The 53,839-nt window shown below is 67.4% G+C and carries 60 protein-coding genes (2 of these 60 running past the window's edge); 39 read left to right on the top strand and 21 right to left on the bottom strand.

The annotated features are described in order from the left end of the window. The 13 genes from ACZ1JS_RS16785 to flgB all read right to left on the bottom strand — a co-directional run. Positions 1-870 carry the 5' portion of a flagellar motor protein MotB gene (locus tag ACZ1JS_RS16785; protein WP_345879608.1) on the bottom strand. Its footprint begins 135 nt before the window's first position, so only the first 870 of its 1,005 coding nucleotides appear in the window; it begins with the start codon at positions 868-870; its stop codon lies beyond the left edge, outside the window. Between the two features lie 4 nt (positions 871-874). Next, positions 875-1,738 carry a flagellar motor stator protein MotA gene (motA, locus tag ACZ1JS_RS16780; RefSeq protein ID WP_345879607.1) on the bottom strand — a complete coding sequence of 288 codons (864 nt, stop codon included), beginning with the start codon at positions 1,736-1,738 and terminating at the stop codon, positions 875-877. 128 nt (positions 1,739-1,866) lie between these two features. After that, a complete protein-coding gene (gene flgL / locus ACZ1JS_RS16775) occupies positions 1,867-2,865 on the bottom strand; it encodes a flagellar hook-associated protein FlgL (protein ID WP_465167034.1) in 999 nt (332 codons plus the stop codon). Positions 2,866-2,873: 8 nt separating this feature from the next. Beyond that, a complete protein-coding gene (gene flgK, locus ACZ1JS_RS16770) occupies positions 2,874-4,202 on the bottom strand; it encodes a flagellar hook-associated protein FlgK (RefSeq protein ID WP_465167033.1) in 1,329 nt (442 codons plus the stop codon). Next, on the bottom strand, positions 4,199-4,558 hold the full coding sequence (locus ACZ1JS_RS16765) for a rod-binding protein (protein ID WP_465167032.1): 360 nt from the start codon (positions 4,556-4,558) through the stop codon (positions 4,199-4,201). Before ACZ1JS_RS16765 ends, flgK begins: the two co-directional genes overlap by 4 nt. Next, positions 4,555-5,646 carry a flagellar basal body P-ring protein FlgI gene (locus ACZ1JS_RS16760; RefSeq protein WP_242119131.1) on the bottom strand — a complete coding sequence of 364 codons (1,092 nt, stop codon included), beginning with the start codon at positions 5,644-5,646 and terminating at the stop codon, positions 4,555-4,557. The genes ACZ1JS_RS16765 and ACZ1JS_RS16760 overlap by 4 nt, the downstream gene beginning before the upstream one ends. Before the next feature lie 9 nt (positions 5,647-5,655). Next, on the bottom strand, positions 5,656-6,345 hold the full coding sequence (locus tag ACZ1JS_RS16755) for a flagellar basal body L-ring protein FlgH (protein WP_465167031.1): 690 nt from the start codon (positions 6,343-6,345) through the stop codon (positions 5,656-5,658). Continuing rightward, positions 6,326-7,114: a flagellar basal-body rod protein FlgG gene (flgG, locus tag ACZ1JS_RS16750; protein ID WP_465167030.1), complete on the bottom strand. Its 789-nt coding sequence runs from the start codon at positions 7,112-7,114 to the stop codon at positions 6,326-6,328. Before flgG ends, ACZ1JS_RS16755 begins: the two co-directional genes overlap by 20 nt. A gap of 12 nt (positions 7,115-7,126) precedes the next feature. After that, on the bottom strand, positions 7,127-7,879 hold the full coding sequence (locus ACZ1JS_RS16745) for a flagellar basal body rod protein FlgF (RefSeq protein WP_465167029.1): 753 nt from the start codon (positions 7,877-7,879) through the stop codon (positions 7,127-7,129). A 53-nt stretch (positions 7,880-7,932) separates the two neighbouring features. Beyond that, a complete protein-coding gene (locus tag ACZ1JS_RS16740) occupies positions 7,933-9,210 on the bottom strand; it encodes a flagellar hook protein FlgE (protein WP_465167028.1) in 1,278 nt (425 codons plus the stop codon). A gap of 34 nt (positions 9,211-9,244) precedes the next feature. Then, complete coding sequence (locus ACZ1JS_RS16735) at positions 9,245-9,919, bottom strand: flagellar hook assembly protein FlgD (RefSeq protein WP_465167027.1); 675 nt, start codon at positions 9,917-9,919, stop codon at positions 9,245-9,247. Between the two features lie 2 nt (positions 9,920-9,921). Then, on the bottom strand, positions 9,922-10,329 hold the full coding sequence (flgC, locus tag ACZ1JS_RS16730) for a flagellar basal body rod protein FlgC (protein WP_465167026.1): 408 nt from the start codon (positions 10,327-10,329) through the stop codon (positions 9,922-9,924). 3 nt (positions 10,330-10,332) lie between these two features. Then, entirely contained in the window at positions 10,333-10,683 is a 351-nt protein-coding gene (gene flgB, locus ACZ1JS_RS16725) for a flagellar basal body rod protein FlgB (protein ID WP_056453146.1), read from the bottom strand. 194 nt (positions 10,684-10,877) lie between these two features. Between flgB and ACZ1JS_RS16720 the strand changes: the two genes are divergently transcribed. From ACZ1JS_RS16720 to ACZ1JS_RS16685, 8 genes are all read left to right on the top strand, one after another. After that, positions 10,878-11,531, top strand: a complete 654-nt coding sequence (locus ACZ1JS_RS16720) for a motility protein A (protein WP_242119117.1) — start codon at positions 10,878-10,880, stop codon at positions 11,529-11,531. Then, the gene (locus tag ACZ1JS_RS16715) at positions 11,528-12,076 is read left to right on the top strand and encodes an OmpA family protein (RefSeq protein WP_465167025.1); all 549 of its coding nucleotides are present in this window, start codon (positions 11,528-11,530) and stop codon (positions 12,074-12,076) included. Before ACZ1JS_RS16720 ends, ACZ1JS_RS16715 begins: the two co-directional genes overlap by 4 nt. Further along, on the top strand, positions 12,073-12,603 hold the full coding sequence (locus tag ACZ1JS_RS16710) for a flagella basal body P-ring formation protein FlgA (protein ID WP_465167024.1): 531 nt from the start codon (positions 12,073-12,075) through the stop codon (positions 12,601-12,603). The genes ACZ1JS_RS16715 and ACZ1JS_RS16710 overlap by 4 nt, the downstream gene beginning before the upstream one ends. Positions 12,604-12,705: 102 nt before the next feature. Beyond that, positions 12,706-13,008: a flagellar biosynthesis anti-sigma factor FlgM gene (gene flgM / locus ACZ1JS_RS16705; RefSeq protein ID WP_465167023.1), complete on the top strand. Its 303-nt coding sequence runs from the start codon at positions 12,706-12,708 to the stop codon at positions 13,006-13,008. Next, on the top strand, positions 12,995-13,333 hold the full coding sequence (locus tag ACZ1JS_RS16700; RefSeq protein WP_465167022.1) for a flagellar protein FlgN: 339 nt from the start codon (positions 12,995-12,997) through the stop codon (positions 13,331-13,333). The genes flgM and ACZ1JS_RS16700 overlap by 14 nt, the downstream gene beginning before the upstream one ends. A gap of 215 nt (positions 13,334-13,548) precedes the next feature. Next, complete coding sequence (locus ACZ1JS_RS16695) at positions 13,549-14,448, top strand: lytic transglycosylase domain-containing protein (protein ID WP_465167021.1); 900 nt, start codon at positions 13,549-13,551, stop codon at positions 14,446-14,448. Continuing rightward, complete coding sequence (flhA, locus tag ACZ1JS_RS16690) at positions 14,448-16,547, top strand: flagellar biosynthesis protein FlhA (protein ID WP_465168726.1); 2,100 nt, start codon at positions 14,448-14,450, stop codon at positions 16,545-16,547. Before ACZ1JS_RS16695 ends, flhA begins: the two co-directional genes overlap by 1 nt. Then, on the top strand, positions 16,544-17,290 hold the full coding sequence (locus ACZ1JS_RS16685; RefSeq protein WP_465167020.1) for a sigma-70 family RNA polymerase sigma factor: 747 nt from the start codon (positions 16,544-16,546) through the stop codon (positions 17,288-17,290). The genes flhA and ACZ1JS_RS16685 overlap by 4 nt, the downstream gene beginning before the upstream one ends. 551 nt (positions 17,291-17,841) lie before the next feature. On the opposite strand, the gene ACZ1JS_RS16680 is transcribed toward ACZ1JS_RS16685, so the two are convergent. Continuing rightward, on the bottom strand, positions 17,842-19,845 hold the full coding sequence (locus tag ACZ1JS_RS16680; protein WP_465167019.1) for a flagellin N-terminal helical domain-containing protein: 2,004 nt from the start codon (positions 19,843-19,845) through the stop codon (positions 17,842-17,844). Positions 19,846-20,079: 234 nt separating this feature from the next. Between ACZ1JS_RS16680 and ACZ1JS_RS16675 the strand changes: the two genes are divergently transcribed. From ACZ1JS_RS16675 to ACZ1JS_RS16570, 22 genes are all read left to right on the top strand, one after another. Then, positions 20,080-21,348 carry a sigma 54-interacting transcriptional regulator gene (locus ACZ1JS_RS16675; RefSeq protein WP_465167018.1) on the top strand — a complete coding sequence of 423 codons (1,269 nt, stop codon included), beginning with the start codon at positions 20,080-20,082 and terminating at the stop codon, positions 21,346-21,348. Further along, a complete protein-coding gene (fliE, locus tag ACZ1JS_RS16670; protein ID WP_465167017.1) occupies positions 21,345-21,710 on the top strand; it encodes a flagellar hook-basal body complex protein FliE in 366 nt (121 codons plus the stop codon). Before ACZ1JS_RS16675 ends, fliE begins: the two co-directional genes overlap by 4 nt. A gap of 1 nt (position 21,711) precedes the next feature. Further along, on the top strand, positions 21,712-23,421 hold the full coding sequence (fliF, locus tag ACZ1JS_RS16665; protein WP_465167016.1) for a flagellar basal-body MS-ring/collar protein FliF: 1,710 nt from the start codon (positions 21,712-21,714) through the stop codon (positions 23,419-23,421). Beyond that, positions 23,418-24,425 carry a flagellar motor switch protein FliG gene (fliG, locus tag ACZ1JS_RS16660; protein WP_465167015.1) on the top strand — a complete coding sequence of 336 codons (1,008 nt, stop codon included), beginning with the start codon at positions 23,418-23,420 and terminating at the stop codon, positions 24,423-24,425. The genes fliF and fliG overlap by 4 nt, the downstream gene beginning before the upstream one ends. Next, positions 24,418-25,194 carry a FliH/SctL family protein gene (locus ACZ1JS_RS16655; RefSeq protein WP_465167014.1) on the top strand — a complete coding sequence of 259 codons (777 nt, stop codon included), beginning with the start codon at positions 24,418-24,420 and terminating at the stop codon, positions 25,192-25,194. The genes fliG and ACZ1JS_RS16655 overlap by 8 nt, the downstream gene beginning before the upstream one ends. After that, entirely contained in the window at positions 25,188-26,516 is a 1,329-nt protein-coding gene (locus tag ACZ1JS_RS16650) for a FliI/YscN family ATPase (RefSeq protein ID WP_465167013.1), read from the top strand. The genes ACZ1JS_RS16655 and ACZ1JS_RS16650 overlap by 7 nt, the downstream gene beginning before the upstream one ends. Continuing rightward, entirely contained in the window at positions 26,509-26,937 is a 429-nt protein-coding gene (locus ACZ1JS_RS16645) for a flagellar export protein FliJ (protein WP_465167012.1), read from the top strand. The genes ACZ1JS_RS16650 and ACZ1JS_RS16645 overlap by 8 nt, the downstream gene beginning before the upstream one ends. A 31-nt stretch (positions 26,938-26,968) precedes the next feature. Continuing rightward, positions 26,969-29,209 (top strand): flagellar hook-length control protein FliK, encoded by a 2,241-nt coding sequence (locus tag ACZ1JS_RS16640; protein WP_465167011.1) that lies wholly within the window; start codon positions 26,969-26,971, stop codon positions 29,207-29,209. Positions 29,210-29,220: 11 nt separating this feature from the next. Continuing rightward, positions 29,221-29,901: a flagellar basal body-associated FliL family protein gene (locus ACZ1JS_RS16635; protein WP_242120687.1), complete on the top strand. Its 681-nt coding sequence runs from the start codon at positions 29,221-29,223 to the stop codon at positions 29,899-29,901. Positions 29,902-29,907: 6 nt separating this feature from the next. Further along, positions 29,908-30,861: a flagellar motor switch protein FliM gene (locus ACZ1JS_RS16630; RefSeq protein ID WP_465167010.1), complete on the top strand. Its 954-nt coding sequence runs from the start codon at positions 29,908-29,910 to the stop codon at positions 30,859-30,861. After that, positions 30,858-31,154, top strand: coding sequence for a flagellar motor switch protein FliN (fliN, locus tag ACZ1JS_RS16625; RefSeq protein ID WP_056453091.1), 297 nt, complete (start codon positions 30,858-30,860; stop codon positions 31,152-31,154). Before ACZ1JS_RS16630 ends, fliN begins: the two co-directional genes overlap by 4 nt. Continuing rightward, positions 31,154-31,408, top strand: coding sequence for a FliO/MopB family protein (locus tag ACZ1JS_RS16620; protein ID WP_056002736.1), 255 nt, complete (start codon positions 31,154-31,156; stop codon positions 31,406-31,408). The genes fliN and ACZ1JS_RS16620 overlap by 1 nt, the downstream gene beginning before the upstream one ends. A gap of 80 nt (positions 31,409-31,488) precedes the next feature. Continuing rightward, positions 31,489-32,346: a flagellar type III secretion system pore protein FliP gene (gene fliP, locus ACZ1JS_RS16615; protein ID WP_465168725.1), complete on the top strand. Its 858-nt coding sequence runs from the start codon at positions 31,489-31,491 to the stop codon at positions 32,344-32,346. A 5-nt stretch (positions 32,347-32,351) separates the two neighbouring features. Then, positions 32,352-32,621, top strand: a complete 270-nt coding sequence (fliQ, locus tag ACZ1JS_RS16610) for a flagellar biosynthesis protein FliQ (RefSeq protein ID WP_056453084.1) — start codon at positions 32,352-32,354, stop codon at positions 32,619-32,621. 44 nt (positions 32,622-32,665) lie between these two features. Next, on the top strand, positions 32,666-33,448 hold the full coding sequence (fliR, locus tag ACZ1JS_RS16605; RefSeq protein WP_345877028.1) for a flagellar biosynthetic protein FliR: 783 nt from the start codon (positions 32,666-32,668) through the stop codon (positions 33,446-33,448). Further along, the gene (locus ACZ1JS_RS16600; RefSeq protein ID WP_465167009.1) at positions 33,445-34,563 is read left to right on the top strand and encodes an EscU/YscU/HrcU family type III secretion system export apparatus switch protein; all 1,119 of its coding nucleotides are present in this window, start codon (positions 33,445-33,447) and stop codon (positions 34,561-34,563) included. Before fliR ends, ACZ1JS_RS16600 begins: the two co-directional genes overlap by 4 nt. Before the next feature lie 64 nt (positions 34,564-34,627). Continuing rightward, entirely contained in the window at positions 34,628-36,115 is a 1,488-nt protein-coding gene (fliD, locus tag ACZ1JS_RS16595; protein ID WP_465167008.1) for a flagellar filament capping protein FliD, read from the top strand. Next, the gene (locus tag ACZ1JS_RS16590; RefSeq protein ID WP_242120701.1) at positions 36,115-36,516 is read left to right on the top strand and encodes a flagellar export chaperone FliS; all 402 of its coding nucleotides are present in this window, start codon (positions 36,115-36,117) and stop codon (positions 36,514-36,516) included. The genes fliD and ACZ1JS_RS16590 overlap by 1 nt, the downstream gene beginning before the upstream one ends. A 315-nt stretch (positions 36,517-36,831) precedes the next feature. Further along, positions 36,832-37,365, top strand: coding sequence for an NADPH-dependent FMN reductase (locus tag ACZ1JS_RS16585; RefSeq protein ID WP_242120703.1), 534 nt, complete (start codon positions 36,832-36,834; stop codon positions 37,363-37,365). A 57-nt stretch (positions 37,366-37,422) separates the two neighbouring features. Continuing rightward, positions 37,423-38,688, top strand: coding sequence for a diaminopimelate decarboxylase (gene lysA / locus ACZ1JS_RS16580; RefSeq protein WP_465167007.1), 1,266 nt, complete (start codon positions 37,423-37,425; stop codon positions 38,686-38,688). Beyond that, on the top strand, positions 38,685-39,440 hold the full coding sequence (locus tag ACZ1JS_RS16575; protein ID WP_465167006.1) for a precorrin-2 dehydrogenase/sirohydrochlorin ferrochelatase family protein: 756 nt from the start codon (positions 38,685-38,687) through the stop codon (positions 39,438-39,440). Before lysA ends, ACZ1JS_RS16575 begins: the two co-directional genes overlap by 4 nt. Continuing rightward, entirely contained in the window at positions 39,437-40,390 is a 954-nt protein-coding gene (locus ACZ1JS_RS16570) for a zinc transporter ZntB (protein WP_465167005.1), read from the top strand. The genes ACZ1JS_RS16575 and ACZ1JS_RS16570 overlap by 4 nt, the downstream gene beginning before the upstream one ends. Positions 40,391-40,400: 10 nt before the next feature. Here ACZ1JS_RS16570 and ACZ1JS_RS16565 read toward each other — a convergent pair whose 3' ends face one another. Both ACZ1JS_RS16565 and ACZ1JS_RS16560 read right to left on the bottom strand, forming a co-directional pair. Beyond that, the gene (locus ACZ1JS_RS16565) at positions 40,401-40,787 is read right to left on the bottom strand and encodes an HIRAN domain-containing protein (RefSeq protein WP_465167004.1); all 387 of its coding nucleotides are present in this window, start codon (positions 40,785-40,787) and stop codon (positions 40,401-40,403) included. Beyond that, a complete protein-coding gene (locus tag ACZ1JS_RS16560; protein ID WP_465167003.1) occupies positions 40,780-41,370 on the bottom strand; it encodes an alpha-ketoglutarate-dependent dioxygenase AlkB in 591 nt (196 codons plus the stop codon). The genes ACZ1JS_RS16565 and ACZ1JS_RS16560 overlap by 8 nt, the downstream gene beginning before the upstream one ends. 84 nt (positions 41,371-41,454) lie before the next feature. On the opposite strand from ACZ1JS_RS16560, the gene ACZ1JS_RS16555 reads away from it, so the two are divergent. Beyond that, positions 41,455-41,910 carry an NUDIX hydrolase gene (locus ACZ1JS_RS16555; protein WP_465167002.1) on the top strand — a complete coding sequence of 152 codons (456 nt, stop codon included), beginning with the start codon at positions 41,455-41,457 and terminating at the stop codon, positions 41,908-41,910. 133 nt (positions 41,911-42,043) lie between these two features. Here ACZ1JS_RS16555 and araD1 read toward each other — a convergent pair whose 3' ends face one another. Beyond that, positions 42,044-43,030: an AraD1 family protein gene (gene araD1, locus ACZ1JS_RS16550; protein ID WP_465167001.1), complete on the bottom strand. Its 987-nt coding sequence runs from the start codon at positions 43,028-43,030 to the stop codon at positions 42,044-42,046. Between the two features lie 10 nt (positions 43,031-43,040). Next, positions 43,041-44,360, bottom strand: coding sequence for a sugar MFS transporter (locus ACZ1JS_RS16545; RefSeq protein ID WP_345877040.1), 1,320 nt, complete (start codon positions 44,358-44,360; stop codon positions 43,041-43,043). Positions 44,361-44,597: 237 nt separating this feature from the next. Here ACZ1JS_RS16545 and ACZ1JS_RS16540 point away from each other — a divergent pair, with 237 nt between their 5' ends. After that, positions 44,598-46,388: an IlvD/Edd family dehydratase gene (locus ACZ1JS_RS16540; protein ID WP_465167000.1), complete on the top strand. Its 1,791-nt coding sequence runs from the start codon at positions 44,598-44,600 to the stop codon at positions 46,386-46,388. A 247-nt stretch (positions 46,389-46,635) separates the two neighbouring features. On the opposite strand, the gene ACZ1JS_RS16535 is transcribed toward ACZ1JS_RS16540, so the two are convergent. Further along, complete coding sequence (locus ACZ1JS_RS16535) at positions 46,636-46,947, bottom strand: chorismate mutase (RefSeq protein WP_465166999.1); 312 nt, start codon at positions 46,945-46,947, stop codon at positions 46,636-46,638. 119 nt (positions 46,948-47,066) lie between these two features. Here ACZ1JS_RS16535 and ACZ1JS_RS16530 point away from each other — a divergent pair, with 119 nt between their 5' ends. The 3 genes from ACZ1JS_RS16530 (at position 47,067) to ACZ1JS_RS16520 (ending at position 48,876) form a co-directional block, all read left to right on the top strand. Next, positions 47,067-47,303: a hypothetical protein gene (locus tag ACZ1JS_RS16530; protein WP_465166998.1), complete on the top strand. Its 237-nt coding sequence runs from the start codon at positions 47,067-47,069 to the stop codon at positions 47,301-47,303. Positions 47,304-47,478: 175 nt separating this feature from the next. After that, on the top strand, positions 47,479-48,090 hold the full coding sequence (rpsD, locus tag ACZ1JS_RS16525; RefSeq protein ID WP_242120630.1) for a 30S ribosomal protein S4: 612 nt from the start codon (positions 47,479-47,481) through the stop codon (positions 48,088-48,090). A 225-nt stretch (positions 48,091-48,315) separates the two neighbouring features. Next, entirely contained in the window at positions 48,316-48,876 is a 561-nt protein-coding gene (locus ACZ1JS_RS16520; protein ID WP_465166997.1) for a hypothetical protein, read from the top strand. Positions 48,877-49,016: 140 nt separating this feature from the next. Here the strand turns inward: ACZ1JS_RS16520 and ACZ1JS_RS16515 are convergent, their stop codons facing one another. Further along, entirely contained in the window at positions 49,017-49,571 is a 555-nt protein-coding gene (locus ACZ1JS_RS16515) for a septal ring lytic transglycosylase RlpA family protein (RefSeq protein ID WP_465166996.1), read from the bottom strand. A gap of 82 nt (positions 49,572-49,653) precedes the next feature. Between ACZ1JS_RS16515 and ACZ1JS_RS16510 the strand changes: the two genes are divergently transcribed. From ACZ1JS_RS16510 to ACZ1JS_RS16495, 4 genes are read left to right on the top strand one after another with little or no spacing between them, the layout of a single operon-like run. Next, the gene (locus ACZ1JS_RS16510) at positions 49,654-50,763 is read left to right on the top strand and encodes an S-(hydroxymethyl)glutathione dehydrogenase/class III alcohol dehydrogenase (RefSeq protein WP_465166995.1); all 1,110 of its coding nucleotides are present in this window, start codon (positions 49,654-49,656) and stop codon (positions 50,761-50,763) included. Positions 50,764-50,818: 55 nt separating this feature from the next. Beyond that, a complete protein-coding gene (locus tag ACZ1JS_RS16505) occupies positions 50,819-51,829 on the top strand; it encodes an aldo/keto reductase (protein WP_465166994.1) in 1,011 nt (336 codons plus the stop codon). After that, entirely contained in the window at positions 51,826-52,557 is a 732-nt protein-coding gene (locus ACZ1JS_RS16500; RefSeq protein WP_465166993.1) for an SDR family oxidoreductase, read from the top strand. Before ACZ1JS_RS16505 ends, ACZ1JS_RS16500 begins: the two co-directional genes overlap by 4 nt. Continuing rightward, the gene (locus ACZ1JS_RS16495; RefSeq protein WP_465166992.1) at positions 52,542-52,898 is read left to right on the top strand and encodes an L-rhamnose mutarotase; all 357 of its coding nucleotides are present in this window, start codon (positions 52,542-52,544) and stop codon (positions 52,896-52,898) included. Before ACZ1JS_RS16500 ends, ACZ1JS_RS16495 begins: the two co-directional genes overlap by 16 nt. Positions 52,899-52,939: 41 nt before the next feature. Here ACZ1JS_RS16495 and manD read toward each other — a convergent pair whose 3' ends face one another. Beyond that, positions 52,940-53,839, bottom strand: partial view of a D-mannonate dehydratase ManD gene (gene manD, locus ACZ1JS_RS16490; RefSeq protein ID WP_465168724.1) — the 3' portion only. 318 nt of this gene lie beyond the right edge of the window; the window shows 900 of its 1,218 coding nt (coding positions 319-1,218); its start codon lies off the right edge, out of view — the gene reads right to left on this strand; it ends in the stop codon at positions 52,940-52,942.

The following is a 53,839-nucleotide window of genomic DNA, read 5'->3' as shown; positions in this document are numbered from 1 at the left end:
GATGGCGACGCGGCGGTTGCGCGGGTCGAACGGGTCCTTGGCCACCATCGGCTCGCGATCGGCCACGCCCTCGATCCGTTCGAAGCGGCGCTCGCCGACCCCCGCCAGCGCGAGGCGGCGGCGCGTCGCTTCCGCCCGGCCCGAGGAGAGCATCCAGTTGTTCATCGTTTCGCGTCGGCCATAGGCGACCGAGTCGGTGTGCCCCCGGATCATGATCGTGTTGGGCAGGTCCTTCACCGTATCGGCGATCAGCGCCATCAGCTTCGACGCTTCCGGGGCGAGCGCCGTGGTGCCCAGCGCGAACATCGAATAATCGGCATTGTCGACCAGGTCGATGCGCACCCCGTCATGCGTCGGCACGATGCGGACGTTCTTGGCCAGTTTGCGCAGTTCGAGGCTCGATTCCAGCTTCTGCCGCAGCTCGCGCTTGATCCGCTCGAACGCCTTGCGATCGGCCTCGGCCATCTCCGCCTTGTTCTTCAACCGGCCCTTCTCGCCCGATCCGACCTGTGCGCCGCCATTGGCGTCGACGGGGATGGTCAGCGACCGCGTACCGGTCTGCGCCGCGCGGTGCGGATAGCTGTCCTTGTCGACGATCGATTCGCCGCCGAACAGCCCGTTCGATCCGGCCGACCCCGCCTTCACCTCGACCAGCGACGGCGTGAAATAATCGGCCAAGCCCTTGCGCTGCTTCTCGGTCGTGGCGCCGAGCAGCCACATCAGCAGGAAGAACGCCATCATCGCCGTCACGAAGTCGGCATAGGCGACCTTCCACGCACCGCCGTGATGGCCGCCATGGCCCTCGGCGATGATCTTCTTGACGATGATGACGGGGGGCGGCTGGTTATTGCCGTGCGGTGCCTTCGCCATGGGATCAGCGTCCGCGCAGGCCGTCGAAGACTTCGGCGAAGCCGGGCTGGTTGTGGTGCGGAATGCCCGAACGTGCGGCTTCGATCACCAGCGGCTGGGGATGGCCGTGGAGCGAGGCGATGATGATCTGCTTGACGGTGTGATAGATGGCAGCGTCGGCATCGATCACCTGCTGCAACCGCCCGGCGAGCGGCCCGACCAGACCATAAGCGAGCAGAATGCCGAGGAACGTGCCGACCAGCGCCGAACCGATCATGCCGCCCAGGATCGACGGTGGCTTGTCGATCGAGCCCATGGTCTTGACCACGCCGAGCACCGCCGCGACGATGCCGAGCGCGGGCAGCGCGTCGGCCAGCCCCTGCAAGGTCGCCTGCGGCCCCTGTTCCTCATGGTGATGGGTCTTGATGGCGTTATCCATGACCTCCTCGACCGCGTGCACGTCGAGCGTACCCGACGACACGACGACGAGGCGCAACGTATCGGCAATTAAGTTTACCAACGTGTGATCTTTCATCAACCGCGGATACTCCCCGAACACCGACGAGGATTTCGGATCCTCGACATGCGGTTCGAGCGCGATCGGCCCTTCGGCACGCAGCATCTTCATCAGCTTGGACACGAGGAAGATCGCGTCGAGATAATCCTGCTTCTTGTACTTCGGCCCCTTCAGCACCTTCATGAAGCCGCCGCCCATGCCCTTGAGCTCGCGGCCCGAATTGCCGATGATAAGTGCGCCGACCGCCGCACCGCCGATGATGAGCATTTCGTGCGGCAGCGCGTGCAGCACGGGGCCGAGGTCGCCGCCGGTAAAGGCGAACCCACCGAACACCATGGCGATGAGAACGACGAAGCCGATGGCGGGAAACATATGGCGCTTGCCCCTGGGTTACGAACCGTTGCGGCGCTGTCCGCGTCGCATCACCCGTCCCTTTTCGCCGATAGACGTCGAGAAATCGTTACCGCCCGCCAATTTACCAAGAAACCGGGCAGCCAGGGTCACTTCAGATAGTTAAACAGCGACATGCCTGCCAGTTTGGAAATGCTGGCCTGGGTCGCGCTCAGAATCGTCAGCGTCTTCTGAAATTCGACCATCGTCGTCGAGATATCGGTATCTTCGAGCGCGCTGCGCGCTTCCTCGCGGTCGATGCCGATATTCTCGAGCTGGCTCGATTCGATCTCCAGCCGCGCGGCGCGGGCGCCGTTGGCGGCACGCGCCGACGTCACCTGCGCTTCGGCGGTATCGAGCTTGCCGAGCGCGGTGTTGATCTTGGTCGTATAGGCCTTGCGCGCGGCATCGACGTCGAAGGGGGCGGCGTCGGGATCGACCGCCGGGGCGTCGGGGTCGACCGGTACCGTCGGGTCGACCACCGGCGCTTCGGTCGGCATCTCCATCGCCGTCTTCAGATCGTCGATCAGCGCGAAGATATCGACGCCGCCATTGGCACCGCTGAACACCCTGCTGCCATCGATGCCGACCTGCATCTGGCTCGCCTCGCCGATACGGACGTTCGCGACCGATGCGTTGCCGGTATAGGTGATCGCGCCGGTCGTATCGTCCTTGGTAAAGGCGACGTCGCCGGTTCCGCCGAACACCGGATGGTTGCGCACGTCGCGGCTGTTGGCGATCGCCAGCAGTCCTTCGCGAATCTGGTCGAGTTCGTTGGCGATCGCCACCTTGTCCTGGGCATTGAGCGTATCGGTGCCGGCCCGCACGGTCAGCTCGCGCACGCGCACCAGCCGTTCGTCGACATTGCCGAGCGCGGTATCCGCCTGTGCCAGCAGACCGCGCGACAAGGTGATGTTGGAGCGGAAGGCGTTCGAATCCGCCTCCTCCTTCTTGATGCCGCCCAGCATCATCCACGATGCCGAATCCTGCGACGCGACCTTCAGATGCTTCTGCGTCGACAATTCGGTATTCAAGCGGTTGAGGTCGGCGTTCAGCCGCGACATCTGGTTCGTCGCGCGATTGTAGAAGTTGGCCGTGGAGATCTGCATGGCTGGTCCTATCGGATCGCGAACAGCGTATCGAAGGTCTCGCGCGCGACCTGGATCACGCGGCTCGACGCCTGATAGGCCTGCTGGAAGCGCATCAGGTTCACCGCCTCCTGGTCGAGGTTCACGCCCGCCGACGAATCGCGTGCATCGACCGCCGAATCGCGGATCGCGCCCTGCGCCTCGGCAATGGTCTTGCGCGCGTTGAGCGCCGATCCGTTGCTCGATTGCAGCGCGACGACGCGCTGTTCGAACAGGCCGTTGCGGCGCGCATCGAACAGGTTGGACAGGTTGCCGCTGTCGCGGGCCCCTTCGCCCGGGGTCGCCGCCGCGATCTTGGCCGGATCGCCCAGCGTACGGGTGACGCGGCCGGTCGGCTCGATAGCGAACATCGCCGCGCCCGCTTCGCCGTTCAGATCCTCACCGCTGGCAAAGGCGCCGTTGACGTCCAGCACGAAGTCGCTGGCGACATTGACCACTTCCTTGCGCATGTCGCTGATCCGCTTGGCGCCGTCGACCATGCCGGCCAACGAACCCCCACGCGGGATCAGGATGGTTTCGGTACCGCCACGCATCGTCGTGAACACCGGGGCGCCGTCCTCGTCGCGTTCGAACCGGACGGTCGATGCCTCGATCCCATGGACCAGCAACGGGCCATCGGCGCCGCCCGCACGCACCGTCACGCGACCGGTCGTATCGAAGTTGACGTCGATATCGGTCATCTCGCTCATTTCGTCGAGCATGCGGTCGCGCTGGTCGAGCAGCTGCGCCTCGCCCGCCGATCCCTTCGATACGCGCGACAGGCCGTCGTTGATGCGCGCCAGCACCGCCGCATTGTTGCTGAGCTTGCTCACCGCATTATCGGCGTTGAGGGCGAGATTGGCGGCGGATTCGTCGAGCGCGCCGATCGTGCCCGAAAATGCCTGAGCGACGCTTTCCGCCGCTTCCAGCATCGAGCGGCGCGGTGCGTCGGCCGACGGATCGGCGGACAAAGTGGTGGCGCTGTTGAAGAAGGCCGTCATGCGATCGGTCAGCGCGCGGCTGGTCAGCGCGTCCTCGATCCGCGCCATCCACACGATACCGCCATCGCTGCGTGATACGTCGGAGTTCGACTGGCGAACCTCCTGCGACCGGTAGATATCTGCCGAACGCGCAACCCCGGTCACGGTCACGCCGCTGCCGGCGATCTGCCGCGACGAACCCACGCCGACCTCGGCAAGCGACGTCGTCCGCCGAACATACCCGGTGGTGCCGGCGTTCGCGATATTGTCCGACGTCGTGGTCAGGGCCGACTGGTACGCCCTGACTCCGCTTGCCCCGATCGACAGCAGGTCGCTCATCCGCTCTTCCCTTCACCCGGGGTAACGGCCGAATCGGTCCGGGCTTGAGCGGGATTATTGGCATCGGCGACGTTAACCATCTGTGACCGAGCCAGAAACTCGGTCATCGCCTTGCCGATTCCAAGCGGGGTGGACACCGACATATTCTCGGCGACCTTCTGATCCCACATGTCGCGGAACTGGCCGGCGGCCTTGTTGTCGAACAGCGTGTCGGCCAGCTTCGCCTGCCGCATCGATTTGAGCATCATGCCGGTGAAGACCGATTCGAACCGCTCCCCGGCGGCCTTCAGATTGTCCTTGTTGCCGATGCGGCTGGTGTCGACCCCGATGCCGGTCGTCGCGCCGATCACGCTCACAGCACCACCAGCTCCGCCTTGAGCGCGCCCGATTCCTTCAGCGCCTCGAGGATCGCGACCAGATCGGCGGGCGATGCGCCGATGGCGTTGATCGCCTTCACCACGTCGGCGAGCTTGGGACCCGGTGCGAGCACGAACATTGGCTTGACCTCCTGTTCGATGGTCACGCCGCTCTTCTGCTCGACCGCGGTCTGGCCCTGGCTGAAGGGTGCGGGCTGGCTGACGCGCTGATTCTCGTCGATCTTCACGGTCAGCTTGCCATGCGTCACGGCCGAGGGTGCGACGCGGACGGCCGAGTTGATGACGACCGTACCGGTGCGGGCGTTGACGATGACGCGCGCGGCGGTCTCGGCCGGGTCGACCGAGAGGTTCTCGACCTCGCTCATCAGCATCGCACGGGTGTCGGCACCAGGCGCGGCACGCAGCGCGACCGATACCGCGTCGATCGCGGTCGCGGTCCCGGCGCCGAAGCGGCGGTTGATCGCGCCGGCGACATTCTGTGCGGTGGTGAAGTCGGCCTGCGCCAGATTGAAGGTCAGCGTCGGCGCGGTGGCGAAACCGGTATCGACCATGCGCTCGACCGTCGCCCCTTCGGGAATACGGCCGGTCGAGGGGATGTTGACGACGATCTTCGACCCGTCGGCACCCTCGGCCCCCAGACCGCCGACCGCGAGATTGCCCTGCGCCATGGCATAGATCTGGCCATCGGCCCCCAGCAGCGGCGTCATGATCAGGGCGCCGCCGCGCAGCGACTTGGCCTTGCCCATCGAGGCGACCGTCACGTCGAGCCGCTGGCCGGGCTTGGCGAAGGGCGGCAGTTCGGCGGTGATGAGGACGACCGCCGCGTTCTTGAGGCCGGGATTGGCACCCGGCGGCAGTTGCAGCCCCATGCGCGAGGCGATCGCCTTCACCGACTGGACGGTATATTCGAGATTGTCGTCACCGGTGCCGGGCAGGCCCACGACGATGCCGTAACCGGTCAGCTGGTTCGACCGGATACCCTGAAAGCGACCGAGATCCTTGACCCGCTCCGCCGAGGCGGGCGCGATCATCAGGACGGCGGCGAGGATGGCGAGCAGGAAGCGCATGGGCGGAACCTAGAACGGGCTGACGACCTGGAAGAAGCGGCTGAGCCACCCCTGCCGGCTGGCGCGGGCGACATCGCCCTTGCCGGTGTAGGAGATGCGGGCATCGGCGACGCGGGTCGACGGCACGCGGTTGTTCGCATCGACATCGGCGGTGCGAACGATGCCCTTGATCGCGACGACCTCGTCCCCGCGGCTCAGCGTCACCCGCTTCTGCCCCTGCACCAGCATCGTGCCGTTGGGATAGACTTCGGCGACGGTGACCGAGAGCTCGCCCGACAGCGCATTGGTCTGATCGGCCGATCCGGTGCCGCCGAAATTGCGGCCGCCCGATGCCTTGGCGATGTTCGGGTCGAACGACAGCGGCCCGACCGAGGGCGGCGTGATCGAGAAGCCGCCATTGCTGTCGAGCTTCGATCCCGCCGATTTCGACGCACTGGTGCGTTCGACCAGAGTGATGGTCAGCGGATCACCGACCTTGCGCGCGCGCCATCCTTCGTAGAGCGCGGCATAGCCCTGCTCGACCTGAAAGATCGCGCCGGTGGCGACGACGGGCATGACCGGGGCGGCGGCCGGCGTCGCGGCATAGGATTCACGCGGCGTCTTCCGGCCGAACAGCGGGCGGGCGTCTGCGGGCATCGCCGCCAGTACGACCACGGCGAACGCGACGGCGCGCGCGGCGTCAGATGTTCTGATTGACATATTTCAGCATTTCGTCGGTGGCCGAGATCATCTTCGAATTGACCTCATAGGCGCGCTGCGTCTCGATCATGTCGACGAGTTCCTCGACGACGTTGACGTTCGAGCTTTCGAGCATGCCCTGCCGGATGCGGGCGCGGCCATCGAGGCCGGCGACGCCGAGCTGCGGCGCGCCCGATGCGGCGGTTTCGGTCAGGAAATTGTCGCCGGCGGGCATCAGTCCGGCCGGGTTGGCGAACAATGCCACCGGAATCTGTCCGATCGCGGTCGCTTCGGTCTGGTTGGGAATGGTCGCGCTGACGGTACCGTCATTGCCGATGGTGATCGACGTCGCGCCCTCGGGCAAAGTGATGCCCGGCATCACCTGATAGCCTTCGGTCGTGACCAGCAGCCCTTCGGCCGAACGGGTGAAGTTGCCGGCGCGGGTATAGCCGAGCTGACCGCCGGGCATCTGCACCTGAAAATAGCCGTCACCCTCCATCGCCATGTCGAGCGCGTTGCCGGTCGTGGCGAGCGAGCCCTGCGTCTGGATGCTGGCCGTGCCCTGGATACGGACGCCGGTGCCGAGGTTCAGGCCGGTCGCATAGCGCGATTCCTGCGTCGAGGCGGCGCCCTGTGCGGTGATGATCTGGTAGCTCATCGCCTCGAACGAGGCACGGTCGCGCTTGAACCCGGTCGTGTTGACGTTCGCCAGGTTGTTCGAGATGACGCGCATCCGCGTGTCTTGGGCATCGAGCCCGGTGCGCGCGATATGCAGTGCGGCGTTTGCCATGTCCTGTTCCCCTTAACTCTGGACGCGCATCAGGTTGGCGGAGGACTCATCCATCTCCTTCGCCTGCTTCAGCATGCCTGCCTGCACTTCGTACGACCGCTGGTTCTCGATCATGTCGACCAGCGCCTGCGTCATGTTGACGTTCGATTGTTCGAGCGCGCCACCGCGCACCTTCGCGGTCATGTCACCCGGCAGGGTGCCGCCGCCGCGGACGTGCAGCAGATTGTCGATGCCCTTGACGGTATCGCTGCCCGCGGTGCTGACCAGCTTGATCTGGCCGACCTCCTGATCGGGCGTGCCGGGGGGCGACCCCTGCGGCACGACCATCACCCGGCCATCGGCGGTGATGTTGATCGACTGGGCCGGCGGGATGGTGATCGGACCGCCGACGCCCATGACCGGCAAACGATCGCCGGTCTCCAGCGTGCCGGCGGCAGTGATTTGCAGGTCGCCGCGACGCGTATAGGCTTCGGTGCCGTCGGGGCCTTGGACCGCGATCCATGCATCGCCCTCTACCGCAATGTCGAGCGGACGGCCGGTGGCGAGGATCGCGCCGGCCCGGCGATCCATGTCGCGCACTTCCTCCGAGGAAGGCGAGCGCGATTCGAGTTCGCCGTTCTTGCCCTTCAGCAACAGCTGCTCGAAATCGACCTTGTCGGCGCGGTAGCCGATCGTCGACCCGTTCGCGATATTGTTCGCGATCGTCGCCTGCGACGCCATGTGCCCGCGCAGTCCCGACATCGCAGTATAGACCAGCCGGTCCATCGAAGCCTCCGTGTTATGACCCCTGCTTCACAGCAAGGGCCATGCCAGTTCCATCAGGCGCGCAGGTCGAGGATCGAGCGCGTGATCTGGTTCGAGGTGTCGAGCGCCTTCGAATTCGCCTGGAAATTGCGCTGTGCGGCGATCAGGCCGACCAGTTCCTCGGTGATGTCGACGTTCGACCCTTCGATCATGCCCGACATCAGCGAACCCGCGCCGTTTTCGCCCGAGCTGGCGAAGGTCGGATCGCCCGACAGGCCGGTCGCCTGCCAGTTGCTGTTACCCATCTGGCGCAGGCCCGACGCGTTCGAGAAGTTGACGATCGCGACCTGGCCGAGCGGCTTGGTATCGCCGTTCGAATAGCTGGCGGTGACGATGCCCTTTTCGTTGATCGTCACGCCCTGCAGGCGGCCGACCTCGACGCCGTCCTGCAGCTGGGTCGCCACCTTGAACGGCTTGGTCGTCGAGACCGTCGTCGTCGGGATGGTCAGCTTGATCTGCTGCTGGGCGATGCCGCTGGCCGGCATGAACGAGTTGAAATCTTGCTCGACCGCCGTGGCGAGTTCGCCCGCCGCGTTGAATTCGACCGTCACCGACGGCGTCTTGTCGGCACCGACCGTCATCGCCTGGTCACCGACGAAGCTGTATGCCTTCCACGTGCTCGTAAGGTCCGTCGCATCGGTATTCGGGGCGGTGGTGCGCACCATGTACGTGGTCATCGTCATCGGATTGCCGGCGCCGTCATAGACGGTGGTCGAGATGGCTTCGTTGTAGCTGCTCGAATCGAAGCGGCTGAATGGGGTGGTCGAGGGCACGACCGACCGGGCGTTCATGTTCATGCCGAGCGTCACGTTGTCGGTGCCCTTGGGCTTGCCCGAGGTGCCGTTGAGCACGAGGTCGGTCAGCGACGCGCGGGTCGTGGCGATGACGTTGCCGTTGCCGTCGACCGGATAGACCTGCAAGCGGGCACCCTGCGCATCGGTGACGAACTGGTTGGCGTCGACGCGCAGCGAACCGTTGCGGGTGAAGGCCAGACCCTGCTTGTTGGGATCGGGCTTGAGCGCAAAGAAGCCGTCGCCGGCGATCGCGATGTCGAGCGACGAGGACGACTGGACGAGATTGCCTTCGCCGAACTGCTGGCGGTTGCCCTTCACCACCGTACCCGAACCGACCATCTGCGTCGGCGCGACGGCGAGGTTCGACGCGATCACGTCGGCGAATTCGGCGCGGCTCTTCTTGAAGCCGGTGGTGCCGACGTTGGCGAGGTTGTGCGAGATCGACGCCATGTCGACCTGCGAGGCCTTGAGACCGGAGAGCGAGGTATAGAAGGACATGCTAGGCTCCTGCGGGAATTCTTGAGAAGAGGGTTCAGGCGATCTTGCGGACGGTGTCGGCCGCGACCTGCGACCCGTTCGACAGCGTCAGCGTCGGCTTGCCGCCATTTGGCATCACCGAGGACACGCCCGCCCAGGCGAGGTTGCGTGCCTTGACCACGACGCCGCTCGAATCCGATGCGGCGACCGAGATGGTGTAGGGGCCGGCGTCGGCGGGGGTGCCGTTGTCGGTCGTGCCGTCCCATTGATAATCGACCATGCCCTTGGGCTGCGCGCCCATCGACACGGTGCGGGCGATCGCGCCGCTGGCGTCGCGGATCTCGAGCTGGACCTTGGCGGCATCGCCGTCGAGTTCGACCGCGCCGGTGACGTTGCCGTTGTTGTCGGCGCTGGCGGTCGGGCTGTCGGTCAGCACTGCCTTGCCGATCCACGACACGGCGTCGCTGGTGCCGTTGCCGCCCAGCTTCGCCGCCAGCGTCTTGAGCGTCGAGCTCATTTCGGTGATGCCCGACAGCGACGAGAATTGCGCCATCTGCGCGACCATCTGGCCGTTGTCGGTGGGGTTGAACGGATCCTGATATTGCAGCTGTGCGGTCATCAGGCGGAGGAAATCGTCCTGACCCAGCGAGCGCTGACCCAGCTTCGACTTCGCCGCCGCCTGGTTCGTTGCGCTTAGCTGCGGCAGGTTCTGGACAGACGTAGTGGCCATGATCAGCGTCCCAGACGGAGGGTTTCGGTGATGAGCGACTTGGCGGTCGACATCACCTCGACATTGTTCTGATAGGTGCGGGCGGCATCGAGCATGTCGACCAGCTCGCGCGGTTCGTCGACGGCGGCTTCCCACACATTGCCCTCGGCATCGGCCAGCGGATTGCTGGGGTCGTAGCGCTTGGCCGGTGCCTCGCCCGCCTTCACGACTTCGCGCGCGTCGACGGTGGCGAGGCCCGATGCCGCGTCGAAGCTGGTGCGGAACACCGGCTTCATCGTGCGATAGGCGGTATCCTGCGTCGTCGCGACCGCACCGGCATTGGCGAGGTTCGACGCGGTGGTGTTCATCCGCACGAGCTGCGCCGACATGGCGCGGCCCGATACTTCGAAGATGCTCATCGGCGCGGGCATCGTTTATTCCCCCTTGAGCGCGCGGGTGATGGTGGAAATGCGACCGTTCAGGAACGCCAGCGTCGTCTGATACGCGACGGCGTTCTCGGCGAAGGCGGTCTGTTCGGTCACCAGTTCGACGGTGTTGCCGTCCATCGAGGGCTGCACCGGCAGGCGATAAAGCGTGTTGCGGTCGATCGCGCCGTCGACATTGCCGCCGCGCTCCGCCCCGGCTAGCGCCGCGCGGAAGTCGACGTCCTTCGCCTTGAACCCGGGCGTGGATGCGTTGGCGATGTTCGACGCCAGCATCCCCATGCGCTGCGCCCGCACCTCCAGCGCCGCACCATGTATCCCGAACAGAGCGTTGTCGGCCATCGGCCCGAAATCTCCTGAGCGGCGCGCCGGATGCGCGTCCCCACGGAACACAGCAAAGCGCGTGCCAATTTCGTTCGGCCGGGGTGAGCGATCGAAATACGTGCGACCTTAACCATGATCGCGGCAACCGCCCGCCGCGGCCCGGCAAACGCTTGCCGCCGCCAAACTGGCATCGCCCTTGCAGTAAGGCGGGCATGAACCTGTCGCTGCTTGCCCCCTATGCCGATCCGCTGGCTGCGCTGTTCGTGATCGGCGGGACCATCCTGACCATCGCGATCCGCACGCCGCCGGCCGATCTGGGCCGCGCCATCCGCGCGCTCGCCACCCTGCCGCGCCGCCCGTTTTCGGCCGATGCCGGCATCGAACAGATTGCCGCACTGGCGCGGATCGCGCGGCGGCACGGGGTGCTGACGCTCGACCGGTCGCAGATCGCCGATCCCGATATCGCCGAAGCCATCGCCGCGATCGTCGACGGCGCCGGGCCGGATGCGGTCGGCGAGACGCTGAGCCACCGCAACGCCGCGCGCGCCGAACGCCACCTCGCCGCCGCCGACATGTGGGCGGCGGTCGCCGAGCTGGCCCCGGCGCTGGGCATGATCGGCACGCTGGTCGGGCTGGTCCAGATGTTCATGGCGATGACCGATCCGACCGCGATCGGCAAGGCGATGGCGGTGGCGCTGCTGTCGACGTTGTACGGTGCGATCGTCGCCGCGCTGATCGGCATGCCGATCGCCGGACGGCTGCGCCAGATGGCACGGATCGAGGCGTTCGAGCGCAGCCGCTTCGAAGGCCCGCTGGTGGCGCTCGCCCGGCGCGAGCGGCCGCATTTCCGGGAGGCGGCGGAATGAAGATGCACCGGTTCGACGTGGCGCCGGGACGGCCATTGTGGCTGACGACGCTGGCCGATCTGTCGCTGCTGCTGGTCGGGTTCTTCGTCTTTCTGCAGGCGTCGCAGACGGTCGACCGGCAGGCGCTGGCCGCCGGCATCCGGGCAGGCTTCGATGCGGATGCCGCGCCGATGACGCTGGATCGCGGGATCGTCGACGGGTTCGCGACCGGATCGGCGGCAATGCCGGCCAGCTATGGCCGGACGCTCGACTTCGTCCGCGCCGCTGCTGCCGATCCGCGGGTCAAGGTCACGCTGACCGGCGGCACCGATGGCGATGTCGACCCGCTGACCGGCAGCGCCGCGATCCTTGCCAGCGACCGCGCCCGCACCGTCGCCACCGCACTGGTCGCCGATGGCGCCGTGCAACCCGACCAACTCGCCTTTGCCCCGCCCGCGACCGGCAGCCGGGGCGTCCAGATCGACCTTGGCTTTGCCGGCGACCGGCAAGCCGTTGCCGACCGGCAGGCGCCGGTTGCCGCCCCCGTCCATGGAGCCGACCAATGATCCGTCCGATCCTCGCCATCCTGTCGCTGACCGCCGCCCCCGCCGTCGCGGCGCAGAATTTCCAGTCGACCGCGCAGCTCGACGAAGCGGTCGTGCAGTTCACCGGCGCCAGCATCGGCATGGACGGCGGCGCGCAGATGCCGGTCGATCCGCGGCTGAAGCTGGCGAAATGCGCGATGCCGCAATTCAACTGGCTGTCCGAACGGCAGGATGCGGTGGTCATCAGTTGCATGGCGCCGGCATGGAAAGTCTATGTCCCGGTCCGCCGCCTGGCCCGTATCGTCCCCGAGCGTGCCGCCCCGGCAGTCGCCGCCGCCGCCGCCAAGCCCGAACCGGTGATCCGCCGCGGCGACCCGATCATGATCGAAGCCGGGGCGGAAGGCTTTTCGATCACCCGCGACGGTGTGGCGATGAGCGACGCGCCGGTCGGCGGGCGGCTGATGGTCAAGGTCGACCCCGCCAAGCCGCCGATCCAGGCGATCGCGATGGAATCGGGTCGTGCCGCCCTGCCCGGCTTCGGGCGATAAACCGGCCGGATCGACAAAAAATCGATCCGCAGTAATTTTTGCTAAAGAAGTTCGGGAAGGCGCCGTTTCTCCTCATGTCAGCAGTTCGCGAAGGACGGGGACATGGTGGATTCAGTCGGTTCAAGGCCGGTAACGTCGATCGGGCAGCGTGCCATCGCACGCCCCGAGGGACAGACGCGCGCCGCGGCGACACCGCCGGCGGAGGGGACGACCAAGACCGGCGTCGCACTCCTGTCGGGGGGCACGACCGCCGCCGCCATGTCGGCATCGCCGCCGATCGATACCGATCGGGTCGCGACGATCCGCAAGGCGATCGCCGAAGGCCGCTTCCCCCTGTCGCCCGCCACCATCGCCGACCGGCTCATCGCCCTGAAACTCGATTGGAACAGCAATGAACCGGCGTGATGCGCTGATCCAGATCATCGACAGCCTGCATGCGGAGATCGCCGCGATGCAGGCGAACGACGTTACCGCGCTGGAAACCGCGACGGCGATGAAGCTGCAGGGGATAGAGGCGGTCGCCGCCAATGACGACGTGCCGCTCGACGCCGAGCTGGAAACGCTGGCGCGCGAAGCGCAGCGGCTGAACGAGACCGCGCGCATCTATGTCAACCTGATGTCGGCCAATGTCCGGCGCCGGATCGAGCAGCTGACCGGCGGCGGTTTGCCGGCCTACCGGCCGGGGATTGCCGCCTCGGCGCGTCGCTCGGCGGCTGCGGCGTATCGGTGATCGCTGCACCGGCAGTCTGGCACGTCACCCCAGCGCAGGCTGGGGTCTCATGCGGCGCTTGCTGCGCGCTGTAACCGCAAGATCCCAGCCTGCGCTGGGATGACGTTCGGGGCGGGGCGGATGGCGCGTGCTTCGCAGCGCGGACGCAGCAAATTGAAAACTGGCACGTCGCTTGCTGTGAGGCTCCCCGAACAGGGGAAGCGAAGCACAGCCCGATGAATGTCGTTCCGGTAGAAGCAAGGTCCAACGTCCATAGCGCGATCGCGACGGCGAGCGCGCGGACCGGCATCGATTTCAATTACCTGCTGGGTCAGGCACAGGTCGAGAGCGGCCTGCACGCCAATGCGCGCGCCGCGACCTCGTCCGCCACCGGCCTGTACCAGTTCGTCGAGCAAAGCTGGCTGGGCGTGGTCAAGGCGCATGGCGCGGAGCATGGCATGGGCTGGGCGTCCGACAGCATCCGCCAGGGCAGCAACGGCCGCTATTATGTCGCCGACCCCGCGACGCGCCGCGCGATCCTGAACCTGCGCAGCGATCCACAGGCATCGTCGCTGATGGCCGCCGAACATGCCGCCGACAACAAGTCCGCGCTCGAAGGCGCGCTTGGCCGCAATGCGACCGGCACCGACCTGTATATGGCGCATTTCCTGGGTCTTGGCGGTGCGCGTCAGTTCCTGACGTCGATGCAGGCCAATCCCGACCGGTCGGCCGCCGCGATGTTCCCCGCCGCCGCTCGCGCCAACCGGTCGATCTTCTTCGCGCCGGGCGGCCAGCCGCGCTCGCTGGGCGAAATCTACGAACGGATGAGCGCGAAGCTCGACCGCGGGGCGAAGGCCGTCGGCGGCAGCGGCGTCGAGGATGGCGGCTTCCCGGTCAACCGGATGCAGCAGCCCGCCGTCCTGCTGAACGGCTTTGGCGGCGACGTCATCATGGGCAACGAGGCGCAGGGCGGCGACGAGGCATGGCTGGCATCGACCATCGCCAATCTGAACGTCGTGCGCAGCCGTGGCGGCGACGTGACGGCGAACCCGGCGCAGATGGCGTCGCTCTATCGCCCGACCCCTGAATCGGCGCGGCTCGCCTATTCGATCCTCGCCAATCTGGGAGCCGCATGATGCAGGCGATCCTGAGCAATCCCAAGAGCCTGCTCCCCGCGATGCGCGGGTCGGCGCTGCCCGCCGCGATCCTGCTGCTCGTCCTGCTGATGGTCGTGCCGATCCCGGCGTTCATGCTCGACATCTTCTTCGTCATGAACATCATGATCTCGATCGCGGTGCTCATGGTCGCGCTCAACGCGCAGAAGCCGCTCGACTTCTCCGCCTTTCCGACGGTGCTGCTGTTCGCGACGCTGTTCCGCCTCGGCCTCAACGTCGCGTCGACCCGCGTCGTGCTGGTCCATGGCCATGAGGGCGAAGCGGCGGCGGGCCATGTCATCGAGGCGTTCGGCACCTTCCTGATCGGTGGCGACTATGTCGTCGGTCTTTTCGTCTTCTCGATCCTGATCATCATCAACATGATCGTGGTGACCAAGGGTGCGGGCCGCGTGTCCGAAGTGTCGGCACGCTTCACCCTCGACGCTCTGCCCGGCAAGCAGATGGCGATCGACGCCGACCTGAACGCCGGCCTGATCACCCCCGACGAAGCGCGCGCCAAGCGGATCGAGACCGGCGCCGAAGCCGATTTCTACGGCGCGATGGACGGTTCGTCGAAGTTCGTGAAGGGCGACGCGGTCGCCGGCCTGCTGATCCTCGCGATCAACATCGTCGGCGGCCTGATCCTCGGCGTGGTCAGCCACCAGATGGCGGTCGGACAGGCGGCGCAGACCTATGTGCTGCTGGCGATCGGCGACGCGCTGGTCGCGCAGGTACCCTCGCTGCTGCTGTCGATCGCCGCCGCCGCCATCGTCACCCGCGTCACCTCCACCTCTTCGCAGGACCTTGCCGGACAGATCGGGACGCAGTTCGCGTCGCACCGCACCTGGGCGCCGGTCGCCGGCATCCTCGGCCTGCTGGCGATGCTGCCGGGCATGCCGTTCCTCGTGCTCGCGCCCGCCGCCGGCATCGCCGGCTTCGCGTCGTGGAAGCTCGGCAAGATGAAGAACGCGCCGCCCCCCGCCCCGCCGGTCGAGGCGCTGCCCGAACCCGCCGACCTGTCGAAGATCGGCTGGGACGAGGTCAACGACAATTGCCACATCATGCTCGACATCGGCTACGGCCTCGTGCCGCTGGTCGACGAGCGCAAGGGCGCGCCGCTGATGAGCCGGATCACCGGCGTCCGCCGCCAGCTGTCCAAGGACCTCGGCTTCGTCGTGCCGCAGGTGAAGGTGCGCGACGACATCAACCTCGCCCCCTATACCTATCGCATCTCGATCGGCGGCGTCGTCGTCGGCGAGGACATGGCGTCGGCGACCGAGATGCTGGCGCTCGACACCGGTCAGGCGGTCGGCGGCTTCCTCGAGGGGAAGACCGCCAAGGACCCGACCTTCGGCCTGGACGCGATCTGGATCCAGCCGGGCGATGCCGATGCCGCGACCGGTGCCGGTTACCTGGTGGTCGATGCCGGCACGGTGATCGCGACGCACCTGAACCATGTGCTGACCGTCAATGCGACCGAGCTGCTGGGCCCGGACGAAGTGCAGGCGCTGCTCGACGGCCTGAAGGACCGTGCCGCGAGCCTGGTGGCGGCGCTGTGCCCGCAGCCGCTGACGCTGACCACGCTGACGCAGGTGCTGCGCGCGCTGCTGGCCGAGAATATCCCGCTCAAGGAATTCCGCCGCATCGCCGCCGCCATCGCCGTCACCGCGCAGCGGACGCAGGATGCCGACGAGATCGTCGAGCTGATCCGGCCCGAGCTGGGCGCGCTGATCATCCAGAAGCTGTGCGGGGTTCGCGAGCCGCTGCGCGTCATGACGCTCGAAGGGCAGCTGGAAGCGCTGCTGGGGCAGGCGATGCGCGGCGATCCGTCGCGGCGCAACGCGATCGAGCCCGATCTGGGCCGCCGCATCGTCGACGCGCTGACCCATGCCGCGCAGCCGCTGATGGCCGAAGCCAAGCCGTTCGCGCTGGTCGTGCAGCCGTCGATCCGCGTCGCGGTGCGCAAGCTGGTCAAGTCGTGCCTGCCCGACACCCCGGTCATGAGCTTCTTCGAAGTTCCCGAAGACAAGGCAGTCGAAGTCGTCGCCGTCATCGGCGCCCCGGAGGCCATCCCCGCATGAACGCCCCCTTCTTTCCGCAGCCTGAGCTGAACGCCGCGACCTATACGCGCCGTGCCCGGCCGAACGATGCCGACGCGCTGGTGCGCAAGCATCTGCCGCTGGTCCGGCGGATCGCATGGCATGTCCATGGCCATATGAGCACGATGGTCGATGTCGAGGATCTGGTGCAGGTCGGACTGGTCGCCCTGGTAGAGGCGGTGCCGATGTTCGAGGATCGCGGATCGGTGACGTTCGAACAATATCTTAGCACCCGGCTGCGCGGGGCGATGATCGACGAACTGCGGCGGCAGGCGACGATCAGCCGCGGCGCGATGAAGCGGCGGCGCGACTATGCGAAGGCGGTGTCGGCGCTGACGCAGGAACTGGGCCGCGCGCCGGTGCCGGTCGAGATCGCCGCGCGGCTGGACGTGCCGCTGTCCAAGCTGCGCACCGATTATGCCGATGTCCAGTCGGTGCAGTTCGATTCGATCGACGACGTCTATACCGACGAGGCGCCGTGGTTCATGGACGACGGCCCCGATGCGTTCGAGGCGCTGGCGGAGGGCGAGCTGCGCGAGGCGCTGATCGCCGCGATCACCGCGCTGCCCGAACGCGAGGCGCAGGTCATCCAGCTTTATTATGTCGAGGAACTGAACCTCGAGGAAATCGGGCAGGTGCTGGGCGTCGGTGCGGCGCGGATCTGCCAGATCAAGAAGTCGGCGCATGAGAAGCTGAAAAAGGCGCTGGCGCGGGCGGCGGGATAACCGGTCGTAATCGTTGCGACTTGTGCGGGGTCGGGCTTTGGTCCGGCCCCGTTTTCGTGTCCAAAGTTCACTAAGTTCACACTTGCCACGTTTTCGCGCGTGCTGCGCGACGGGGTGGTTGGCGGCAGATCTGGCGATGCGAAAGCGCCGGTGTAGCGATGTTAGCGCGCGGTATCGGTTGTAGGAAAGGGTGGCGGTCGCCCTCCTGCGCGCACCGCGCCCGAAGCGTAGCCCGGCGGACGCCTGGCTCGCGTTGGCGGGACGACTTCGGCTGGTCCGTGGACGTCGGCCTTCGCCGGCGGTGGCGTCGCGTTTCGCCGGCAAGGCGTTGCCGGTTGGTGTGCGGCCACCCCCCTCCACCACCGCTTCACGGCGGCCCCCTCCCCGCGGGCGGGGAGGATTTGGGGGTGCGCTATATATAGAGTCTGTCGCCGTGCGCCGGACGCCGAAAACCCCCGGCGACGTTTCCGTCGCCGGGGGCCGGTCCCGTTACCGGGAGGACCGCTGCCGCCGCCTTCATGCAAGGGGGAACGGCGGCAGCGGAGCCGGGATTAGCCGAGCAGCTTGAGCACGCCCTGCTGCGACTGGTTGGCCTGCGCCAGCATCGCGGTCGATGCCTGGCCGAGGATCTGCGCCTTGGCGAGCGCGGTCGATTCCGCCGAGAAGTCGGTGTCTTCGATGCGGCTGCGGGCTTCCTGCAGGTTAGACGAGGTGGTGGTCAGGTTGTTGACGGTGACCTGCAGACGGTTCTGCACGGCACCGAGGTCACCACGGATCGACGACACCTTGTCGAGCGCCTTGTCGATCGCGCTCATCGCCATCGAGGCATTCGCTTGGGTCGTGACGTTCAGCGCGCCACCGACAGCCGCATCCGAACCACCCTGTGCTGCGAGACCGACCTTGAGCAGCGAGTCAGCCGCGCCTTCGATACGAACCTCCGCACCGGTGTCCGACTTCAGTTCGATACGGCCGCGCAGAGTCATGCCTGCCGCGATCGTGCCATCCGACGCACCGCCATCGTCACCCTTCATCGCGACAACCAGACCGGCGCCAGCCGAACCGTCCTTCAGCGTGATATCGTTACCGGTCGACGACGTCAGGACGAGATTGCCCTTATCATCAGCCTTTGCGACCAGACCGCTGATGCCGGCCTTGTTGATATTACCAACCAAGTCAGCGAGCGACAGCTTGGAGTCGCCGTCACCTCCCTTGGTGGCGTCGTCGTCGAGGCTTACCTCCGTACCGTTGACCTGCAACTTCGTGCCAGCGGCGAGCTTCGACGCATCGATCGTGACAGTAGCGGTGGTCGATGCGGTGGCAGTGACACCGGTCTTCGAACTGACCGCGTTGATTGCCTGAACCTTCGATGCTGCCGAAGCGTCATTCGAAGCACCGATAGCGACGCCATTGATCTTTACGTCGTCAGAGATGCCGAGCGCAGTCGTAGTTGCACCGACGGTCGACCCCTTAACCTTGTCAGTCGCCGAAGTTTCATTCAGGCCAAGTGCCGCGAGATCACTAGCGACGCCGGTCGTGCCGCGCTTGATGTCGATGGCCTGACCGGTCGAGCTTTGCAGCGCGATAAAGCCACCGTAGCTCTTGGCCGCGCCAGAAGCGCCAGCCGTAAAGCCAGCCTTGCCCGCTTCGGTACCTTCGATCTTGATATCCTTACCGGTATCATTCGAAAGCACGATCTTGCCTTCGCTGTTCAATTGCGCGGTCACACCACCAACGTCACGGTTGATCTTGGCGACCAGTTCTTCGGCGTTTGCGCCGGTGATCGAAACGTCGTTGATCTTGAATGCGTTGGCAGTGGTCACGCCACCCTGAGCGATCGGGCCGCCGGTCAGCGTGTTGTACGCCGATGCCGAAACGCCGGTCTGGCCGGTGTTAGCGTTGATGCTGGCGGCGGCCGTTTCTGCAGTGTCGCTCGACGTCAAAGCCGTGCCGAGTGCATTCTTGCCATTGAACTGGATGTCGGTGACTGCGACCGCTGCGCCGGTGATACGGCCGGTTGTAGCCTGGCCTTCGACGCGATAGCCGTTCAGGCCTAGTGCGCTGGCCGACGTGCTGGCGAGCGAAACTGAGGTCGTCTGTCCCGACTGCGACCCGGTCTGGAGCGTTACGCTCTTCACGGTGCCGTCGAGCAGGTTGATGCCGTTGAAGTTGGTCTTGGTCGAGATGTCGTTGATCTGCGCGGTTAGCTGCGAGACTTCCGACTGAAGCGACTTGCGTTCCGAGGTACCCAGCGAGCCGTTCGCGGCCTGTCCGGCGAGCTCCTTCATGCGCTGCAGCATGTTGGTGACTTCGCCCAGCGCGCCTTCGGCGGTCTGCGCCATCGAGATGCCGTCGTTCGCGTTGCGCGCGGCGACAGCCATGGTCTTGATCTGGCTGGTCATGCGGGTGGCGATGGCGAGGCCGGCGGCGTCGTCCTTGGCCGAGTTGATGCGCTTGCCGGTCGACAGGCGCTCCATCGACATCTTCAGGGCGTCGTTTGCGGCGGACGAGGCGTTGGCGGCGCGGAGCGATCCGATGTTGGATCCGATAACGGTCATGGGTGTGTCCTCCAGTCTGACTTCCAGCGCCCCGTGGTCCCCCCGTGTGAAGCAATCGGGAACGAAGCTGCTGCCCGGAGAAACGGCACCCGCCGACGGGCCTTAAGCGGAAAAATCGGCGCCTCGCGCGCGCATGGGAGCGCACGCGGCATACAGAGCCGAATCGGGCAGCATTTTACCGGAAGTTAACCAGCCTGCCGGCAAAGAGGTGCCGTACAGGGGAATCATCAACCGATGCGCTCGATCTATCCATCCGCTGCCGTGCTCGCCTCGAAGTTCACGCTCGTGTCGTCGCTGCGCGCGCAGGGGTTCGTGCTGGCCAATGCCGGGCAGAAGCCGGGCCCGGCCGACGTGTTCCTGATCATGGAAGGCGAAGTGCCGCCGATCGCGTCGCGCACGCTGGTGCTGGCCGAGGGACCGGTCAGCGCGACGCCGTTCGCCGATGGCCGCCCCGCCCGCCTGTGCTACACCCATGCCGATACCGAACTGGCCCATGCCTTTGCCGCCGCGCTGCTGTGCGGCCGGCATGTCGCGGTCGCCGCCGATCCCGAGAGCCTCGCGCTGCAGGCGCTGGCCCGCCGCGTTGCCGCCGCCGACATCACCGTGCTGGTCAACGGCCCGACCGGCACCGGCAAGGAAGTACTGGCCCGCACCATCCATGCCGAAAGCAGCCGCGCCGCCGGTCCGTTCGTCGCGATCAACTGCGCCGCGCTGCCCGAAACCATGCTGGAAGCGATGCTGTTCGGCCATGTAAAGGGCGCATTCACCGGCGCGGGTGCGGCGGGCGAAGGCTTTTTCCGCGCGGCGCATGGCGGCACGCTGCTGCTCGACGAGATTGCAGAAATGCCGCTGCCGTTGCAGGCCAAGCTGCTGCGCGTGTTGCAGGAACGCGAAGTCGTGCCGATCGGCGCGACGCAGGCCGAGGCGGTCGATGTCCGCGTCGTCGCCTGCGCCAATCGCGACTTGCAGGAGGAGGTCGCCGCCGGCCGCTTCCGCGCCGATCTCTATTACCGGTTAAGCGTGTTTCCGCTGTCGACCCGCGCGCTGGCCGATCGGCCGGGCGACGTCGCGGCGCTGGCGGCGGCGATGGTCGTGCGCCATGCCGCCGGTCGCGCCACGCTGCCATGGATTTCGGACGAGGCGCTGGCGATGCTGGTGCGGCACGACTGGCCGGGCAATGCCCGCGAGCTGGAGAATGTGATCCAGCGCGCGCTGCTGCTGGGCATGGGCGACCGGATCGAGGTGCAGGACATCGTGTTCGACCGCGCCGGCCCGGCCGCCGCCCCGCGCGTGGCCGAACCGGTCGCGGCGACGCTGACCAACATCGTGCAGATCCATGAATTCGCCGCGATCCGCCGGACGCTGGAGGAATGCGGCGGCAACCGGATCGAGACTGCACGGCGGCTGGGCATTTCGGAGCGGACGCTCCGCTACCGCCTCGCCAAGGCGCGTGAGGCCGGCGAAATGCTGACGCCCGCGCAAGCCGTGGCGGCGTCGGCATGAGCGTCGGGGGTGTCGGCGGCGCGATGGGCGTCGACCGGGTGATGCAGCTTCGTGCGCAGATCCTCGAACGCAATCAGGCGCTGTCGAAGGCGAATGCGCAGGTCGCGGCGGCCCCCGCCCCGGCGGCGGAACCGGCCAAGCCGGCCAGCTTCGCCGATACGCTGGGCGAGGCGCTGAAGGGCGTCAACGCGCAACAGAACAAGGCGAGCGACCTGTCGGCGATGTACGAACGCGGCGAGACCGTGGACATCGCCAAGGTGATGATGGCGCGCCAGCAGGCATCGGTCGTCTTCGAGGCGACGATGCAGGTCAGGAACAAACTCTTGTCCGCCTACAAGGACATTATGAGCATGCCGGTCTGATATGGAAAACGCACTCGCCACCACCGGCGCAGGCGGCGTTCCCGCCCCCGCAGCCCCCGCAGCCGCCAAATTCGCCAACCCGCTGACCCAGATCGGCGGGATCATGAAGAACCCCGCCGTCAAGCGCAGCCTGCCGATGATCTTCATCGTCGCTCTGGTGCTGTCGGCGGCGCTGGCGTGGATGGCGCTGGCCACCCCGCCGCAGCGCGTGCTGTTCCCGCAGCTGCCCGACAGCGACAAGCAGGCGGTGGTCGACGCGCTGACCGCGGCGAAGATCGACAGCAGCGTCGATGACTCGGGCGGGATCACCGTCGCCGAGGACGATTATCACCGCGCCCGCATCCTGCTCGCCGGGCAGGACCTGCCCAAGGCGGCGCCGGGCGGTTACGCGATCCTCGACCAGCTGCCGATGGGCGTCAGCCGCGCCGTCGAGGGCGAGCGGCTGCGCCAGGCGCGCGAGACCGAACTGGCCAAGTCGATCGGCGAGATCGAGTCGGTGGCGGACGCGCGCGTCCATCTGGCGATGCCCGAATCCTCGGTCTTCGTGCGCGACAATGCCCAGCCGTCGGCATCGGTCATCGTCCGCCTCGAACCCGGCCGCAGTCTCACGCAGGCGCAGGTTCGCTCGATCGTCAACCTCGTCGCCAGCTCGGTGCCGGGGATGAAGCCCGATCAGGTGACGATCATCGACCAGATGGGCGCGCTGCTCAGCAAGCCGAGCGACGGCAGCGATGCCAGCACCCTGTCGGACGAGCGGATCGATTATCAGCGCCGCATCGAGGACAAATATCGCGCGCAGCTCAACACGCTGCTGACCCCGCTGCTGGGTGCCGGCAATTTCTCGGCCGAGATCCAGGCCGATGTCGATCTGGACGAGAGCCAGGCCACTCGCGAAAGCTATGACAAGCAGGGCGTGGTCCGTGCCGAACAGGGTAATTGGCAGGGCAATACCCCCGGTGAGGCGACGCCCGGCGGCATTCCCGGCGCGCTGAGCAACACCGCGCCCGCCGCATCGACGCTGGCGACCGCGACGCCGGGTCCGGCCGGGGCCACCGTGCAGCCGGGTACCGCCCCGGGTGCCACCCCGCCGGTCAAGACCAGCGAGAATTTCAATCGCGCCTATGACCTTGGCAAGGAAGTGTCGGTCACCCGCGCCGCCCCCGGATCGATCCGGCGGCTGTCGGTGGCGGTGCTGCTGCGCGAACCCGAAGGCGGCAAGCCGCGCACGCCGGCCGAAATCCAGCAGATCAACGATCTGGTGAAGGCGGCGGTCGGCTTCAACCAGCAGCGGCAGGACACGGTGACGGTCATCAGCCGGAAATTCTCGCCCGATGCGGTCGCCGGCGACGTGGCGCGGCCATGGTATGATGCCGACTGGGTGCCGATGGCGGCACGCAACGGCACCGCGCTGATCATCGCGCTGCTGGTGCTGTTCATGGGCGTCCGCCCGATGGTCAAGGCGATGAACGAGAAGCGCAAGGCGGAGGCCGCTGCGGAAACCGCGCGCATCGCCGCGCAGGAAGCCGCTGCGCAGGCCGCGCTCGCCGGTCCGGCCGAACCCGCCGAGCCCGAACCGGTCAGCATGGAGATGCTGGAGAGCGCGCGCAGCTATGACGATCGGGTCGGGCTGGTCCGCGGCTTCACCCGCGACAATCCGGCACGCGCCGCGCTGGCCGTGCGCGACATGATCCAGTCGGATGCCAAGCAGTGAACGCCCCCACCCGTATCCATAGCGGCGTCGAACGCGCCGCCGTCCTGATGATGCTGGTCGGCGAGGAGGAAGCCGCCGCGATCCTCCAGAAGCTGGACCCCGAAGAGGTGCAGCAGCTGGGCAAGGCGATGTTCACCGTCGCCGATGTCAGCGAGGACGAAGTGACCGTCGTGCTCGACGATTTCGTCGAGAAGGCGCGCGAGCGCACCACGGTCGGCTTCGATCCGCGCCCGCATATCGAGACGGTGATGAACAAGGCGCTGGGTGCCGACAAGGCCGAGAGCGTGCTGGCCAAGATCACGCCGATCGAGACCGCATGCCAGATCGAGCTGCTCGACTGGATGGACGCCAGCGAGATCGTGAGCCTGATCAAGGACGAACATCCGCAGATCGCCGCCGTCCTGCTCGCCAATCTCGACCCCGCCGTCGCCGCACAGGTGCTGGAGGGACTGCCCGAGACGGTACAGCCGCAGATCCTGCACCGCATCGCCAAGCTCGGCCCGATCACGCCCGAGGCGATCGATACGCTGAAGTCGATGCTGTCGCGCCGCTCGACCGGGCGCAGCAGCGGCAGCGGCGTGCAGCTGGGCGGGGCGAAGGACGCCGCCAAGATCCTGTCGTCGGGACGCAAGGCGACCGAGAACCGGGTCATGCCGAAACTGGCCAAGATCGACCGCGACATTGCGCGCCAGATCGAGGACCAGCTGTTCGTCTTCGACAACCTGCTGGAAATGGACGACAAGAATCTGGGCGTGCTGATCCGCAACGTCGACAGCGACCTGCTGGTGCGCGCACTGAAGGGCGTCGACGAGACCGGCCGCAACCGGTTCCTCGGCTGCATGTCGGCGCGCGCCGCCGACGGCATCCGCGACGAGATCGAGGCACGCGGGCCGATGAAGCTGGCCGAGGTGCTCGACGCGCAGAAGGGCGTCATCACCGTCGCCCGCCAGCTCGCCAAGGACGGCACGATCATGATGGGCGGCGGCGACGACGACTATGTTTGAGAGCGCCCCGCCGCGCGGCACCCCGAGCGGCTTCGTCGCCGGCTTCGCCAGCCGCCATGTCGCCGCCGCCGACATCCTCGCCCGCGCCTTCGGTGCGCCCGATCCGTTCGCCGAAACGGGCGTGGTGCCGGTGCGCCCCGCCGACTTCGGCGCGGCGGTCGCGGCCGAAGCGCCGGTACCGGGCGGCCCCAAGCATTTTCGCCCGGCTGATCCCGACAGCAACCCGACCGAGGGTTGGGACCCGTTCTGCGCCAGCGCGGGCGACGTCGCGGCCACCACGCTGGACCCGGTCGCCGAGGCGCATGCCGCCGGCTATGCCGAGGGTCTGGCCGCCGCTGCCGCCGCCAGCCAGTCCGACCAGGCGCGCGACCATGCGCTGCTGGCGCGGCTGGCAGAAGCGCTGGGCACCGCGACGCATATCGACCGCGAGGCGATGGCGACACGGCTGCGTCAGACGGTGCTGACGCTGGTCCGGCAGATCGTCGGCGAAGTCGGCGTGTCGGCCAATCACCTTGCCGAGCGCATCGACGCGGCAGCCGAATTGCTGGCCGACAGCGCCGAATCGTCGATCCTGCGGATGCACGAGGCCGATATCCCGCTGGTCGAGGGCAAGCTGCCCAAAGCGGTGTTCCCGGTCGCCGACCCAGCGGTCGAGCGCGGCGGCTTCATCCTCGAAAGCGCGTCGACGGTGGTCGAGGACGGTCCGTCGCTGTGGCTGGAGCAACTGGGCGCCGCGATCGAAACCATACCGGTGCCCGCATCATGCTGAACCGTTTCGCCGACGATTATCTGGGGGCGCTGGCGCCGACCGGGTTCCGCCCGCGCGCGCGGGTCGCGGGGCGGCTGTCGTCCTATGACGGGCTGTTGATGGAAGCGGTCGGGCTGTCGCTGCCGGTCGGGACGGTGTGCCAGGTCGGCACCGGCGATGGCGGCCATATCGAGGCGGAGGCGATCGGCTTTCGCAACGGCAAGACGCTGATGATGAATCTGGGCGGTCCCGCCCCGTTGCTGCCGGGCGCGCTGGTGCGGCCCGGCGACAAGCCGGGCGAGGCCGAGGTCGGCGAGGCGATGCTGGGCCGGGTCGTCGACGGTGCGGGCAAGCCGATCGACGGCAGGGGTCCGATCCGCGGTGCCGGCCGCTGGCCGCTGGCCGGACGTATCCAGTCGCCGCTCGACCGGGGCCGGGTGCTGGAGCCGATGGACGTCGGCGTCCGCGCGATCAACGGGCTGCTGACCATCGGTCAGGGCCAGCGCGTCGGCATCATGGCGGGGTCGGGCGTCGGCAAGTCGGTGCTGCTGGGCATGATGGTCCGCGCCGCCAAGGCCGATGTGATCGTCGTCGGCCTGATCGGCGAGCGTAGCCGCGAGGTGTCCGACTTCCTCGAAACCAAGCTGAAGGGCGATGCGCGGGCGCGGTCGGTCGTGGTCGCGGTGCCCGCCAATCATTCGCCGGTGCTGCGTATCCGGGGCGCATTGCGGGCGACCGCGATCGCCGAGGCGTTTCGCGAACAGGGCAAGAAGGTCCTGCTCATCATCGATTCGCTGACCCGCGTCGCCCATGCCGGCCGCGAGATCGGCCTTGCGCTGGGCGAGCCGGCGTCGGCGCGGGGCTATCCGCCGAGCGCGATCGCGATGCTGCCGGGGTTGATCGAGCGGGCGGGCACGTGCGTTCGCACCGGCGGGTCGATCACCGCCATCTATACCGTGCTGGCCGATGGCGACGACAATAGCGACCCGGTCGTCGACTCGGCGCGGTCGATCCTCGACGGACATATCGTCCTCAGCCGGCAACTGGCCGAGCGCGGCGTGTATCCGGCGATCGACCTCGGGCCGTCGGTCAGCCGGGTGATGACCGATATCGCCGACCGGCCGCATCTGGCCGCCGCGCGGGTGCTGCGCCGTCACCTGGCGACCTATGAGGAAAATCGCGATCTGGTGCTGATGGGCGCCTATCGTCCGGGCACCGATGCCGCGATCGACGGGGCGCTCGCCGCCCATCCGGCGGTCATGGAATATGTGAAGCAGGATTCGGACGAGATCGTGTCGCTCGACGATGCGGTCGCCGAACTGGTGGGCATTTTCGGTGACTGACAAGGCCAAGCGGCTGTCGCGGGTGCTGCGCGTGCGGACGATGCAGTTGAACCTGACCCAGGCCGAAGAAGCCCGCGCCGCCGCCCGCGTTGCCGACGAGATCGCGCTGCGCGACCGCATCCGCACGCTGGCCGAGGCGGTATCGCCGGTGCCGACCCCCAGCGCGACCGCCGCCGGCCTCGGCGCCGCCGCGCATTATCGCGAGCGGCTGCATGCCACGGCGCAGGTCGTCGAACAGCGGGTCGTACAGGCCGATGCCGGGCTGGAACATGCGCGGTCGGCGACGATGGCCGCCAAGCGCGACCAGAGCGCGGTCGAAAAGCTGCTCGAACGCGCCCATGCCGCCCGCGCACTTCGCGAACTGCGCGCGATGGAAAATGCACCGCCGGTGCGCCGACCCAATCGGCACGATCCTTGCTGATCGACCGGTCGAACGCTTGACGGATCGACCTATGCAGCTTCTCTCCGCCCTATCCAGTACCGCTTCCCCGCTCGCGATGCAGGTGACGCCGATCGCCGGCGTGGCGGCGGATGCGTTTGCCGCGCTGTTCGCCGGGATCGTACCGGACGCGGGCGATGGGCGGCAGGCGGCTGCCGAGGGCGGCAAGGCGTTGCCGGTGGCGCAGATGCCGCCGGTCGCGGTTGCCGATGTGGCGGTACCGGCCATGCCGGTCGCGCCAGCGCCCGGGCCGGTGGTCGCGCCGGTCCTTCCGGTGTCGGCGAGCGAGGCGATCGCGATGGTGCCGGCCGAACCGACCCCGCCGACGACCGTGCGGGATGCGGTACCGGTGGCGGTTGCCGCCGGGATCGTCGGGGCGCTGAAGCTGTTGCCCGACGATGCGCCGGCCGCGGTCCGGCAGCCCGATCCCAAGCCCGAATTGATGGTCCAGCCGATGCCGGCCCGCTTCGCACCGGCGCTGCCGGTACGCGCGCGGCGCGTGACCGACGAACCGGCGCTGCCGACCCCGGACGGCGACGATACCGAAGCGGCCGAGGATGGCGACGCACCGGTCGTCGTCACGCCGACGGATGCGCCGACCCCCGACCTGCCGCCGATGATCGCGGTACCCGCCGATGCACTCGCGCCGGTGCCGGAGGATGTGGCGCCGGAAATGAAGGTGATCGGCCCGAAGGTGCCGGACGCCGAACCGACCCCCGCCCCGTCGACGCCCGCTGTCGCCGGGCAAGTACCGCAAGGCGAGCGACAGACCGCGACTGAACGCCCTGCCCAGCCCGCCCGAACCGAAGGCCTCCGCGCGCGTGCGGACGTCGCGGACACGCCGCGTGCGGACGCCGTCGCCACGCCGCCGGTAACGCCCGACCCGACTGGTCGCCGCCCGGTTGCGCCCGGTCCGGTCGGCAATGTCCGTCGATCGGATCAGCCGGCCCCGACACCGACCCTTTCGACCCCGCCCCCCACGCCGCGCTTCGCCCCGATCGATCGTGGCGTGCTGCCCGATGCGCCGGTCGTCGACCCGGTCCGAGCCGCGTGGCAGGTCGAGATGCCGGCCGATCCGCAAACCGTGCTTGCGCCGGGGCCGGTGGCGGTCGATCCGGTCGTCGGTGACCTGCCCTTGCCCGCCACCGGCCCGGCTGCGCAGGCTGCCGATCCGGTGACGCCGGCCGCAGCACAAGCGTTGCCGCCGATCGCGGAGCCCCAGGCCGTACAATCCGACACGGTCGCGCCGGTCGTCGCCGCATCGGTCGTACAGGTGGCGCCGGTCGCAGCCCCGCGGCGGGCGATTCCGATCGCCACGGCACGCGCGACCCCGGTCGGCACGCCCGCCGCACAGGCATCGCGTGCGCCGATCACCGAACCGGCCGTGCAGGCACCGATGGCCGAACCCGTCGCCCGTCCGGCCGAACCTGCCCGCGCGCCGGTCGCCGAAGCCGTCCGCGCACCGATCGACGCTGCGACTCGTCCGGTCGATCCGGTGGTGATCGATCAGCCCGCTACGACCTTCACGCTGCCCGGCGAACGCGCCCTGCCGACGCAACCGGCCGCCGAGCCGCTGACCGCCAATCGCCAGACGATCGCCGGAGAGGCGAGCGCGCCGGTCGTGTCGGTCGCCGCGCCGACCGTGCAGCCGGTACAGACACCGCCGGTCACCCGCGTCGCGTCCGCGCCCGCCCCGGAAGCGGTGGTCGAGGCCGTGCAGGTCGACGCCCCCGCCCCGCGCCCGCGCCGCGACGACGATGCGCCGCCGCTGCCGACGCCGGCCGCCCCGGCGATCGACGCCGCGACGCTGCGCCCCGTCGCCGCACCGGTGACCGCCGCGCAGCCGCAGCTCGACACCCGCCAGCCGCAATGGATGGAGGGGATGATCGACCGGATCGAAACGCTGCGCGACGCATCGCCGACGCAGGGCGAGACCCGCATCCGGCTGTCGCCCGACGCGCTGGGCGATGTCGAGGTCGCGATCCGCACGTCCGACGACGGCCGCGTCCATGTCCATTTCAGCAGCGACAATGCCGATGCCGGCCGCCTGCTCGCCGACGCGCAGCCGCGGCTGGTGCAGCTCGCCGAGTCGCGCGGGCTGAAGCTGGGCGGGATGCAGGTCGATGTCGGCACGCAGCAACAGCCATCGCAGCGCCAGGCACAGGATCAGGGATCGCCGCAGCCGCGCGCGCCCCGCTCCGCCTTTGCCGACGCGCAGGCGCCATCCACCCGAACTGATAATCGTATCGCCTGAGGAACCACGACATGAGCGACAAGGAGACGCCGGAGGAAAAGCCGGCGAAGAAGAAAGGCAAGCTGGTCAAGATATTGGTCATGGTCGTCGGCGTCGTCGCCCTGCTGGGCGGAGGCGTCGGGGCCGGGCTGTATGCCAGTTCGTCGGGCCTGATCGGCGGCGGCGGCGACCATGGCGAGAAGGAACCGCCCGCGGAGAAGAAGGACCTGCCCAAGCTGGTCCCGAAGTCCGAAGAGGTGAAGGCCGGCGCCGGCGGTGAGGGCGGCGGCGAAGGTGGCGGCCATGGCGGTGGCGAAGGCGGCGGCGAAGGCGGTTCGGCCGAGCATGGCGACGAGAACAGCCGGCCGACGCCCGAGATGGAGGGCGGCGATCGCTGGGCATCGACCTATTATGCGATGGAGAAGGAGTTCACCTCCAACCTGTCCGACAGCACGCACTTCATTCAGGTAGGCGTCGCGATCTCGACCTCGTACGACAACAAGGTGATCGAGAATCTGAAGACGCACGAGATCGCGATTCGCTCGGCGATCCTGCTCGCGCTGGGCGAGACGACCGAGGATCAGGTCTTCACGCCGGAGGGCAAGAAACAGCTGTCGTTGCGCATCAAGAAGGCGATCAACGACACTCTGGAGCAAAAGGAAGGCTTTGGCGGCATCGGTAACGTTTATTTTACCACGTTTGTGGTTCAGTAAACGCGCATGGTTAACACCTCGTCCACCGCGCCCGAAGGCAGCGCACGGAGTCGCCGCACGGCGGCCGCGTCGCATGCGCCGAGCCTGGGGGCGACGAACCTCAATCCCTTTGGCGACCTGCGCGCGCTCGAACATCTGTCGGCGCGCATGGCGCGATCGCTGCGGCAGGTGTTCGAGCCGCTGCTCCGGCGCGGGGTCAAGAGCTGGGCCGAGCCGGTCGAGGTCGACCGGTTCGCGGGCTATTGCGCCGCGCGGCGGGCACACGGGCTGACCGGATGGGTGCCGCTGACGCTGTCGACCGGGGGAAGCCCGGCGATCGTCGTCATCGACGGCACGTTCCTGCTCGAAACGCTCGATATCTTCTTCGGCGGGTTCGGCGAGGCGCCGAATCCGATGCCGGTCGAATTCTCGCCCGCCGCCGAAGCGATGCTGCGCCGGCTGGCGACCGCCATCGCCGCGCCGCTGGGCGAGGCCTGGGGGCCGCTGGCCGGCATCGCCTTCGAACCCGGCACGCCCGAGGCCAATCCGGCGATGATGGGCGCGATCGATGGCGAGGATGCGGTGATCGCCACCCGCTTCGCGCTCGAGGTCGGCGATGCGATGCTGCCGACCTATATCGACATCCTCTATCCGGTCGCGGCGCTCAAACCCCATGCGCCGCAACTGTCGACCAAGGTCCATGGCCGCAGCGAGCCCGATTCGAAATGGCGGTCGGGGCTGACCCGTGCGGTGATGGGCGTGAAGCTGCCGGTACGGTCGGTGCTGGCCGAACCGGTCGTGTCGCTCGCCACCTTGCTGGAACTCAAGGAAGGCGACATCATCCCGATCAATTTCGGGCCGCAGGTGCCGGTATGGGTGTCCAACCGGCGGCTGGGCACGGGCACGGTCGGCACCGCCAACGGGCAGGCCGCGATCAAGCTGAACTCCATCGACCCCGGTTTCGAAGAGGAATTCCAATGAACGAGATGACCGGCGGCTTCCCCGCCGAAGCGTCGCTCGCCGCCAATTTCAAGCTGTTGCAGGATGTCGACGTCCGGCTGACCGTCGAGATCGGGTCGACGCAGCTGAGCTTGCGCGAACTGCTGGCGCTGAGCGAATCGAGCGTGATCGAACTGGACCGCGGCGCCAACGAACTGCTCGACGTGTTCGTCAACGGCACGCTGATCGGGCGCGGCGAGGTGGTGACCGTCGGCGACCGCTTCGGGGTGCGCATGACCGAACTGGTCAGCCCCGACAAGCGGGTCAGCCGCTGATGATGTGGTCGTACATCCTGAAGCTCGTCATCCTCCTGCCGCTGGTGTGCGGGCTGATGATCGGCTGCCTGTATCTGTGGCGTCGCCTAGAAGCGCGGATGCCCGGCAATCAGGGTGAACGGCTGGTCAAGGTGCGCGAGACGATGATGGTGTCGACCGGCACCAAGATCGCGGTGCTGGAGTTTCAGGGGCGGCAATTGCTGGTGTCGGTCAGCCGCAACGGCGTGACGCTGCTGGACCGGGGCGACAAGTGACGGGATTGAACACGACGTTCGACCCGTTGCTGGCGCGGATGCGCTATCGCCCGGCGGCAGCGGCCGCACGGCGGCGGGCGATGACCGCGGCACCCGCCCCGGCACGCGTCGTACAGGTTGCGCGCCCTTCGCGCGCGCGGGCGAATTGGCGGTTCGAACTGCTGCTCGCCGCGATCGGCATCGCGCTGATGCTGTTCCTCGCGGTGCCGGCGATGGCGCAGGCGGTCCCGGCCGCGCCCGCCCCTGCCCCCGGTGCCGCCGACGCGCTCGACCGGGCGCTCGGGCAGTTGGGCGGTGGCAACGACGCGCCGATGGCGCTGTCGCTGCAGATCCTCATCATCATGGGGCTGTTGTCGGTTCTGCCCGGCATCCTGCTGATGATGACCAGCTTCACCCGGATCATCATCGTGCTGGCGGTGCTGCGTCAGGCACTGGGCCTGCAACAGACGCCACCCAATCAGGTGCTGATCGGCCTGTCGCTGTTCCTGTCGCTGTTCGTGATGTCGCCGGTGATCGGCCGGATCAACGAGACCGCGATCAAACCCTATGCCGCCGGGCAGATCAGTTCGACCCAGATGATCCAGAATGCCAGCCTGCCGCTGCACGCGTTCATGCTGAAACAGACCCGGACCAAGGACGTGACGATGTTCGCGCAGATGGCGAAGAGCGGCCCGATCGCCTCGCCCGCCGATACGCCGTTCTCGATCCTGCTGCCGGCGTTCGTCACGTCGGAACTCAAGACCGCGTTCCAGATCGCGTTCCTGATCTTCCTGCCGTTCATCGTCATCGATCTGGTGGTGGCGACGGTGCTGATGTCGCTGGGGATGATGATGTTGTCGCCGACGATCATATCGTTGCCGTTCAAGCTGCTGCTGTTCGTGCTGGTCGATGGCTGGGCGCTGACCATGGGCAGTCTTGCCGCCTCTTTCGTGAGTTAGCGCAGATGGACGCGGGCTATTTCATGACCGTCGCGCGTGAGGCGATGTGGGTGCTGGCGCTGGTCGCGGCGCCGATCCTGATCCCGGCGCTGGTATCGGGGCTGATCCTCGGCATGATCCAGGCGGCGACGTCGATCAACGAACAGACGCTGTCGTTCGTGCCGAAGCTGGCGGTGGTCGGCATCAGCCTCGCGGTGTTCGGCGGCATGATCCTCGGGCTGCTGAGCGATTTCACGACCAGCATCTTCGAGCGGATTCCGGATCTGGTCCGCTAGGCGATGCGCGGTAGAACTCTTCCACGGCAAAGGAAGACACCGGCATGCTAGGCTTCGGCCTCGCGGTCGAGCCGCAGCTCTGGGCGCTGCTCTTCACCATGGTCCGGGTCGGGGCGGCGTTCATCGTCGCGCCGGTGTTCGGGGCGGTGGCGATGCCGGTGCAGGTGCGGGTGCTGCTGTCGGGGGCGATCGCGGTGCTGGTGCTGCATGCGCAGGCCTTCGCCATTCCGACCGAAGTCTTCTCGCTGACCACCTTCCTGAGCATCGCCGCCGAAGGACTGGTCGGGCTCGCCATCGGCTTCGTCCTGCAGATCGCGTTCGCGGCGCCGCTGATCGCCGCCGAAGTCATCGGCATGTCGATGGGCATCGGCTTCGCGGCGATGGTCGATCCGCAGAACGGCGCGCAAAGCCCGGCGCTCGGCACCTTCCTGTCGGTGCTGTTGACGCTGCTGTTCCTGTCGCTCGACGGGCATCTGATCCTGATCGACCTGATCGTGCGATCCTATGAACTGCTGCCGCCGGGTGCGGCGTGGCTGTCGCCCGCCAAGCTGGAGAATATCGCGATCTTCGGCGGTTACGCCTTTCTGTCGGGGCTGTTGCTGGCGCTGCCGGTCGGCTTCCTGCTGCTCTGCCTGAACCTCGTCATGGGCATGTTGTCGCGCTCCGCCCCGGCGCTGAACCTGTTCGCGGTCGGGCTGCCGGCCAGTCTGTTCGTCGGGGTCATCGCGATGTTCGTCGCATTGCCGGCGATGACCGACTATATGCTGGTGATCGTGCAGGAGGCGCTCGACGCCGCGCAGAGGCTGGTGCTGGGAGGCGCTGGATGAGCGAGGATAAAACCGAAAGCCCGACACAGAAGCGCCTCGACAAGGCGCGCGAAGACGGGGACATCCTCAAATCCAAGGAACTGGGCACCGCGCTGGTGGTGCTGGCCGGGTGCGGCTGGCTGGCGATGTTCGGGCCGACGCTGGTCGCGGCGTGCAAGGCGGTGATGACCGCCAGCTTCCGCTTCGGCCGTGCCGATGTCGAGGATTTCCAGCCATGGCGCCCGCTGGTCGAGGCGGGGTGGAAACTGGCGATGCCGGTCGGCAGCGTGCTGATCTTCGCGGTCGTCGCCAGCATCGTGACGCAGGCGGGGCTGACCGGCATCAAGTTCAACGGCGGCGCGCTGGCGCCCAAGGGGTCGCGGATCAACCCGGCATCGGGGTTGAAGCGCATCTTCGGGCCGCAGGGGTGGATCGAACTCGGCAAGTCGCTGCTGAAGGTCGTCCTGCTCGGCGCAATCGGCTATGTGATGCTCAAATCGGCGGCGGTCAGCTCGATGGGGCTGGTGTCGTCGAACGTCGAACAGGCGATTTCGGACCTGGGCGGCACGTTCCTGACGCTGTTGTTCGTGATGGCGGGCGGGCTGGTGCTGATCGCCGGGCTCGACGTGCCGCTGGCGATCTTCCAGCGGATGCAGCGCCTGCAGATGACCAAGCAGGAAGTGCGCGACGAGCATAAGGAAAGCGACGGCGATCCGCATGTGAAGGCGCAGATCCGCCAGCGCCGCCACGAAATCCTGAAGGGCGGGTTCAAGGCCGCGGTGGGCGAGGCGCATGTCGTGCTGACCAACCCGACTCATTTTGCGGTCGCGCTGCGCTACGACCATGGGCGCGATCAGGTGCCGGTGGTGGTCGCCAAGGGACGCGGCGCGACCGCGCTGGCGATCCGCGAACTGGCGGCGGAGGCGAAGATTCCGATGCTCGAATATCCGCAGCTCGCCCGCGCCGTCTATTACACCAGCAAGCAGGGGCAGGAGATTCGCGACGACCTGTACCTCGCCATCGCGACGGTGCTGGCGTTCGTGTTCGGCGTCAACCGGCAGGCGGGCGGCATCCAGCCGCCGGTCACCGTGCCGCCCGAGGCGCGGTTCGACGAGAACGGAAAGATTTCCGCTTAAAAGCCGCTAAAGATTTCCGCGCTTCTGCCGCTTGATGGGGTGAGAGTTCGCGCGGGAGTAGACGATGGCGATCACGACCAACAGTGCGACCGCGACGAGCACCACGACCAAGGCGACGACGCCCAACCTCGCCAACGCGCTGGGCGCCGGATCGGGCGTCGACACGACCGCGCTGGTCAAGAGCCTGGTCGAAGCACAGTTCGCCAACAAGAATGCCCAGCTGGCCAAGAAGTCCGAGACGCTGACCGCACAGATTTCGGCGGTGTCCGAATTGAAATCGGGCATTTCCGGCTTTGCCAGCGCGCTGCAGACGCTGGCCGAAACCGGCGGTCTGTCGACCCAGCTCAGCAGCAGCGGATCGGCGGTCAAAGTATCGGTGGCGAGCGGCAAGACCGTCACCAGCCTGAACGCCAGCGTATCGGTCGCGCGGCTCGCATCGTCGCAGGTCGCGGTGACCAAGGAATCGTTCAGCACCACCGCGTCGGTCGGCACCGGTACGCTCCAGCTAAAACTTGGGAGCGTCGGGTCGGACGGCACCTTCACCGCCAACGGGACGACGATCCCGCCGATCACGATCACGTCGAGCGACGCGGCGTCGCTACAGGGGGTCGCCGACAAGATCACCGCCGCCAAAGCGGGGGTCACCGCCAGCGTCGTGACCGACGCCAATGGCCAGCGCCTCGTCCTGCGCAGCACCGACGGCGCGAACCAGGCATTCACCCTGACCGCGACGCCCGACAGCAGCAGCGCATCGCCGGGGCTGGAGCGGCTGAACGTCGATTTCGACAGGAGCACCATCGATGGCGCAGAGGTCGTGACCCGCGCCGGCAATGCCGTGTTCAGCGTCGACGGCGTGCCGATGGTCAGCGCGTCGAACACCATCACCGGTACCGACGGCGTCAAGATGGAGCTGAAGGCGGTGACGACCGACGGCCCGGTGACGCTCAGTTCCTCGACGCCGACCGATGCGTTGAAGGAGGCGGTCAACAACGTCGTCGCCGCCTATAACGAGATGCTGGCATCGGTGAACAAGGCAACCGATGCGATCACCGGCGACCTGCGCGCCGATCCGGCGGCGCTGGCGCTCAAGCGGTCGTTGCAGAAGCTGACCATCACCGACCTGACCGGCAAGACCGACGGCAGCCCCAAGACATTGGCATCGATCGGCATCGCCACCAACAATGACGGCACGCTGCGCGTCGACAAGGATACGCTGGCCGCCGCGCTGGTGAACAATCCGCAGGCGATCGAGGCGATGTTCGCCGAAGGCACCGGATCGGACAAGACGACCGGCACCTCGTTGCCCGCCACGCTGAACCGCATCGCCGCCTCCGCCAAGAGCACGACGCTGGGCCTCGGTGCCAGCGACAAGCGCTATGCCGACGCGCAGGGCGTGCTGGCCAAGGAACAGGCCAAGGTCGCCGAACAGACCGACCAGACCTCCACCCGGATGACGCAGCAATTCGCGGCGTCCGAAGCCCGGGTCGCGGCGTACAAGGCCCAGCAGACCTTCATGGAAAACCAGATCAAGATGTGGACGCGGAGCGAGTAATGACCCGCTATGCCACCGCCCTGGCGGGCGATCCCGCCCAGACCTATCGCTCGGTCGACCTTGCCGCGCGCACCGGCGGCGCGGACCCGCATGCCTTGGTGTCGCTGCTGTACGAGGAAGCGATCCGCGCGCTGCGATCGGCGGCATGGGCCACCGACAACCGCCAATATGCGATGAAGGGCGACCGCGTGACCCGTGCGACCGCGATCCTGTTCGCGCTCGAAGCCGGTCTCGATTTCGACAAGGGCGGCGACCTGTCGCAAACGCTATCGCGGCTCTATACGGGTCTGCGCGAACAGATCGTCAATGCCAGCATCGGACAGGATTCGCAGCCCTTCCTGAACGCCGCCGCGTCGCTGACCGACATCGCCGAGGCGTGGGAGGCGGTTCGGCCGCGATAGACAGGGCAACGCCATGTCGCCATGCATGGCCTGTCGTCACCCGGATCGAGCCGAGACTACTGCTAAAATCCGCTTCAGCGTATCCCCGCGCAGGCGGGGATCCTGAGCCACACTCGCAAACCTTTGTTTTCCTTGATCCTGGACCCCCGCCTGCGCGGGGGTAGGCAAGGGTTCGGGATAGGCGGAGGACTTTCGCAGGATCCTCGACCTGATCCGAGGTGACGGTGGCGCTTGGGTCCGGCTTCCGCTCCACCACACGCCTCTCCCCCTTCTCAACGGTGGCATCGCCGCGCCCGATCCGCTAGCGGTGCGCGCATGAAGCAACCGCATATCGTCGCGCTGGGGGGCACGCTGCGCCCGACTTCGGGGACCGCCGCCGCGCTGGAACGCGCGCTGGGCCATGCCAAGATGCTGGGCGCGCGCACCACGTTGCTGACCGGGCCGGCGATCGACTTTCCGAACTACGAACCCGAAACGGCGGGCAGCAACGCCCGGATCCAGTCGTTCCTGCGCGCGCTGCGCGATGCCGACGGGATCATCATCGGGTCGCCGGGCTATCACGGCACGCTGTCCGGGCTGGTCAAGAACGCGCTCGACCATGTCGAGATGCTGCGCCGCGATGACCGCGTCTATTTCGACGGGATGCCGGTCGGGCTGGTCGCGACGGCGGCGGGGTGGCAGGCGGCGGTGGCGACGCTCGGCACGCTGCGCACCGTGGCGCATGCGCTGCGCGGCTGGCCGACGCCGATCGGGGTCGCGATCAACACCGTCGAGGACGGCGCGATCGACAAGGCCGATATGCAGTTGCGGCTGATGGTCGAACAGATGATCGGCTTCGTCGCGCGTTAGGGCGCGCGATACGTTCGGCCATTCTCATTGCGCGCGCGCCGTTCTAAAGGCGGGCGCATGGATTGCTTCACCTTGCGCGACGGCACGCTCCATGCCGAGGATGTCAGCCTGCCCGCCATCGCCGATGCGGTCGGGACGCCGGTCTATGTCTATTCGACCGCGACGCTGGAACGCCATGTCCGCGTGTTCCGCGATGCGGTGGCGGGGCTGGGCACGGGCGAGCCGCTGGTCGCCTTTGCGGTAAAGGCCAATCCGAACAAGGCGGTGCTGGCGACGCTCGCCCGCGCCGGCATGGGGGCCGATGTGGTGTCGGGCGGCGAGCTGTACCGCGCGCTCGACGCCGGGATCGATCCCGACAAGATCGTCTTTTCGGGCGTCGGCAAGACCGCGGCGGAGATGGCGCAGGGGCTGGACGCCGGCATCGGCCAGTTCAACATCGAATCCGAACCCGAACTCGACATGCTCTCCGCCGTCGCCTGCTCGCTGGGCAAGGTCGCGCGCATCGCCATTCGGGTGAACCCCGACGTGATCGCCGGCACCCATGCGAAGATCTCGACCGGGGGCAAGGAGAACAAGTTCGGCATCGATTACCATGCCGCCCCCGCCGCCTATGCCCATGCCGCGTCGCTGCCGGGGATCGAGGTCCGCGGCGTCGCGGTGCATATCGGCAGCCAGCTCACCGACCTGTTGCCGCTGGAGGCCGCGTTCGGCCGGGTCGGCGCGCTGATCCACGCGCTGCGCGCCGCCGGGCATGCCATCACCCATGCCGATCTGGGCGGCGGCCTGGGCGTCCCCTATGATCCGGCGAAGCCGCTGCCGCCCTCCCCCGCCGATTATGGCGCGATGGTCGCGCGGGCGACGGCGGGCTGGGACGCGCGGCTGATGTTCGAACCCGGGCGGCTGATCGTCGCCAATGCCGGGGTGCTGGTGTCGCGCGTGATCCGCGTGAAGCAGGGGGCGACCGCGCCGTTCGTCGTCGTCGATGCGGCGATGAACGACCTGCTGCGCCCCAGCCTGTACGACGCCTATCACGACATCCGCGCGGTCACCCCGACCGGCGAGCGCGCCGTGACCAACATCGTCGGCCCGGTATGCGAGACCGGCGATACCTTTGCACTGGGCCGCGAGATGGACGTGGTCGCCGCCGACGATCTGGTCGCGTTCATGACCGCCGGCGCGTACGGCGCGACGATGGCATCGACCTACAACTCGCGCGCGCTGGTGCCCGAGGTGCTGGTGTCGGGCGACCGGTTCGCGGTGGTGCGCGAACGTCCTCCGATCGAGGCGCTGGCGCAGGCCGACCGCCTGCCGCCCTGGCTGTGAACGGGCTGCCGGTCCTGCTGCGCACCGCCGGGCGCAGCGTGATCCTGATCGGCGCGGGTGAGGCCGCCGATGCCAAGCGCCGCCTGCTCGAACGCAGCGGGCTGAGCGTCGTCGCCGATGCCGCCGACGCGCGCATCGCCGTGGTCGCGGTCGAGGACGATGCGGAAGCGCGCGCCGCGATCGATGCGCTCAAGGCGCGCGGCATCCTCGTCAACGCGGTCGATCGCCCCGCCGATTGCGACTTCACCCTGCCCGCGATCGTCGACCGATCGCCGATCCTGATCGCGATCTCGACCGGTGGCGTATCGGCAGGCCTTGCCGCGGCGATCCGCCAGCGGCTGGAGGCGATCCTGCCCGCCGGAGTCGGGCGACTGGCCGAGGGTCTGGGCGCCGCGCGCGCAGCGCTGCGGGCACGCTTTCCCGATGGCGGCGACAGGCGTCGCGCGATCGGCGCGGCGATCGCCGCCGGCGGTCCGCTCGACCCGATGGTGCGCCATGCCGACGATGCGGTCGCGGCGTGGCTGGCGGGTGCCGCCCCGATCGCCGGTCGGGTCGAGACGATCCGGCTGCGCTCGGCCGATCCTGACGACCTGACCCTGCGCGAGGCCCGCTGGCTGGGACAGGCCGACCGCATCCACCACACGCCGCAGGTGCCCGACGCGATCCTCGATCGGGCGCGCGCCGATGCGGTGCGGATCGCGGGACCGGTCCCCGCCGAACCGCTCCCGGGCCTGACGATCGACCTCGCATGAAGTGCCGCGCATGGCATATCGAGGGGGCCAGCGCGACGCCGGTCGACCCGCTGGCGGCGGCCGATGCCAGCGGCGGCTTCACCTGGATTCACCTGCATGGCGAGGGGGAGGCGGTCGCCGCCTGGCTGCGCGACCATGCCCATCTGCCCGACTATGTCATCGACCCGCTGACCGCGGTCGAGACGCGCCCGCGCTGCGACGCGATCGGTAAGGGCGCGTTCGTCAACCTGCGCGGCCTGTCCGACGATGTTCTGACCAGCGCCGATCCACTCGCCTCGGTCCGGCTCTATGCCAGTGCCGGTCGGGTCCATTCGGTGACCCGGCGCAAGCTGACCGCGTTCCACACCGTCGTCGACCGGGTCGAGGGCGGCGAGGTGGCCGATCCCGGCGACCTGATCGTCGCCTTCGCCAGCGCGATCACCGAACAGCTCGACCCGCTGATCGCCGATCTCGGCGACACGCTCGACGAATGCGAGGAGGCGCTCGACCCCGCCCGCATCTTCGAACAGCGCCGTGCCGTCACCCATACCCGCGTCCGCGCGATCGGCTATCGCCGCTTCCTCGTGCCGCAGCGTTCCGCGCTCGAAAAGCTCGGGCAGCTACCCGGCGACTGGCTGCAACAGGATGACCGCCTGCACCTCGCCGCCGCCGCCGACCGTGCCGCGCGCATGGCGGAGGAGGTGGATTCGATCCGCGAACGCGCCGCGCTGATCCACGAAACGCTCACCGACCTGCGCGCCGAACAGCTCGACCAGCGCTCGCTCCAGATCGCGATCGTGGCGATGGTCTTCCTGCCGCTGACCTTTCTAACGGGCCTGCTCGGCATGAATGTGAAGGGCATTCCCTTTGCCGACGAACCCTGGGCGTTCGCCGGGGTGGTCGGGCTGTGCATCGCCATGAGTGCGGGCATCGTCGCATGGTTCGTGCGCAAACACTGGATCGGGCGGTAGCGCCCGAAGCTCAATCGTCGGGCGGGAATTCGTCGGGCCAGAAATCGGGTTCGGGATCGCTCTGCGGCACGACCGGCCGGGGCAGCACCGGCACCGCGCCGTCGAACGCCACCCGGATCGCCGCCCCCATCGGCGTCGCCTGCTGAAAGATCGCCGCCACCGCGCGTCCGCTGCGCAACATGGCCGCAATCCATGCCGCCCGGTCGGCGGTCAGATAACCAATCTGCACCTCCCGCGCGCTCACCACCATCACCGCATTGCGATCGACCGGGTTGCGCGGTTCGGGGACCAGCGTCACCACCTCGCCCGGCACACATAGCAGGATTTCGAACCGGCGATTGCCGCCGCCGCGATTGGGATGATCGGCGCCGACGACGTGCAGGCTCAACTCACGCATCGCGCAAGCTCCGGGCGAACCGGTCGGTCAGGCTGCGAAAGGTGATCGACCAGCGGGTTTCGGCCATGGCGGCGATGCCATGTTCCCAGTCCCAGCGCGCCTCGCCGGTCAGGTGATAGGCGGATCCGGGCGCCAGCGGCAATGCGAAGCGATCGAATCCCTCGGGCCGCCGCCGCCGGAAACGCAGCGTCGCGGGCGCGCCGATCGACAGGCCGACGACATGTTCGAACACCGGCCGGTCGCGATGCCAGCCGATGCCCGCGCCGGGATCGTAGCGGGTCAGCAGCGCCTGCACGAGCGCGTCCGCCGGCAGCCCGGCGAACGCCGCCGCCCGCTCGCGCACCGCCAGCAGCCAGTCGGGCATCGGCTCGGCCCGCCCGACCCGGCCGTTCTCGAAATCATAATGCCAGCCATAGGACGCCGTCAGCCGCAGCCCGGTCCATTGCTGGAAGCGGAAGGGAGCGAGCGGCGCGGCATCGATCGCCGCCGCCAGCGCGGGCAGGCCGGCATCCGTCACCAGCGCCGACCCATGGGTCAGGCCGGGCAGCACCGGTTCGGCGGCGAAGAAGTCGAGTTGCGGCATCGATGGAACGCAACATGGGTAAGCGGCGTCTGTCCATCAATCAGGGGCGACGGATACGATCGCCCGGAAATCGGGGACAATTCCATGGCTCAGCACAGCGCCGGCATCCTGCTCTATCGTCGAACGCCTGCGCCGGCCGTGCTGCTCATCCATCCCGGCGGCCCCTTCTGGGCACGACGCCATGTCGGCGCTTGGCAGATTCCCAAGGGCCATGTCGAACCCGACGAAGCGGTCGAGGACGCCGCGCGCCGCGAAGTGGCGGAGGAACTGGGGGTGACCGTCACCGGCCCGCTCGAACCGCTCGGCATGGTGCGACAGGCGGGCGGCAAGTCGGTCTCCGCCTTCGCCGCCGAACAGGATGTCGATACGGGCGCGATCACCAGCATCCTGTTCGAGATCGAATGGCCACCGCGCAGCGGCCGCCGTGCGACCTTTCCGGAGGTCGATGCGGCACGCTGGATGCCGGTCGCGGAGGCGCGGACGCTGATGCTGAAGAGCCAGTTGCCGCTGCTCGACCGAATCGAACCGTTGCTGGGGTGACGCCTAACCCCACCCCCCAAGCACGTACCCCCGCGCAGGCGGGGGTCCAGGGTCCCAAGCGCAAACCGCTATTTGCTAGGCTCTGGACCCCCGCCTGCGCGGGGGTACGTCATCATTGCAGACGGAACCGCCCCTAAAGCAGCTCGACCTTCACCGTCTCTTCCGCCGCGCGCGTCAGCCGGTTGCGCAGCGGCAGGGTGAACGGCGCCGCCTCGATCTCGAACACATCGCCTTCCTGCGTCCGCACCCCGTCCGAGAAGGACAAGGTCGCCGTGCCGAAGAAATGGACATGAACGTCGCCCGGCCGGCGGAACAGGGCGTATTTGAAATGATGATGTTCAAGGTTCGACAGGCTGTGCGACATGTTCGCCTCGCCCGACAGGAACGGCTTTTCCCAGATCGTCTCGCCACCCCGAACGATCCGGCTCGTCCCCTCGATATGCTCGGGCGGGGTGCCGACCAGCAGTTCGGGACCGACCGATGCCTGACGCAGCTTGCTGTGCGCCAGCCACAGATAATTGTGGCGTTCGGTCACATGGTCCGAAAATTCGTTGGCGAGCGCGAGGCCGATGCGGTGCGGCGTGCCGTCCGAACCGATGATATAGATGCCGGCCAGTTCTGGCTCTTCGCCGCCGTCCTGCGCGAAATGCGGCATGGTGAAGTCGCCGCCCGGCGCCACCATCTGCCCGCCATCGCCCTTGTAGAACCATTCGGGCTGCTGCCCGACCTGCCCCTCGGCCGGCTTGCCGCCCTCGACCCCTTCGAGGAACATGCGCATCGAATCGGTCTGGGTCGCGGCTTCGGCGGCGGCGCGGTGCATCTTGTCGCGCCCTTCGGCCGAACCGAGATGCGTCAGGCCGGTGCCGGTCATGATGACATGCGCCGGATCCTCGTGATCGATCGGCGATCCGATCGCGCCGGCGTCGAGCAGTTGCGCGACGTCGACCGCTTCGCCCTGCCCCAGCGCCGCAACTTCGTCGGCGATGCTGTGGCCGGCGTCGATCGCGCGCAGTGCCAGCGCACGGACGCTGTCGACGCCGGGGACGATGTGCGCCGCCATATCGGTCGCGGCGATCACGGCGCGCGACGGGGCGACGCGCTGCAACAGACGGAGAGTCATCGAAGATTCCTTATGCAAAGACGTCGGTATCGGCGGGGACGTCGTCGATCGGGTTGGTCACCTTCGATCCCCATACGGCGTAGAACAGGATGTAGAGTTCGCATGCGGCGGTCAGCAGGAACGACCATTGCAGGCCGTAGCGGTCGGCCAGCCAGCCTTGGACCACGACCAGCGCACCGCCGGCGATCGCCATGATCAGCAGCCCCGATCCTTCCTCGGTCAGCGGCCCCAGCCCCTTGATGCCCAGCGTGAAGATCGTCGGGAACATGATCGAGTGGAACAGCCCGACCAGGATCAGCGACCACATCGCCGCCGGCCCCGACAGGAAGGTCGCGCCGAGCATCACGACGAACGCACCGATCGAGAAGAAGGCGAGCACCTTGGCCGCGTCGACCTTCTGCATCACGAAGCTGCCGACGAAGCGGCCGACCATCATGCCGCCCCACAGGAAGGTGAGGTAGCGCCCGGCCAGTTCGTTGGTGACGTTGGCGATATCGGGCTGGCTGACGAAGTTCACGAACAGGTTGGCGACGCCGATCTCGGCGATCAGGTAGATGAAGATCGCGGGCACGCCGAACACCAGGTTGCGGTGGTTCCACAGCGAATGCTTCTTGCGCTCTTCCTTCGCGACGCGGCTGGTCGCCGATCCCATCGCCGGCAGCGGAAAGCGCGCGATGATGACCGCCAGCACGATCAGCACGACCGCGACGAGGACATAGGGCAGGATCACCGACTGCGCATCGGCCAGCCGTTCGGCCTGGGTCAGCACCGTGCCCGCCTCCGACGTACCGCCCTTCGACCGGCCGAGGATCAGATAGGCACCGAATAGCGGGGCGAGCATCGTGCCCGCCGAATTCATCGCCTGTACCAGATTGAGCCGCGCCGACGCCGTGTTCGACGGGCCGATCACCGCGACATAGGGATTGGCCGCGACCTGCAGCAGCGTGATGCCGCTGGCGATCACGAACAGCATGACCAGCGTCACGCCATAGGAAGGCAGGCTGGCCGCGAGCACCATGCCCAGCGCGCCCGCCGCCATGACCAGCAGGCCGATCACCAGCGACTTCTGATACCCGATTCGCTCGATCAGCTTGGCCGAGGGGATCGACGCGAAGAAATAGGCGATGAACCAAACACTCTCGATCAGCGTGGTCTGGGTATAGTTGAGGTCGAACACGCTGCGCAGATGCGGCAGCAGCGTGTTGTTGATGACGGTGATGAAGCCCCACATGAAGAACAGGCTGGCCAGCAGCGTCAGCGCCGGCGCGTAACTGGCGCCCGATGCGCCTTGTGGCACCGCGCCGGTGCGCGCGGATATTGGGGCGGGCATCCTCGTCTTCTCCCATTTTACGGCTGCGGGACGGTTTGGTCCGTCGCATCGCTTGCTCAATTCGATTTTGTCTGACTATATGGGCCAACGCATGGCGTCAACGGCGCTTGATACGGGGGAGGATGCGGGTCGATGACGGGCTATAGGTCCGACTCGACCGCCCGCGCCCGTGTCGGCCGACGCTGCCGCCTGCACCCTGATTGCCTATGCCCGTCCACTCGCTGAACCGGAATTTCCATGACCGATATGCCCCCCCTGCGTAGCCGCGCCTGGTTCGACAACCCCGAGAATATCGACATGACGGCGCTCTATATCGAGCGTTATCTGAACTTCGGGCTGAGCCAGGAGGAATTGCAGTCGGGCAAGCCGATCATCGGCATCGCCCAGACCGGCAGCGACCTGTCGCCCTGCAACCGCCATCACCTCGTGCTCGCCGAACGGCTGCGCGAGGGCATTCGCGAAGCGGGGGGCATCGTCCTCGAATTCCCGGTCCACCCGATCCAGGAAACCGGCAAGCGCCCGACCGCGGGCCTCGACCGCAACCTCGCCTATCTGGGCCTGGTCGAGGTGCTGTACGGCTATCCGCTCGACGGCGTGGTGCTGACGATCGGTTGCGACAAGACGACGCCGGCGTGCCTGATGGCCGCCGCGACCGTCAACATCCCCGCCATCGCGCTGTCGGTCGGGCCGATGCTCAACGGCTGGCACAAGGGCGAGCGGACCGGTTCGGGCACGATCGTGTGGAAGGCGCGGCAGATGCTGGCCGCCGGCGAGATCGACAACAAGGAATTCATCCGCCTCGTTTCCTCCTCCGCCCCCTCGACCGGCTATTGCAACACGATGGGCACGGCGACGACGATGAACTCGCTGGCCGAAGCGCTGGGCATGCAGCTGCCCGGCTCCGCCGCGATCCCGGCCCCGTATCGCGACCGGCAAGAAATTGCCTATCGCACGGGTCTCCGCATCGTCGACATGGTCCGCGAAGACCTCAAGCCTTCGGACATTCTCACCAAGGACGCGTTCCACAACGCGATCAAGGTCAATTCGGCGATCGGCGGCTCGACCAACGCCCCGATCCACCTCGCCGCACTCGCCCGTCATATCGGCGTCGACCTGCCGATCGAGGATTGGCAGGAACAGGGCCACAAGGTGCCGCTGCTGGTGAACCTGCAACCCGCCGGCGAATATCTGGGCGAGGATTATTACCGGGCCGGCGGCGTGCCGGCGGTCGTCCGCGAACTGATGGGCGCGGGGCTGATCGCCGAGGACGCGCTGACCGTGAACGGCAAGTCGATCGGCGACAATTGCCGCGACGCGGTGATCGAGGATGAGAAGGTCATCCGTCCGTTCGGACAGCCGCTGAAGGAAGAAGCCGGTTTCATCGTGCTCAAGGGCAATCTGTTCGACGCGGCGGTGATGAAGACCAGCGTGATCGGCCCCGAATTCCGCGAACGTTACCTGTCCAACCCGAACGACCCGGAAGCGTTCGAAGGGCCGGCGGTCGTGTTCGATGGCCCTGAGGATTATCACCACCGCATCGACGATCCGTCGCTCGGCATCACGCCCGAAACGCTGATGTTCATGCGCGGCGCCGGCCCGATCGGCTATCCGGGTGCGGCCGAGGTCGTGAACATGCGCCCGCCCGCATACCTGATCACCGAAGGCGTGAGCGCGCTGCCGTGCATCGGCGACGGGCGGCAGTCGGGCACGTCGGGCAGCCCCTCGATCCTGAACGCCTCACCCGAAGCGGCGGCGGGCGGCGGCCTCGCGCTGCTGCGCACCGGCGACCGGGTCCGCATCGACCTGGGCAAGGGCCGCGCCGACGTGCTGCTGTCGGACGAGGAGTTGGCGCAGCGTCGGCAGGAGCTCGAGGCGGCCGGCGGGTATCAATATCCGGCGTCGCAGACCCCGTGGCAGGAAATCCAGCGCTCGGTCGTGGGCCAGATGGCGACCGGCGCGATCCTCGAAGGCGCCGAGGCGTATCAGAAGATCGCCCAGACCCGCGGATTGCCGCGCGACAACCACTGATCGATACCGACTTCGGCCCCGTGCAAGCGGGGTCGAGGTTCGGTCGGCCGGAACCGACCCGGTTCCGCATTGTCCCACGGATTTGTTCGAGACCGCTGCGAAAGTCTACGCGTCCGCCCAGAATAGAGCCGTACCCCTGCGCAGGCGGAGGTCCAGGGCCGAGTAAAACAGCGGTTTGCGTGTGTAGCCCTGGATCCCCGCCTTCGCGGGGATACTGCAAGACGAAGGGGGATGCGGTTCCCCGCTCCTACCCCCGCGTCGCGTCGAACCGTGCCATCTCATAGGCGATCGACGCCTCGACCAGCCGTTCCCACAAATCGGCGACCACCGCATCGGGCACGCCGGCCTCCGCCGCCGCCGCCCGCGCATTGGCGATCACTTCCGCCTTGCGCCCCTCGTCGCGCACCGCTTCGCGCCCCGGCTTGATCCGGGCGGCGGCGTCCATATAAGCGAAGCGCCGCGCCAGCAGCGCCACCAGTTCGCGGTCGAGACTGTCGACCCCGGCACGCACGTCGGTCATGGTGGTACAATCGGGGCCGGGCAGCGGCTCGGTCGTCATCGGAGTTCCAGTCATAACGGGCCCGTCTACCGCCGACGGCGCTACTGTCCACCTTTTGCGTGCGGGATCGGGCGGCTATACTGGGGCCGTCGACGAACTCCCTGTTGCAAGGAAAGCCCATGTCGTTCACCCTCGCACTCACCGCCATGTTCGTGCAGGCACCGTCCGTACCCCCGATTCAGCCGCCGCCCCCCAATCCCACCGCCCGCGTTTGCCGCAAAGTGCCGGCAGCTACCGGATCGCGTCTCGGTGTGAAGCGCGAATGCCGCAGCGCGCGCGAATGGGCGGCGATCGACGCCGAAAATAACCGCGATATCGATCAGATGCGCCGACGCACGGGACGGCAGAACTACTGATCTGCCAGCAACCTTGACTCCCGCGCCCCGTCCGGCTAGGCGCGCCGCTTCGCAATTCGGCCCCGCATTCCCGGTGAAGCGGTGGCCCCGGCCCCTTGGGACCGGCGGCGAATACCGGGAGCCGCGATCGTCCGACTGGATGGTCAAACGTTACTGCAATTGCATTGGATTTACGATGTCGAAGCGCTCCAGCGCCAAGTACAAGCTCGATCGCCGCCTTGGCGAGAATATCTGGGGTCGTCCCAAGAGCCCGGTCAACAAGCGTGAATATGGCCCCGGCCAGCACGGTCAGCGCCGCAAGGGCAAGATGTCGGACTTCGGCACCCAGCTGCGCGCCAAGCAGAAGCTGAAGGGCTATTACGGCGACGTCACCGAGAAGCAGTTCAAGCGCACCTATGAAGAAGCGTCGCGCATGAAGGGCGACACCGGTCAGAACCTGATCGGCCTGCTCGAACAGCGCCTCGACATGATCGTGTACCGCGCCAAGTTCGCGCCGACCGTCTGGGCCGCACGTCAGCTGGTCAGCCATGGTCACGTCCGCGTCAACGGCGTGAAGTGCAACATCGCGTCGCGCCGCTGCTATGTCGGCGACGAAATCTCGCTGGGCACCAAGGCGCAGGAAATGGCGCTGGTCCTCGAGGCGCAGACCCTCGCCGAGCGTGACATCCCCGAATATATCGGCGCCGACGGCACCAAGGTCACCTTCAACCGCGTTCCGACGCTGGACGAAGTGCCCTATCCGGTGAAGATGGAACCGAACCTCGTCGTCGAGTTCTACTCGCGCTGATCTCGCGCCGAGCCAAGGTCCAGCAAAGCTGGACCAAGGCGAACCCTCAGCGCGAGCGGCCGGCGCTGCCGAGGCAGCGACCGACGGCATGGGCTTTGCCCATGGCGCTGGCAGCGACAAAAAGGGCGGCCCCGCAACGGGCCGCCCTTTTCGTATCCACTTTACGCGAACGCGATCCTACGACACGCTGTGACCACCAACCAGTGAGGTCCCATGCGCTATCTTGTGCCCGCCCTGTTCCTCCTTGCCACGCCCGCGCTCGCCCAGACCCCGCCGCCCGCGAATAACGCCGAGATGGCGAAACTCTTCGCCGAGGATCAGGCGATCCGCCAAAACGTCCCGCACGCGAAGATGCAGGACATGGCGTTCGTCGAGAAAATGTGGGCGGACGACGCCGCTCGCCGGACCCGTACGCGCGCCCTGCTCGATAGCGGCGAATTATCGACTGCCGATGATTACTACGCCGCCGCCTTCGTGTTTCAACATGGCGAAAAGGCGCAAGATTATCTGCTCGCCCATTCGCTGGCACTCGCTGCAGTCGCGCGCGGCAAGGCGGAGGCGAGCTGGATCGCGGCCGCAACCCTTGACCGTTACCTCCAGAATATCGGCCAGAAGCAGGTATACGGCACGCAATGGCGCTGGCCCAACGACGCTCCGCCCAGCCGCGAGCCCTATGACCGCCAACTGATCCCCGACAGCCTGCGTACCGCCCTCGGTGTACCCACGCTCGCCAAGCAGGATAAAAATCTCGCCGAGATGCAGGCCGAACAGGCGGCGACCAAATAACCGCTTTCCTACATTTTACCCGCCGGTCAGGATCGCGCCGGGTTCGTCGAACCCACGCTCCTTGACCCCGCCGATACCCACCAAACCAGCCGGTGCGCGAAACGCGCGCAAGTGTGAACTTCGTGAACTTTGGACCCGCGCTACAGTCCGCTGGCCCGCAACTGCGCCCGCAGATTCGCCCGCGTCCGCTCGTCCACCGGCGGCAACGCGCGCGCGCCCTTGCCCTTGCGCAGCCGTGCCCGATCGCGTTCGTCGGGTGCCACCACCCGCACGCGGACCGGCACGACGCCGGTCCCGCGCACGCCCAGCGCCTCGGCCGCGCCGCGCGACAGGTCGAGGATGCGCCCGCGCCCGGTGAACGGCCCGCGATCATTGACGCGGACCAGAATACGCCGCCCGGTATCGAGCGCGGTCACCTCGACATAGCTCGGCAACGGCAGCGTGGTATGCGCGGCGGTGACCCAGCCGGGGCGGAACCGCTCGCCATTGGCGGTCCGCCGTCCCGACTCATTGCCATACCAGCTCGCCAGCCCCAGCATGTCATAGGTCGGATCGGCAGCGGGAGCATAGGTCACGCCGCGCACGCTGTACGGCGCGCCGACCTTGACCGCCGCGTCGCTGACCGCGCGATAATTTCCGCCGGCACAGGCCGATAGCAACAGGGCGGCACAGGGCAGAAGCGAACGCGCGGTCATCGCCCGCCTCTTAGCGCAGCACCGCCCCCTTGCCGACCCCCGTCCGCGCCCGCTAGTCGGTGACCACCCAAGGAGACGCCCCATGAAGACCCGTGCAGCCGTCGCATTCGAAGCGAAGCGCCCTCTCGAAATCGTCGAACTCGACCTCGAAGGGCCCAAGCCCGGCGAAGTGCTGATCGAGATTATGGCGACCGGCATCTGCCATACCGATGCCTATACGCTCGACGGCCTCGACAGCGAGGGGCTCTTCCCCTCGGTACTCGGCCACGAAGGCGCAGGCATCGTGCGCGAGGTCGGCGTGGGCGTGACCAGCGTGCGCGCAGGCGACCATGTCATCCCGCTCTACACCCCCGAATGCCGCCAGTGTAAGTCGTGCCTGTCGGGCAAGACCAACCTGTGTACCGCGATCCGCGCGACGCAGGGCAAGGGGCTGATGCCCGACGGCACCACGCGCTTCAGCTACAAGGGCCAGCCCATCTATCATTATATGGGCTGCTCGACTTTCTCGAACTTCACCGTCCTGCCCGAGATCGCGGTCGCGAAGATCCGCGAGGATGCGCCGTTCCAGACCAGCTGCTATGTCGGGTGCGGCGTCACCACCGGCGTCGGCGCGGTGGTCAACACCGCCAAGGTCGCGCCGGGCGACAATATCATCGTCTTCGGCCTCGGCGGCATCGGGCTGAACGTGTTGCAGGGTGCCAAGATGGCCGGCGCGAACATGATCGTCGGCGTCGATATCAACCCGGCGCGCGAGGAATGGGGCCGCCGCTTCGGCATGACCCATTTCGTCAACCCGAAGGACGTGGGCGGCGATATCGTCCAGCATCTGGTCGCGCTGACCGATGGCGGCGCGGACTATACGTTCGACTGCACCGGCAATACCGACGTCATGCGCCAGGCGCTGGAGGCATGCCATCGCGGCTGGGGCACCAGCATCATCATCGGCGTGGCCGAGGCGGGCAAGGAAATCGCCACCCGCCCCTTCCAGCTGGTCACCGGGCGCAACTGGCGCGGCACCGCGTTCGGCGGGGCCAAGGGCCGCACCGACGTCCCGAAGATCGTCGACTGGTACATGAACGGCAAGATCGAGATCGACCCGATGATCACCCATGTCCTGTCACTCGACGAGATCAACAAGGGCTTCGACCTGATGCACGCTGGAGAGAGCATCCGCTCGGTCGTGGTCTATTGATTTCGTTTTGACAGGTGAAATTTCTTCGCGAATATAAGCGGAGAGAGGACATGCGATGACCGGAGGGCAGCGTCCCGCCAAGCTCGGCTTTGGCGGGGCGGCGATCGGCAATCTATATCGGCCGGTCGGCGAGGAAGCCGCCCGGGCGACGATCGACGCGGCATGGGATCGCGGCATCCGCGCGTTCGATACCGCCCCGCATTACGGCTTCGGCCTGTCCGAACGGCGATTGGGCGATGCGCTGGCGGAGCGCGATCCGGAGGGTACCGCATTCGTCTCGACCAAGGTCGGGCGCGTGCTGCAACCGGTGCCCGATCGCGACTTGGCCACGGAACGACAAGGGTTCGTGTCCCCCGAACCGGTCGAGAGCGCGTTCGACTATTCGCGTGACGGGGTGCTGCGCTCGTTCGATGCCAGCCTTCGCCGGTTGCGCCGCGACCGGATCGACCTGTTGCTGGCGCATGATCTGGGTGCCATGACCCATGGTGCCGATGCCGGGGCGCAGATGGCGACCTTCCTCGACGGCGGCTATCCGGCGATGTGCGAGTTGCGCGACATGGGCGCGATCGGCGCGATCGGCATCGGCGTCAACGAGATCGCGGTGTGCCAGGAACTGCTAAATCAGGTCGAACTCGATGCGATCCTGCTCGCCGGGCGCTACACGCTGCTCGAACAGGGCGCGCTCGACTCGCTGCTACCCCGCTGTCAGGCGATGGGCGTCCGGCTGATCCTCGGCGGGCCGTATAATTCCGGCATCCTCGCCACCGGCACCGGCGGCGGCGCGCGGTATAATTACGAGGCGGCACCCGCCGATATCGTCCGCCGGGTCGATGCGATCGCCGCGATTTGCGCGCGCCACGACGCGCCGATGGCGGCGGCGGCGCTGCAATTCGCCATGGCGCATCCGGCGGTCGACACCGTCATTCCCGGCATGGCCGATGCGGCGGAGGTTGCTCAGTCGCTGGCACTCGCCGCCCTGCCCCTGCCCCCGGCGCTGTGGCACGACCTGATCGACGCCGGTCTGGTCCGCGCCGACGCACCCGTTCCTTCTTCGGAGACCGCATGACCCGCCTGTCCGGTAAAACCGCCATCGTCACCGCCGCCGCGCAAGGCATAGGCCGCGCCGCCGCCGAATTGTTCGCCCGCGAAGGCGCGCGGGTGCTGGCGGTCGATATCAATGGCGAGGCGCTGGCGACTCTGGAAGGCTGCGAGGCGCAGGTCGTCGACCTGATGGACGGACAGGCCATCAAGGACTTCGCGGCCAGGGTCGGCGCGGTCGACATCCTGTTCAACTGCGCCGGCTTCGTCCATGCCGGCACGATCCTGACCACCGAAGAGGCCGATTGGGACTTCAGCTTCGACCTGAATGTCCGCGCGCAATATCGGATGATCCGCGCCCTGCTGCCGGCGATGATCGATGCGGGCGGCGCCTCGATCGTCAACATGTCGTCGGTCGCCAGCCATGTGATCGCGGTCCCCAACCGCTTCGTCTATACCGCGTCCAAGGCGGCGGTGATCGGACTGACCAAGTCGGTGGCGCTTGATTTCGTCGGACAGGGTATCCGCTGCAACGCGATCTGCCCCGGCACCGTCCAGTCGCCTTCGCTGGAAGAGCGCATGGCAGCGACCGGCGATGCGGAGGCGGCGCGCGCTTCGTTCACCGCGCGCCAGCCGATGGGCCGGCTGGGCCGGGCGGAGGAAATCGCCGAACTGGCGCTGTACCTCGCCTCCGACGCGTCGTCCTACACCACCGGCGCGGTGCATGTGATCGATGGCGGATGGTCGAACGCATGATCCATGTCCTGACCCTCGACCTTGCCGACGAAGTCGCCGCCATCGCCGAGTATGAACACTGGCATCGGCCGGGCAATGTCCCCGCAGCCGTCCTGGCATCGATCCGCGATGCCGGTATCACGCAGATGGAAATCTGGCGCACCGGCAACCGGCTGGTGATGACGATGACCGTGACCGATGCGTTCGACCCGGCGGCCAAGACCGCCGCCGACCTCGCCAACCCCGACGTCGTCGCATGGGAGGCGCGGATGGGCCAGTTCCAGCGCGCGCTGCCACAGGCGCCCGATGGCAGCCGCTGGACGCCAATGGCGCGCATCTTCCGCCTGACCGACCACGCATGAAGCATCCCGGCCCGCTTCGCTGCGACGGGCCGGGACGCCCCTCACCAGTTCCAGAGCGTGCCGTCCTCCAGCCGTGCAACAGGCAGTTGCTTGGGATTGTACGGATATTTGCCGGCAAGCGCCTCGTCGATATCGACGCCGTGGCCGGGCGTGTCGCCGACCTTCAGATAGCCGTCCTCGAACCGGTAGTCGTGCGGGAAGACTTCGTCGGTCTCGGGAGCGTGCGCCATATATTCCTGGATACCGAAATTCGGGACCCAGGTGTCGAAGTGCAGCGCGGCACCCATGCATACCGGCGACAGGTCGGTCGCACCATGGCTGCCGGTGCGGACCTGATACAGCCCGGCCAGATCGGCGATCCGCCGCAAATGGGTGATGCCGCCGGCATGGACCACCGTCGTGCGGATGAAGTCGATCAGTTGTTCCTGAATCAGCGTCCGGCAGTCATGGATCGAATTGAAGATCTCCCCGACCGCCAGCGGCGTGGTCGTATGCTGCCGGATCAGGCGGAACGCCTCCTGATTTTCGGCCGGCGTCGCATCCTCCATCCAGAACAGGCGATATTCCTCCAGCGCCTTGCCCAGCCGTGCCGCCTCGATCGGGGTCAGCCGGTGATGCACGTCGTGGAGCAGCTCGATCTCCTCGCCATGCGCGACCCGGATCGCCTCGAACAGCTTCGGCGCATGACGCAGATAGGCCGGCGTCGACCACAGGGTTTCCTGCGGCCGCGCGGTGTCGGCGGGTTCGTAGATCTTGCCCGCGCCCGATCCGACGCCATAGGCGCCCTTCACCCCCGGCACGCCCGACTGCGCCCGGATCGCGCGATAGCCGGCCTCGCGATAGCGGCCGACCGTCTCGACCGTCTGTTCGATATCGGCGCCGTTCGCATGGCCATAGACCAGCACGCCCTCACGCGAGCGACCGCCGAGCAATTGATAGAG

This window comes from Sphingomonas sp. BL-S-05 (assembly GCF_055521695.1).
This window is presented reverse-complemented; position numbering and strand designations above follow the sequence as displayed.

Excerpts from the sequence above, each read along its gene's own strand:
- fliE (WP_465167017.1), top strand. The coding sequence starts at position 21,345 with ATGAGCGTCGGGGGTGTCGGCGGCGCGATGGGCGTCGACCGGGTGATG.
- ACZ1JS_RS16570 (WP_465167005.1), top strand. The coding sequence starts at position 39,437 with ATGAAGTGCCGCGCATGGCATATCGAGGGGGCCAGCGCGACGCCGGTC.
- ACZ1JS_RS16695 (WP_465167021.1), top strand. The coding sequence starts at position 13,549 with ATGAATGTCGTTCCGGTAGAAGCAAGGTCCAACGTCCATAGCGCGATC.
- ACZ1JS_RS16655 (WP_465167014.1), top strand. The coding sequence starts at position 24,418 with ATGTTTGAGAGCGCCCCGCCGCGCGGCACCCCGAGCGGCTTCGTCGCC.
- flgL (WP_465167034.1), bottom strand. The coding sequence starts at position 2,865 with ATGCAGATCTCCACGGCCAACTTCTACAATCGCGCGACGAACCAGATG.
- ACZ1JS_RS16510 (WP_465166995.1), top strand. The coding sequence starts at position 49,654 with ATGAAGACCCGTGCAGCCGTCGCATTCGAAGCGAAGCGCCCTCTCGAA.
- flhA (WP_465168726.1), top strand. The coding sequence starts at position 14,448 with ATGCAGGCGATCCTGAGCAATCCCAAGAGCCTGCTCCCCGCGATGCGC.
- fliP (WP_465168725.1), top strand. The coding sequence starts at position 31,489 with ATGACCGCGGCACCCGCCCCGGCACGCGTCGTACAGGTTGCGCGCCCT.
- ACZ1JS_RS16680 (WP_465167019.1), bottom strand. The coding sequence starts at position 19,845 with ATGACCGTTATCGGATCCAACATCGGATCGCTCCGCGCCGCCAACGCC.
- flgK (WP_465167033.1), bottom strand. The coding sequence starts at position 4,202 with ATGAGCGACCTGCTGTCGATCGGGGCAAGCGGAGTCAGGGCGTACCAG.
- ACZ1JS_RS16590 (WP_242120701.1), top strand. The coding sequence starts at position 36,115 with ATGACCCGCTATGCCACCGCCCTGGCGGGCGATCCCGCCCAGACCTAT.
- ACZ1JS_RS16685 (WP_465167020.1), top strand. The coding sequence starts at position 16,544 with ATGAACGCCCCCTTCTTTCCGCAGCCTGAGCTGAACGCCGCGACCTAT.
- flgM (WP_465167023.1), top strand. The coding sequence starts at position 12,706 with ATGGTGGATTCAGTCGGTTCAAGGCCGGTAACGTCGATCGGGCAGCGT.
- fliQ (WP_056453084.1), top strand. The coding sequence starts at position 32,352 with ATGGACGCGGGCTATTTCATGACCGTCGCGCGTGAGGCGATGTGGGTG.
- ACZ1JS_RS16585 (WP_242120703.1), top strand. The coding sequence starts at position 36,832 with ATGAAGCAACCGCATATCGTCGCGCTGGGGGGCACGCTGCGCCCGACT.
- fliF (WP_465167016.1), top strand. The coding sequence starts at position 21,712 with ATGGAAAACGCACTCGCCACCACCGGCGCAGGCGGCGTTCCCGCCCCC.
- ACZ1JS_RS16545 (WP_345877040.1), bottom strand. The coding sequence starts at position 44,360 with ATGCCCGCCCCAATATCCGCGCGCACCGGCGCGGTGCCACAAGGCGCA.
- ACZ1JS_RS16635 (WP_242120687.1), top strand. The coding sequence starts at position 29,221 with ATGAGCGACAAGGAGACGCCGGAGGAAAAGCCGGCGAAGAAGAAAGGC.
- ACZ1JS_RS16640 (WP_465167011.1), top strand. The coding sequence starts at position 26,969 with ATGCAGCTTCTCTCCGCCCTATCCAGTACCGCTTCCCCGCTCGCGATG.
- ACZ1JS_RS16495 (WP_465166992.1), top strand. The coding sequence starts at position 52,542 with ATGGTCGAACGCATGATCCATGTCCTGACCCTCGACCTTGCCGACGAA.
- ACZ1JS_RS16620 (WP_056002736.1), top strand. The coding sequence starts at position 31,154 with ATGATGTGGTCGTACATCCTGAAGCTCGTCATCCTCCTGCCGCTGGTG.
- lysA (WP_465167007.1), top strand. The coding sequence starts at position 37,423 with ATGGATTGCTTCACCTTGCGCGACGGCACGCTCCATGCCGAGGATGTC.
- ACZ1JS_RS16555 (WP_465167002.1), top strand. The coding sequence starts at position 41,455 with ATGGCTCAGCACAGCGCCGGCATCCTGCTCTATCGTCGAACGCCTGCG.
- flgC (WP_465167026.1), bottom strand. The coding sequence starts at position 10,329 with ATGCCCGCGCCGATGAGCATCTTCGAAGTATCGGGCCGCGCCATGTCG.
- araD1 (WP_465167001.1), bottom strand. The coding sequence starts at position 43,030 with ATGACTCTCCGTCTGTTGCAGCGCGTCGCCCCGTCGCGCGCCGTGATC.
- ACZ1JS_RS16630 (WP_465167010.1), top strand. The coding sequence starts at position 29,908 with ATGGTTAACACCTCGTCCACCGCGCCCGAAGGCAGCGCACGGAGTCGC.
- ACZ1JS_RS16565 (WP_465167004.1), bottom strand. The coding sequence starts at position 40,787 with ATGCGTGAGTTGAGCCTGCACGTCGTCGGCGCCGATCATCCCAATCGC.
- ACZ1JS_RS16675 (WP_465167018.1), top strand. The coding sequence starts at position 20,080 with ATGCGCTCGATCTATCCATCCGCTGCCGTGCTCGCCTCGAAGTTCACG.
- ACZ1JS_RS16745 (WP_465167029.1), bottom strand. The coding sequence starts at position 7,879 with ATGGACCGGCTGGTCTATACTGCGATGTCGGGACTGCGCGGGCACATG.
- ACZ1JS_RS16600 (WP_465167009.1), top strand. The coding sequence starts at position 33,445 with ATGAGCGAGGATAAAACCGAAAGCCCGACACAGAAGCGCCTCGACAAG.
- motA (WP_345879607.1), bottom strand. The coding sequence starts at position 1,738 with ATGTTTCCCGCCATCGGCTTCGTCGTTCTCATCGCCATGGTGTTCGGT.
- ACZ1JS_RS16560 (WP_465167003.1), bottom strand. The coding sequence starts at position 41,370 with ATGCCGCAACTCGACTTCTTCGCCGCCGAACCGGTGCTGCCCGGCCTG.
- ACZ1JS_RS16515 (WP_465166996.1), bottom strand. The coding sequence starts at position 49,571 with ATGACCGCGCGTTCGCTTCTGCCCTGTGCCGCCCTGTTGCTATCGGCC.
- flgB (WP_056453146.1), bottom strand. The coding sequence starts at position 10,683 with ATGGCCGACAACGCTCTGTTCGGGATACATGGTGCGGCGCTGGAGGTG.
- fliN (WP_056453091.1), top strand. The coding sequence starts at position 30,858 with ATGAACGAGATGACCGGCGGCTTCCCCGCCGAAGCGTCGCTCGCCGCC.
- ACZ1JS_RS16500 (WP_465166993.1), top strand. The coding sequence starts at position 51,826 with ATGACCCGCCTGTCCGGTAAAACCGCCATCGTCACCGCCGCCGCGCAA.
- ACZ1JS_RS16715 (WP_465167025.1), top strand. The coding sequence starts at position 11,528 with ATGAAGATGCACCGGTTCGACGTGGCGCCGGGACGGCCATTGTGGCTG.
- fliR (WP_345877028.1), top strand. The coding sequence starts at position 32,666 with ATGCTAGGCTTCGGCCTCGCGGTCGAGCCGCAGCTCTGGGCGCTGCTC.
- ACZ1JS_RS16530 (WP_465166998.1), top strand. The coding sequence starts at position 47,067 with ATGTCGTTCACCCTCGCACTCACCGCCATGTTCGTGCAGGCACCGTCC.
- ACZ1JS_RS16535 (WP_465166999.1), bottom strand. The coding sequence starts at position 46,947 with ATGACGACCGAGCCGCTGCCCGGCCCCGATTGTACCACCATGACCGAC.
- ACZ1JS_RS16755 (WP_465167031.1), bottom strand. The coding sequence starts at position 6,345 with ATGTCAATCAGAACATCTGACGCCGCGCGCGCCGTCGCGTTCGCCGTG.
- ACZ1JS_RS16710 (WP_465167024.1), top strand. The coding sequence starts at position 12,073 with ATGATCCGTCCGATCCTCGCCATCCTGTCGCTGACCGCCGCCCCCGCC.
- ACZ1JS_RS16505 (WP_465166994.1), top strand. The coding sequence starts at position 50,819 with ATGACCGGAGGGCAGCGTCCCGCCAAGCTCGGCTTTGGCGGGGCGGCG.
- ACZ1JS_RS16720 (WP_242119117.1), top strand. The coding sequence starts at position 10,878 with ATGAACCTGTCGCTGCTTGCCCCCTATGCCGATCCGCTGGCTGCGCTG.
- ACZ1JS_RS16735 (WP_465167027.1), bottom strand. The coding sequence starts at position 9,919 with ATGGCCACTACGTCTGTCCAGAACCTGCCGCAGCTAAGCGCAACGAAC.
- ACZ1JS_RS16650 (WP_465167013.1), top strand. The coding sequence starts at position 25,188 with ATGCTGAACCGTTTCGCCGACGATTATCTGGGGGCGCTGGCGCCGACC.
- ACZ1JS_RS16740 (WP_465167028.1), bottom strand. The coding sequence starts at position 9,210 with ATGTCCTTCTATACCTCGCTCTCCGGTCTCAAGGCCTCGCAGGTCGAC.
- rpsD (WP_242120630.1), top strand. The coding sequence starts at position 47,479 with ATGTCGAAGCGCTCCAGCGCCAAGTACAAGCTCGATCGCCGCCTTGGC.
- flgG (WP_465167030.1), bottom strand. The coding sequence starts at position 7,114 with ATGGCAAACGCCGCACTGCATATCGCGCGCACCGGGCTCGATGCCCAA.
- ACZ1JS_RS16700 (WP_465167022.1), top strand. The coding sequence starts at position 12,995 with ATGAACCGGCGTGATGCGCTGATCCAGATCATCGACAGCCTGCATGCG.
- fliD (WP_465167008.1), top strand. The coding sequence starts at position 34,628 with ATGGCGATCACGACCAACAGTGCGACCGCGACGAGCACCACGACCAAG.
- ACZ1JS_RS16760 (WP_242119131.1), bottom strand. The coding sequence starts at position 5,646 with ATGCGCTTCCTGCTCGCCATCCTCGCCGCCGTCCTGATGATCGCGCCC.
- ACZ1JS_RS16540 (WP_465167000.1), top strand. The coding sequence starts at position 44,598 with ATGACCGATATGCCCCCCCTGCGTAGCCGCGCCTGGTTCGACAACCCC.